58 protein-coding genes (2 of these 58 only partly in view) are annotated in these 54821 nt (G+C 70.8%); 21 read left to right on the forward strand and 37 right to left on the reverse strand.

What is annotated here, in order from left to right:
• The 4 genes from PKE78_RS15935 to PKE78_RS15950 all read right to left on the reverse strand — a co-directional run.
• Nucleotides 1–269, reverse strand: the 5' portion of a protein-coding gene (locus tag PKE78_RS15935; RefSeq protein WP_271201884.1) for a response regulator transcription factor. It extends 400 nt beyond the left edge of the window; only the first 269 of its 669 coding nucleotides appear in the window; it begins with the start codon at nucleotides 267–269; its stop codon lies off the left edge, out of view.
• A 27-nt stretch (nucleotides 270–296) separates the two neighbouring features.
• On the reverse strand, nucleotides 297–851 hold the full coding sequence (locus PKE78_RS15940; protein ID WP_271201885.1) for a PepSY domain-containing protein: 555 nt from the start codon (nucleotides 849–851) through the stop codon (nucleotides 297–299).
• A gap of 72 nt (nucleotides 852–923) precedes the next feature.
• A complete protein-coding gene (locus tag PKE78_RS15945; RefSeq protein WP_271201886.1) occupies nucleotides 924–1409 on the reverse strand; it encodes a hypothetical protein in 486 nt (161 codons plus the stop codon).
• Complete coding sequence (locus PKE78_RS15950) at nucleotides 1406–1756, reverse strand: hypothetical protein (protein WP_271201887.1); 351 nt, start codon at nucleotides 1754–1756, stop codon at nucleotides 1406–1408. Before PKE78_RS15950 ends, PKE78_RS15945 begins: the two co-directional genes overlap by 4 nt.
• 154 nt (nucleotides 1757–1910) lie before the next feature.
• On the opposite strand from PKE78_RS15950, the gene PKE78_RS15955 reads away from it, so the two are divergent.
• Nucleotides 1911–2111 (forward strand): hypothetical protein, encoded by a 201-nt coding sequence (locus PKE78_RS15955; protein WP_271201888.1) that lies wholly within the window; start codon nucleotides 1911–1913, stop codon nucleotides 2109–2111.
• A gap of 7 nt (nucleotides 2112–2118) precedes the next feature.
• On the opposite strand, the gene PKE78_RS15960 is transcribed toward PKE78_RS15955, so the two are convergent.
• From PKE78_RS15960 to PKE78_RS16045, 18 genes are all read right to left on the reverse strand, one after another.
• Nucleotides 2119–3633, reverse strand: coding sequence for a DUF2793 domain-containing protein (locus tag PKE78_RS15960; RefSeq protein ID WP_271201889.1), 1515 nt, complete (start codon nucleotides 3631–3633; stop codon nucleotides 2119–2121).
• A 36-nt stretch (nucleotides 3634–3669) separates the two neighbouring features.
• The gene (locus tag PKE78_RS15965) at nucleotides 3670–7608 is read right to left on the reverse strand and encodes a baseplate multidomain protein megatron (protein ID WP_271201890.1); all 3939 of its coding nucleotides are present in this window, start codon (nucleotides 7606–7608) and stop codon (nucleotides 3670–3672) included.
• A gap of 21 nt (nucleotides 7609–7629) precedes the next feature.
• Nucleotides 7630–8091 carry an NlpC/P60 family protein gene (locus tag PKE78_RS15970; protein WP_271201891.1) on the reverse strand — a complete coding sequence of 154 codons (462 nt, stop codon included), beginning with the start codon at nucleotides 8089–8091 and terminating at the stop codon, nucleotides 7630–7632.
• Nucleotides 8084–8956: a DUF2163 domain-containing protein gene (locus PKE78_RS15975; RefSeq protein WP_271201892.1), complete on the reverse strand. Its 873-nt coding sequence runs from the start codon at nucleotides 8954–8956 to the stop codon at nucleotides 8084–8086. The genes PKE78_RS15970 and PKE78_RS15975 overlap by 8 nt, the downstream gene beginning before the upstream one ends.
• Before the next feature lie 136 nt (nucleotides 8957–9092).
• Nucleotides 9093–9716 (reverse strand): DUF2460 domain-containing protein, encoded by a 624-nt coding sequence (locus PKE78_RS15980; protein ID WP_271201893.1) that lies wholly within the window; start codon nucleotides 9714–9716, stop codon nucleotides 9093–9095.
• A gap of 3 nt (nucleotides 9717–9719) precedes the next feature.
• Nucleotides 9720–10256 (reverse strand): phage tail tape measure protein, encoded by a 537-nt coding sequence (locus PKE78_RS15985; protein ID WP_271201894.1) that lies wholly within the window; start codon nucleotides 10254–10256, stop codon nucleotides 9720–9722.
• Nucleotides 10249–10434, reverse strand: coding sequence for a phage tail assembly chaperone (locus PKE78_RS15990; RefSeq protein WP_271202008.1), 186 nt, complete (start codon nucleotides 10432–10434; stop codon nucleotides 10249–10251). Before PKE78_RS15990 ends, PKE78_RS15985 begins: the two co-directional genes overlap by 8 nt.
• Nucleotides 10431–10793 carry a gene transfer agent family protein gene (locus PKE78_RS15995; protein WP_271201895.1) on the reverse strand — a complete coding sequence of 121 codons (363 nt, stop codon included), beginning with the start codon at nucleotides 10791–10793 and terminating at the stop codon, nucleotides 10431–10433. Before PKE78_RS15995 ends, PKE78_RS15990 begins: the two co-directional genes overlap by 4 nt.
• Before the next feature lie 130 nt (nucleotides 10794–10923).
• Nucleotides 10924–11334, reverse strand: a complete 411-nt coding sequence (locus tag PKE78_RS16000) for a phage major tail protein, TP901-1 family (RefSeq protein WP_271201896.1) — start codon at nucleotides 11332–11334, stop codon at nucleotides 10924–10926.
• 14 nt (nucleotides 11335–11348) lie between these two features.
• Nucleotides 11349–11762: a DUF3168 domain-containing protein gene (locus tag PKE78_RS16005; RefSeq protein ID WP_271201897.1), complete on the reverse strand. Its 414-nt coding sequence runs from the start codon at nucleotides 11760–11762 to the stop codon at nucleotides 11349–11351.
• A complete protein-coding gene (locus tag PKE78_RS16010; RefSeq protein WP_271201898.1) occupies nucleotides 11759–12094 on the reverse strand; it encodes a phage head closure protein in 336 nt (111 codons plus the stop codon). The genes PKE78_RS16005 and PKE78_RS16010 overlap by 4 nt, the downstream gene beginning before the upstream one ends.
• Nucleotides 12091–12624, reverse strand: a complete 534-nt coding sequence (locus tag PKE78_RS16015; RefSeq protein ID WP_271201899.1) for a head-tail connector protein — start codon at nucleotides 12622–12624, stop codon at nucleotides 12091–12093. Before PKE78_RS16015 ends, PKE78_RS16010 begins: the two co-directional genes overlap by 4 nt.
• A gap of 120 nt (nucleotides 12625–12744) precedes the next feature.
• Nucleotides 12745–14013 (reverse strand): phage major capsid protein, encoded by a 1269-nt coding sequence (locus tag PKE78_RS16020; protein ID WP_271201900.1) that lies wholly within the window; start codon nucleotides 14011–14013, stop codon nucleotides 12745–12747.
• 5 nt (nucleotides 14014–14018) lie between these two features.
• Complete coding sequence (locus PKE78_RS16025) at nucleotides 14019–14609, reverse strand: HK97 family phage prohead protease (protein WP_271201901.1); 591 nt, start codon at nucleotides 14607–14609, stop codon at nucleotides 14019–14021.
• Nucleotides 14610–14704: 95 nt separating this feature from the next.
• Complete coding sequence (locus PKE78_RS16030; RefSeq protein WP_309299117.1) at nucleotides 14705–15169, reverse strand: RES family NAD+ phosphorylase; 465 nt, start codon at nucleotides 15167–15169, stop codon at nucleotides 14705–14707.
• Nucleotides 15170–15380: 211 nt separating this feature from the next.
• Nucleotides 15381–15785: an antitoxin Xre-like helix-turn-helix domain-containing protein gene (locus PKE78_RS16035; RefSeq protein ID WP_271201902.1), complete on the reverse strand. Its 405-nt coding sequence runs from the start codon at nucleotides 15783–15785 to the stop codon at nucleotides 15381–15383.
• Nucleotides 15786–15858: 73 nt separating this feature from the next.
• A complete protein-coding gene (locus PKE78_RS16040; protein WP_271201903.1) occupies nucleotides 15859–17031 on the reverse strand; it encodes a phage portal protein in 1173 nt (390 codons plus the stop codon).
• Between the two features lie 153 nt (nucleotides 17032–17184).
• A complete protein-coding gene (locus PKE78_RS16045; RefSeq protein WP_271201904.1) occupies nucleotides 17185–17916 on the reverse strand; it encodes a hypothetical protein in 732 nt (243 codons plus the stop codon).
• Between PKE78_RS16045 and PKE78_RS16050 the strand changes: the two genes are divergently transcribed.
• Both PKE78_RS16050 and PKE78_RS16055 read left to right on the forward strand, forming a co-directional pair.
• The gene (locus PKE78_RS16050) at nucleotides 17894–18103 is read left to right on the forward strand and encodes a DUF1236 domain-containing protein (protein WP_271201905.1); all 210 of its coding nucleotides are present in this window, start codon (nucleotides 17894–17896) and stop codon (nucleotides 18101–18103) included. The two genes, PKE78_RS16045 and PKE78_RS16050, sit on opposite strands and share 23 nt — an antisense overlap.
• Nucleotides 18104–18220: 117 nt before the next feature.
• Nucleotides 18221–18568, forward strand: coding sequence for a hypothetical protein (locus PKE78_RS16055; RefSeq protein WP_271201906.1), 348 nt, complete (start codon nucleotides 18221–18223; stop codon nucleotides 18566–18568).
• Between the two features lie 3 nt (nucleotides 18569–18571).
• Here PKE78_RS16055 and PKE78_RS16060 read toward each other — a convergent pair whose 3' ends face one another.
• From PKE78_RS16060 to PKE78_RS16085, 6 genes are all read right to left on the reverse strand, one after another.
• Nucleotides 18572–19927 (reverse strand): DNA-packaging protein, encoded by a 1356-nt coding sequence (locus PKE78_RS16060; protein ID WP_428981279.1) that lies wholly within the window; start codon nucleotides 19925–19927, stop codon nucleotides 18572–18574.
• On the reverse strand, nucleotides 19848–20321 hold the full coding sequence (locus PKE78_RS16065) for a hypothetical protein (protein WP_271201907.1): 474 nt from the start codon (nucleotides 20319–20321) through the stop codon (nucleotides 19848–19850). Before PKE78_RS16065 ends, PKE78_RS16060 begins: the two co-directional genes overlap by 80 nt.
• A gap of 224 nt (nucleotides 20322–20545) precedes the next feature.
• Nucleotides 20546–21259: an FkbM family methyltransferase gene (locus PKE78_RS16070; protein ID WP_271201908.1), complete on the reverse strand. Its 714-nt coding sequence runs from the start codon at nucleotides 21257–21259 to the stop codon at nucleotides 20546–20548.
• Nucleotides 21260–21327: 68 nt separating this feature from the next.
• Nucleotides 21328–22428: a phytanoyl-CoA dioxygenase family protein gene (locus PKE78_RS16075; protein ID WP_271201909.1), complete on the reverse strand. Its 1101-nt coding sequence runs from the start codon at nucleotides 22426–22428 to the stop codon at nucleotides 21328–21330.
• Between the two features lie 129 nt (nucleotides 22429–22557).
• The gene (locus tag PKE78_RS16080; protein WP_271201910.1) at nucleotides 22558–23736 is read right to left on the reverse strand and encodes a glycosyltransferase; all 1179 of its coding nucleotides are present in this window, start codon (nucleotides 23734–23736) and stop codon (nucleotides 22558–22560) included.
• A 7-nt stretch (nucleotides 23737–23743) separates the two neighbouring features.
• Complete coding sequence (locus PKE78_RS16085) at nucleotides 23744–24646, reverse strand: hypothetical protein (RefSeq protein WP_271201911.1); 903 nt, start codon at nucleotides 24644–24646, stop codon at nucleotides 23744–23746.
• A gap of 391 nt (nucleotides 24647–25037) precedes the next feature.
• Here PKE78_RS16085 and minC point away from each other — a divergent pair, with 391 nt between their 5' ends.
• From minC to minE, 3 genes are read left to right on the forward strand one after another with little or no spacing between them, the layout of a single operon-like run.
• Nucleotides 25038–25754 (forward strand): septum site-determining protein MinC, encoded by a 717-nt coding sequence (minC, locus tag PKE78_RS16090; RefSeq protein WP_271201912.1) that lies wholly within the window; start codon nucleotides 25038–25040, stop codon nucleotides 25752–25754.
• Nucleotides 25755–25791: 37 nt separating this feature from the next.
• Nucleotides 25792–26607: a septum site-determining protein MinD gene (gene minD, locus PKE78_RS16095; protein ID WP_271201913.1), complete on the forward strand. Its 816-nt coding sequence runs from the start codon at nucleotides 25792–25794 to the stop codon at nucleotides 26605–26607.
• The gene (gene minE / locus PKE78_RS16100; RefSeq protein ID WP_271201914.1) at nucleotides 26604–26873 is read left to right on the forward strand and encodes a cell division topological specificity factor MinE; all 270 of its coding nucleotides are present in this window, start codon (nucleotides 26604–26606) and stop codon (nucleotides 26871–26873) included. Before minD ends, minE begins: the two co-directional genes overlap by 4 nt.
• 81 nt (nucleotides 26874–26954) lie before the next feature.
• Here minE and PKE78_RS16105 read toward each other — a convergent pair whose 3' ends face one another.
• The 6 genes from PKE78_RS16105 to PKE78_RS16130 form a co-directional block, all read right to left on the reverse strand.
• On the reverse strand, nucleotides 26955–28817 hold the full coding sequence (locus PKE78_RS16105; protein WP_271201915.1) for a bifunctional diguanylate cyclase/phosphodiesterase: 1863 nt from the start codon (nucleotides 28815–28817) through the stop codon (nucleotides 26955–26957).
• A 152-nt stretch (nucleotides 28818–28969) separates the two neighbouring features.
• Nucleotides 28970–29680 carry a 7-cyano-7-deazaguanine synthase QueC gene (gene queC / locus PKE78_RS16110; RefSeq protein WP_271201916.1) on the reverse strand — a complete coding sequence of 237 codons (711 nt, stop codon included), beginning with the start codon at nucleotides 29678–29680 and terminating at the stop codon, nucleotides 28970–28972.
• Entirely contained in the window at nucleotides 29677–30033 is a 357-nt protein-coding gene (gene queD / locus PKE78_RS16115) for a 6-carboxytetrahydropterin synthase QueD (RefSeq protein WP_271201917.1), read from the reverse strand. The genes queC and queD overlap by 4 nt, the downstream gene beginning before the upstream one ends.
• Nucleotides 30030–30662, reverse strand: a complete 633-nt coding sequence (gene queE, locus PKE78_RS16120) for a 7-carboxy-7-deazaguanine synthase (protein ID WP_271201918.1) — start codon at nucleotides 30660–30662, stop codon at nucleotides 30030–30032. The genes queD and queE overlap by 4 nt, the downstream gene beginning before the upstream one ends.
• A 120-nt stretch (nucleotides 30663–30782) precedes the next feature.
• Nucleotides 30783–31208, reverse strand: a complete 426-nt coding sequence (locus PKE78_RS16125) for a DUF2147 domain-containing protein (protein WP_271201919.1) — start codon at nucleotides 31206–31208, stop codon at nucleotides 30783–30785.
• 158 nt (nucleotides 31209–31366) lie between these two features.
• A complete protein-coding gene (locus PKE78_RS16130; RefSeq protein ID WP_271201920.1) occupies nucleotides 31367–32404 on the reverse strand; it encodes a glutamine synthetase beta-grasp domain-containing protein in 1038 nt (345 codons plus the stop codon).
• A 450-nt stretch (nucleotides 32405–32854) separates the two neighbouring features.
• Here PKE78_RS16130 and PKE78_RS16135 point away from each other — a divergent pair, with 450 nt between their 5' ends.
• From PKE78_RS16135 to PKE78_RS16150, 4 genes are all read left to right on the forward strand, one after another.
• Nucleotides 32855–33046, forward strand: a complete 192-nt coding sequence (locus PKE78_RS16135) for a DUF2735 domain-containing protein (RefSeq protein WP_271201921.1) — start codon at nucleotides 32855–32857, stop codon at nucleotides 33044–33046.
• A 282-nt stretch (nucleotides 33047–33328) separates the two neighbouring features.
• A complete protein-coding gene (locus PKE78_RS16140; RefSeq protein WP_271201922.1) occupies nucleotides 33329–34105 on the forward strand; it encodes a DeoR/GlpR family DNA-binding transcription regulator in 777 nt (258 codons plus the stop codon).
• A gap of 75 nt (nucleotides 34106–34180) precedes the next feature.
• On the forward strand, nucleotides 34181–36655 hold the full coding sequence (locus PKE78_RS16145) for a GcvT family protein (protein WP_271201923.1): 2475 nt from the start codon (nucleotides 34181–34183) through the stop codon (nucleotides 36653–36655).
• Nucleotides 36656–36908: 253 nt separating this feature from the next.
• A complete protein-coding gene (locus PKE78_RS16150) occupies nucleotides 36909–37754 on the forward strand; it encodes an EamA family transporter (RefSeq protein WP_271201924.1) in 846 nt (281 codons plus the stop codon).
• A gap of 126 nt (nucleotides 37755–37880) precedes the next feature.
• On the opposite strand, the gene PKE78_RS16155 is transcribed toward PKE78_RS16150, so the two are convergent.
• On the reverse strand, nucleotides 37881–38750 hold the full coding sequence (locus tag PKE78_RS16155; RefSeq protein WP_271201925.1) for a LysR substrate-binding domain-containing protein: 870 nt from the start codon (nucleotides 38748–38750) through the stop codon (nucleotides 37881–37883).
• A 109-nt stretch (nucleotides 38751–38859) separates the two neighbouring features.
• On the opposite strand from PKE78_RS16155, the gene PKE78_RS16160 reads away from it, so the two are divergent.
• The 11 genes from PKE78_RS16160 to PKE78_RS16210 all read left to right on the forward strand — a co-directional run bounded on the left by PKE78_RS16160 (nucleotide 38860) and on the right by PKE78_RS16210 (nucleotide 52449).
• On the forward strand, nucleotides 38860–40002 hold the full coding sequence (locus PKE78_RS16160) for a 2-aminoethylphosphonate--pyruvate transaminase (RefSeq protein WP_271201926.1): 1143 nt from the start codon (nucleotides 38860–38862) through the stop codon (nucleotides 40000–40002).
• A gap of 20 nt (nucleotides 40003–40022) precedes the next feature.
• A complete protein-coding gene (phnA, locus tag PKE78_RS16165) occupies nucleotides 40023–41267 on the forward strand; it encodes a phosphonoacetate hydrolase (RefSeq protein ID WP_271202011.1) in 1245 nt (414 codons plus the stop codon).
• 119 nt (nucleotides 41268–41386) lie between these two features.
• The gene (gene phnY, locus PKE78_RS16170) at nucleotides 41387–42838 is read left to right on the forward strand and encodes a phosphonoacetaldehyde dehydrogenase (protein ID WP_271201927.1); all 1452 of its coding nucleotides are present in this window, start codon (nucleotides 41387–41389) and stop codon (nucleotides 42836–42838) included.
• 121 nt (nucleotides 42839–42959) lie between these two features.
• On the forward strand, nucleotides 42960–43979 hold the full coding sequence (locus tag PKE78_RS16175; protein WP_271201928.1) for a putative 2-aminoethylphosphonate ABC transporter substrate-binding protein: 1020 nt from the start codon (nucleotides 42960–42962) through the stop codon (nucleotides 43977–43979).
• Between the two features lie 163 nt (nucleotides 43980–44142).
• Nucleotides 44143–45243, forward strand: coding sequence for a putative 2-aminoethylphosphonate ABC transporter ATP-binding protein (locus tag PKE78_RS16180; protein ID WP_271201929.1), 1101 nt, complete (start codon nucleotides 44143–44145; stop codon nucleotides 45241–45243).
• Complete coding sequence (locus tag PKE78_RS16185) at nucleotides 45240–46958, forward strand: putative 2-aminoethylphosphonate ABC transporter permease subunit (RefSeq protein WP_271201930.1); 1719 nt, start codon at nucleotides 45240–45242, stop codon at nucleotides 46956–46958. The genes PKE78_RS16180 and PKE78_RS16185 overlap by 4 nt, the downstream gene beginning before the upstream one ends.
• Nucleotides 46955–48334, forward strand: a complete 1380-nt coding sequence (gene pbfA / locus PKE78_RS16190) for a (R)-1-hydroxy-2-aminoethylphosphonate ammonia-lyase (protein ID WP_271201931.1) — start codon at nucleotides 46955–46957, stop codon at nucleotides 48332–48334. Before PKE78_RS16185 ends, pbfA begins: the two co-directional genes overlap by 4 nt.
• Nucleotides 48331–49980, forward strand: coding sequence for a Na/Pi cotransporter family protein (locus tag PKE78_RS16195; protein ID WP_271201932.1), 1650 nt, complete (start codon nucleotides 48331–48333; stop codon nucleotides 49978–49980). The genes pbfA and PKE78_RS16195 overlap by 4 nt, the downstream gene beginning before the upstream one ends.
• Before the next feature lie 90 nt (nucleotides 49981–50070).
• Nucleotides 50071–50757, forward strand: coding sequence for a GntR family transcriptional regulator (locus PKE78_RS16200; protein WP_271201933.1), 687 nt, complete (start codon nucleotides 50071–50073; stop codon nucleotides 50755–50757).
• A 118-nt stretch (nucleotides 50758–50875) separates the two neighbouring features.
• Entirely contained in the window at nucleotides 50876–52018 is a 1143-nt protein-coding gene (locus tag PKE78_RS16205; RefSeq protein ID WP_271201934.1) for a BMP family ABC transporter substrate-binding protein, read from the forward strand.
• Nucleotides 52015–52449 (forward strand): GlcG/HbpS family heme-binding protein, encoded by a 435-nt coding sequence (locus tag PKE78_RS16210; RefSeq protein WP_271201935.1) that lies wholly within the window; start codon nucleotides 52015–52017, stop codon nucleotides 52447–52449. The genes PKE78_RS16205 and PKE78_RS16210 overlap by 4 nt, the downstream gene beginning before the upstream one ends.
• Here PKE78_RS16210 and PKE78_RS16215 read toward each other — a convergent pair.
• Both PKE78_RS16215 and PKE78_RS16220 read right to left on the reverse strand, forming a co-directional pair.
• The gene (locus PKE78_RS16215; RefSeq protein ID WP_428981280.1) at nucleotides 52446–54392 is read right to left on the reverse strand and encodes an AI-2E family transporter; all 1947 of its coding nucleotides are present in this window, start codon (nucleotides 54390–54392) and stop codon (nucleotides 52446–52448) included. The genes PKE78_RS16210 and PKE78_RS16215 overlap by 4 nt on opposite strands.
• Before the next feature lie 164 nt (nucleotides 54393–54556).
• Nucleotides 54557–54821, reverse strand: partial view of a DUF72 domain-containing protein gene (locus PKE78_RS16220; protein WP_271201937.1) — the 3' end only. 539 nt of this gene lie beyond the right edge of the window; only the last 265 of its 804 coding nucleotides appear in the window; its start codon lies off the right edge, out of view; the stop codon is at nucleotides 54557–54559.

Raw genomic sequence — 54821 nt, forward strand, 5'->3', positions numbered from 1 at the left:
CCCTGAACCTTGTCCGACCAGCGGTCGCGCGCGGTCAGGATCAGCACCGGCGCCGTGCGCCCGTCGCGCCGCCACTGCTCCAGCACCGAGATGCCGTCCTTCTTCGGCAGGCCGATGTCGAGCACGATGGCGTCGTAGGGCTCGGTGTCGCCCAGGAAGTGCCCCTCCTCGCCGTCGTAGGCGCGGTCGACGGCGTAGCCGGCCTCCTCCAGCGCGGCGGTGATCTGGCGGTTGAGGTCGGGGTCGTCCTCGACGACGAGCAGGCGCATGGAGGAGGTCCTAGTGGTCCGCGGCGGTCACTTGACCGTCAGCAGCTTGCCGGTGCCGGCGTCGATCCGCGCGCGCGCGACCTTGCCGTCCGGGCTGAGCAGAGTGATGTCGTAGGTGAGCAGGCCCTCGACGCTGCAGAGCTTGTAGTCGATGACCTCGCCGTCCCAGGCGTCGCGGGCGGTGCGGGCGGCGACGACGAGCGTGACGGCCTTCTTGGAGCGGATGGCGTCGCGCGCGTCCCGGGCGGACAGGCAGCCCCCGCCCGACGGGAGCCGGGGTCCGTCGTCGCGGGCGTCCGGCGCCTTGGGCGCGGGCTCGCGCGCCGGAGCCGCCTGCATGTAGCGCTCGCCGCGCGGCTCGCCGTCGGCCGGCGGCGTGACCCGGCGGTAGACGCCGGGCGGCGGGCCGTCCTCGCCGGGCGCCGGCGCCGGCACGCGCAGATATTCGCCGGCCCCGGGCGCAGGCACGACGATCCGTGGGCGGCCGTCCGGACGCGCGCCGTCCTCCGCGGCAGCCGGCCCGAAGGCCAGGGCCGCCGCGACGACGCACGACGTCAAACCGATGGCGCGGACGCTGTTCATGGCCGCGACGGTGCCCTCCCGGCCCTGAACCCGCGATGAATGCGGGATCGGCCATTCCATCCTCAGGGAGTCCTAGGGGGGTGACCCCTCCTCCGCAAGCGCACGACCTTGCGAAACGACGACGCTGGACGACGACGCCCGCTTCAGATCGTCGATCTGGCGCTGCAGTTCGGCGCGGGCGCGCACGTCGGCCGCGCCGCGTTCGGCGAACAGCTCGCGGGCGACGCCGGCGTCGCGCTGGCGCGCGAGGACCTGCTCGGTCCGCGCCACGTCCCGCTCCAGCCGCGCGATCGCGTCGACGATGGGCGCGCGGGCGAGTTCGCAGCCCGCGACCAGCAGCGCGAACACCACGCCCATGCCCGAAACGATCGTCCCCCACGGCGTGCGCGAGCGGTCGTCGAACTTGGCGGAGAGGCTGGTGAGCTGCGCCGAGACCTCGCCGATGCGGCCGGTGAACAGCTGGTTGAGGTCGTGGACCCCGCGCTCGAGGCCGTAGACCCGCTGCTCGAGCGCCGCGAGCTTGGCGTCGTCACGCGCGAACGGCGCGGCGCGCGTCATGCGAGCGGCCGGGTCGTGGTGGCGCGGCCGCGCCAGGCGTAGGCGGCGCCGATGAGCGACACGAGCGTCGAGGCCACGATCGCGGCCTCGCCCTCGGCGATCTCGACGCCGGCGAGCCGACCGAGCGCCACCAGCAGCGGCGCGCCGGCCGCAACCGCGACGCCGCGCAGCGTCTGGCTCTCGAACGGCGGCACAGGCTTCAGCGCGCCGGCGATGCGGGGGTCCGCGACCACCTCGTCGGCGATGCGGCGGACGGCGTCGTGCGCGGCGCGCGCGGTCGCGGCGTCGGCGACGGCTGCGCGCAGCGTCGCTTCGGTGATGGCGTGCGGGAACGTGGCGCGGGGCATGGGGCGCTCCTCTGGGCTTGAAGACGGCACGGGGGGCCGATCGCGCGCGGCGGACCGCGGGCGATCACGAAATCGCGGGTTGTTGATGAGCGGCGGTCACGATCGGGCACCGTATCGCTGGCGCGGGGCCCGGCGCGCCGGCATCATCTCGGCCATGCACCGCTTCCGGTCTCGGCGTTTCTTCTACATCAGCCTTCTCGGCTGGACGGCGGCGTTCGGGCTCGTGTTCGATTACCTCGTCGCGACCGTGCCGGGGGCCGGCGAACCCTGGTTCTACAGTTTCGGCATCATGATCTACTCGCTGGCGCTGTTCGTGATGACGGTCCTGCACTTCGACCAGTCCGGGCAGCTCTGAACGCGCCTCACATGGCGTAGGACAGGATCACGCAGATCCCGTCACCGCCGCGCCCGCCGGAGCCCGACCCGCCCGTGGTGCGGCCCGCGCCGCCGCCGCCTCCGCCGCCCCCAGGCGCGCCGCCGTCTCCGCCGTGACCGCCCGCCGTGACCGCGTGCGATCCGCCGCCCCCGCCGCCTCCGCCCATGCCGCGGGCGAAGGCGCGATCTCCACCATGTCCTCCGGCGCCTCCGGCGGCCGCCGCCGCGCCGCCCGTCGCCTGCCGCGCGGTTCCGCCGACGGCGTATCCGGCGCCGCCCGCGCCGCCGCCGAACCCGCCGCTTGTGGTGGCGGTCGAGAGGCCGGCTCCGCCGCCGCCGCCGCCCGGACCGACGGGCATCGCCGTGGAGACGGCCGCGATGCCCGCGGCTCCGCTCGATCCGGGACCGCCGGCGTTCGACGGACCGGAGAGCCCGGAGCCGCCGGTTCCGGCGGTGGAGGTCGTCGTGCCGCCGCCGCCGCCGAGGCCGCCGCCTGGCGCCACGAGCGCCTGCGCCTCCGGCCCCGAGCCGTTCAGCAGGAAGGCGCTCGCAGCCCCCGCGACGCCCGATCCGCCGCCGGCGGTGACGCCGACCGCGACGCCGGCGCCGCCCGCGCCGCCCAAACCGACGACGACCGAGCAGGCCGCCGTGATCTCCTCGCCGAGGAAGGTCTCGGTCACGACCGCGCCGGCTCCGCCGCCCGCGCCGCCCGCGCGCGGAAAGCCGGTGTTGCCGCTCGCCGCTCCGCCGCCCCCTCCGCCGCCGCCGACCAGCGTGACGACGACCCGGCCGGCCCAGTCCGGCTTCGTCCAGACGCCGTCCGCGGTGAAGACGTCGGCTTGCGCGCGCTGGGGCGAGCGCGGGAACGACACCGCACCCGTTCCAGGCTCGGCCTCCAGCGCGACGCTCCACGACGCGCCGTCGGGCGAGACCTTGAGCGCGAAGGCGTCGGAGCCGATCAGGCCGAGTTCGGCGCGCCCGCCATAGCCGGTCTGAAGCAGCAGGCTCGCCACGTCCGCCGCAAGCGCCTTGTTCAGCTTGAGCCGGACATCCGCGCCCGCATGGGTGAAGAGCGCGGCGGCGCTCGCCACGGCGAGCCGGTTGTCGTCGTCGGCCTCGGCGTTGACGCCGAGCCGCGCCAGTCCGTCGAGCGAGGCGAGCGCGCCGAGCGCCCCGACCCAGACGCCGCCGACATAGGCCAGCAGCACGCCTTCCGCCTCCACATAGGCGAGCCAGCCCGGCTTCGGCGCGATGAACTCCCAGACGCCGTCGAGGAAAGCGGCGATCCGGCCGTCCTGCCCGGCCCAGGCGCCGGTCGCGCCCGGCGCCACCAGATGGCGGTCGCCCTCCCCCGGCCCGGCCGGCGGCGCGGTCCGGTCGCGGTCGACGACGCCGAGCTGCACCAACGCGTCGAGCCGCCGGAACGCCTCGTTGACGGTGACGTGCTTTTGCGCCTGCGCAGGCGCGAGATAGCCGAGGCCGAGATGCGGGCTCTCGCTCATGGGACGGCTCCGGAGATGTGAGGAAGGCGCTTCAACTCAGAGCGCGAGCGTGGCCCGCGCCGGCAGGCCGGGACCGGCCACGGCGGACAGTTGCCGCACCGCGACCTGCAGCGCGGCGGGAGCCGTACCGAAGTCGGCGACCTGCATGGCGTGCGTGTACACAGTCGTCTGCGTTCCTGTGGCGAGCACGCGCACGGGCGCGTCCTCGCCAAGGATCTCGACCTCGTAGGCTTCCGCCTCTTCGGCGAGCCGCACCTCGCGGGCGTCGAAGTCGTCGCCGCCGATCCGCGTGCGGCGGATCCAGCTCAGCGTCACGTCGCCGGAGACGCCCCGCCGCGCCTTCAGGCCGACGGGGGCGAGCGGCAGCAGCCCCCTCGCTCCGGCGCGCTCGGAAAGCGCCACATAGGTCGGGTCGTCGCGCGGCCGGGTGGACGGCCCCGCCGCCCATGTCAGCGTCAGCCCGCGCTCGGCCTCGGGAAGAGTCGAGACCGGCGTCGCGGCGTCGATCAGCGCGAAGGCCCATCCGGCGGGCTTTGCGCTGATCGCGGCGTCCTCGGTGCCGGCCTGGCCGCGGAGCAGCATAGAAAGCCGCCAGCGGCCGGTCCCGACCAGCTCCGCGTCGCGGAACTGCAGCACCTCCCAGACGCCGTCCCCGCCGCGGACGGCGGCGACGTTCGCGCCGGCGAACAACGCCTCCGCGGTCACGCTTTCGAGCGCGCGGTCCGGCCCGACCTCGACCTCGACGACGTTCAAGCGGTCGAAGCGTCCGCTCGCGTGGGGCCCGAGCGGCGCGGCCAGCGCGCCGAGCGTCGCCGGCAGCGGCAACGTTTCGTCGAGCGCGAAGCCGGCGCCGTCGCGCGAGCGGAACACGGCGGCCGGCGTCCAGGGCCGCGCATAGGCGGCGAGCCGCGGCGCATGGGCCGGCTCGTCGCCGGAAATCAGCGGCAGGTCGAGCACGGCGAACGCCGGCGCGATCGGCCGCCCCTTCGCCGGCGGCGGCCGCGGATCGTCCTCGATCGGCGCGACCGCGCGCGCGTCCGGGTCGGCGCGCACGGCCTTCGCCGGCCGCACGAACTCGTCGCCGATCTCGTCGAGGCGCATCAGCGTGGTCCGGCCGTGGGCGGCGAAGCGCACGAGGTCGCCCGGCTCCAGCGCCAGCCCGCTCGGCGGCAGCGTCCACTCGCCCCGCTCGCGCGCGACCGACGCCTCGATCAGCATTCCGTCGGCGAGCGCCTGCGCCTCGGCGTTAGACAGCGCGAGCGGGATGCTCGCCTCCGCGACCGCCCGGCCCTCGCCCGCGAGCCGGCGCGCCTCCACCGCCGCCTGGCGGTAGTCGATGTCCGGATCGACATGGCGCAGCTTCAGCGCCGCCGGCACTTCGGAAGCCTGCGCGCGCGTCAGCCGGAAGGCGGGCCGCCCCTCGCCGGGATCGACGAGATCATCGGGCCCGAGTTCCGCGACCGGGGCCGCCGGACGGTTGGCGATCCGGATCGCGGCGCCGCGCGCGAGCGCCTGCGCGCCGAAGGCCTCCAGCAGCGGCTCGATCGCCTCGCGCGGGCTCATCACCCGGTCGATGGCGTAGCCGCGCACCAACCCGTCGAGATCGGCGAGCTCGAGCGCGGCGCCCGACGGCGCGGCGATGTCGGCGACGACGTCGCGCAAGGCCGCGAAGCCGAGCCGGCCGGTCAGCCAATGGCCGCGCTTCCAGTTCTCGGCGTCCTTCCACACGTCGGTCCGGGCGGGAAAGGCGGGGTGAGGCCGCGCGTCCCAGCACCAGCAGAAGATGCGCGACGCGTCGATCATGCGCGCGCCCGTGAGCGCCGACACCGGGTTGTTCCCGGCCGCGGGCGCCCAGTGCGCAAGCTGCGCCGCGAGATAGGCGCGCTGGGCGACGTCGTCCCGGCGGCCGTTGGAGAAATGCGGGACGGCGGTCTCCGACGATTTCGGGTCCACGAACACGTTGGGCTGGTTCGCGCCCTTGTCGATCGCGGGGCAGCCGACCTCGCACAGCACGATCGGCTTAGACCCGGGAATCCAGGCGGTCGGCGTCGCCGCCCGGACGCCGCCCGGACGATCATGATGCGGGTTCGACCACCAGCCGTGGAAATCCTTGACGCGGAAGACCCAGTGCTCGCCATGGGCCGTGTCGACGATCGGCGTGCGGACCTGCGCCGCGCGGTCTTCGGCGCCGGCGTAGAACCAGTCGAAGCCCTCGCCGCCCTCGACATTGGCGTCGAGATAGGCGGCGTCATAGGGCCCGCGCCAGCCGGCCGCGGCGTCGAGATGGCCGCCGCCGTCGCGCCAGTCGGCGAGCGGGGCGTAGAGGTCGACGCCGACGAAGTCGACGTTCGCGTCCGACCACAGCGGGTCGAGATGGAAATGGACGTCGCCGGAGCCGTCGTCCGGACGGTGGCCGGAATATTCGGTCCAGTCCGCGGCGTAGCCGATGCGCGTGTCGGCGCCCAGCACCACGCGCGCCTCCGCCGCCAGGGCCTGGAAGGCCGCGACCGCCGGATAGCTGGACGGCCCGTCGCGCACGGCGGTGAGCGCGACCATCTCCGAGCCGATCAGGAAGGCGTCGACGCCGCCTGCGGCCTCGGCAAGCCGGGCCATGTGCAGCACGAAGCGGCGGTAGGACCACTCGCCCGGCCCGTCGTAGTCGACCGTGCGGCGGTCGCCATGCCAGCCGAAATCGCCCGCCGCAGCCGTCCCGAAAAAGGCCGCGACTTGGGCCGCCGCGGCCGGCGTCCCGTCCGGCGAGCCCGGCCGTCCCGGCGCGGGGTGGCAGGTGATGCGGCCGCGCCAGGGATAGGCCGGCTGCTCCGCCGCGCCATAGGGGTCCGGCAGTCCGTTGTCCGAGGCCACGTCCATCAGGATGAAAGGCGTCAGCATCACCTCGAAGCCGCGATCCTTCAGCGTGCGGATGGCCTGCCAGACCGCGCGGTCGGCCGGCGCGCCGCCGAGCGCGGGCGCGCCGTCGATCCGGCTGACGAGCTGCATCTCGCCGCGGGTCCGGTTCGAGACGCGCCACGTCCACGGCCGCGTCTCCTTGTCGTCGGTCTCGACCTTCGGCCGGATCTCGCAGTTTCCCGCGCGCAGGTCCGTGCCGTGCCAGGCGACGATCAGCGAGACCGAGCGCACGCCCGGCGCAAGCGCCTCCAGGTCGTCGAGCGCGACGTCGATGTCGGCGCGGCCGTAGTCGCTGTGGACGTTCTCGGCCTCCCAGGCGCCAAAACCCTCGCGCCGCTCGATCGCGTCGGTGGCGTAGGTGAACTCGGCCGAACCCGGGATCAGCGTGACGCCGGTCATCAGGTCCTCGAGCGCCGGCCGGTCGGAGGGCGGCCGCCGAATGACCTCGACGGTGATCTGCGGCACGCGGTTGCCGAAGCCTTCGAGCGGCAGCTCCTCGAACACGAGATAGGCGAGCCCGCGATAGGCCGGCGCGAAGTCCGCGCCCTCCACCGCGACGATCTTGGGGTCGGCGAGCTGGTCGCCCGTCCCGCGGTGCAGCCGCATCTCGTAGTCGCCGGGGTCGAGCGGGCGGCCGTCGGCCCAGACGCGGCCGATCCCGTCGATCGGCCCCTCGCACAGGCCGACCGCGAAGCTCGCGAAATAGCTGTAGGTGCGAACCTCGGTTTTCGGGCCGCCGCCGCCCTTGCCGCCGGAGCTCTCGGTCGACGAGGTCTCGCGGAACCGGCTCGCCCAGATGATCTGCCCGCCGACGCGCATGCGGCCATGGACCCTGAGCACTGGCGCGCCTTCGGTTGAGGCGGTGACGCGCAGATCGTCGAGGCGCGGCCCGGTCCGCCGCACGGTCGGCGCCAGCAGCGTCTGGTCGATCATGGAGCCCGCGAGGCCGCCGATGGCGCCGCCGAGCGCCGCCCCCGTCAGCGTCGCCCCGAAGAGACCGATCCCGCCCGGCAGCAGCGCCCCGCCGATCGCGGAGCCGACGGCGGTCAGGGCGAGCACGGCCATGAGAGGTCCTTTCGACGCCAGCTAGGGAAGAGGAAACACGAACCGCGCCACGAGCCGGCGGCGCCAGGTGTCGGGGATTGGCGTCTCGGCGACGGCGTGGCCGTCATAGGCGTGGACCATGGCGTCCGGCCCGGTGGCGACGCCGGCGTGGCGGGCCGGTCCGTCCCGCCGCACCCGGAACAGCAGCACGTCGCCGGGCGCGATCGGACCGATGGGCCGCTCCACGAGATTGCGCCGGGCGGCGGCGATCATCAGGCCGGCGTCGCCGTCCTCGGCCCAGCTCCGGGGATAGGGCGGCGGCGGTTCGGGCTCCGGCCCGAGCAGTTCGCGCCAGATCCCGCGCACGAGGCCCAGGCAGTCGCAGCCGACGCCGCGCAGGCTGGCCTGATGCCGGTAGGGCGTGCCGATCCAGCCGCGGGCGCAGGCGACGACCGCGGCCGGCGAGACGCTTGGCTCGCGATGCTCAGGCGCCGTCTCAGCCAAGACGGCCTCCGTCGTTGTCGCCGTCCGCGCGCGCCGGCTGCGACAGCCAGTCGTTGCCGGGCATGTGCGGGAAACCGCGAAAGTTCACGTGGTTGGCGAAGCGCTTGCGGCAGGTCGCGAAGGTCTTGTCGCAACCCGCCGTGACAATGAACCCGTCGCCCGGCGCGATCGCCATGGCGGGCGTCTCGGCGAGTTCGGCGAAGCCGCCGTCCTGCGCGCGGATCTCGCCCGCCGCGCCCGCGTTCGGCCCGCTTGTCCAGACGATCCGCCCGCGCGTGAAAAGCGGACCGCGGCCCTCCAGCGCCGCGGCGCGGAAGCCGCGGCCGCCGACCGCCGACGCGACCTCCCCCGCCGCGCGGTGGACGGGAAGCGCAAGGTCGACGCCGCAGCGGGCGTCGCCGAGGTCGGCGTCGCAGGAGCGCTGGTAGAGCCGACCCTGCGGCTGCTGCAGCGCATGGGTCAGCGCGCGCAGTTCGGCGGTGAACAGCGCGCTCTCGCGGGCGATCTCGCCGAGCGCGCCGGCGAACAGCAGAAGCCGCGCCGACGGATCGCGCCAGTCGACGAGAAACAACCGCACCTCCGCGCCGTCATAGAGCCCGCGGGCGAGATCGGCCTCTGTCAGGCCGGCGTCGTCGAGCGCGCCGATCACGTCGAGCCCGCCGACCGCGAGACCGAGCGCCGCTGTGGCGGCGGAGGCCGTCATGCCGCTCGCGGCGCGGTAGACGTCGCCGTCGAAGGCGAGGTCCCCGTCATGGTCGGTGAAGCCGAGCGCGACGCCGTCGCGGCGCTCCACCCGCCAGCAGCGCGCGAAGGTGGTCGCGCCGGACGCGAGCGCGTCCGCCATCGGCGCCGGGATGTCGCGCATGGTGAGCCTCCGGAGCAGCGACGCGAACGCCGCCGCGTCGTCCTCCGGCTTGACCGGAGGACCCATCGGCGACGTGGAGCTCGACGTCGGACATGGATGGTCCGGTCAAGCCGGACCATGACGGAGCGTTTTCGGACTATTTCAGCCTTATCTCGACCAGCGGGATCGACGGGATCGCGCCGGCCTCGAAGGCGGCGAGGTCGATCTCCAGCCGGTCCATGTCGAAGCGCACGGGCACGTCGAAACGGAAGCCGGCGGAGACCGGCGCGCCCGCGGGCGGCGCGACGTCGAGCTCCACCGCGCCGCCGTCGAGGACGAAGGCCGTGGTCGCGACGCCGGCGACCGCGACGAGCACCGAGCCCGCGACCGGCTTCGCGATCGGCCGGCGGTAGGGATCGAACGCGCCGCCATAGGTTTTCGTGAGCGGGAAACGCGTCGTGGCCCCGTCGCCGGTCCCGAGAACCTGGTCGGTCGCGGCCGGCGCCGCGCCGTGCGCGCAGGATTTATGGTCGAGCGGATCGCGGAAGCGGAAGCCATGCAGCCGTCCGCGCCGCTCCTCGAAGAAGGCGACGACCGCCGAGAGCTGCGCGAAGCTGCGCATGCCGAGCCCCGCGTCCCAGCGCCGGCGCGAATGCGCCCAGACGGCGTTGCGTTCCTCGAAGCCCGAGCCGAGCGTCGCGATCTCCGTGCGCCGCTCCGGCCCGCCCTTCGCGCCGCGGGCGATGTCGGTCGGAAACAGCGCGTCGTGGAAGGCGGCCACGGCTCACGTCCCCCGGCGGCCGCGCGCCACGGCGCGGGCGAGCGCTGCGGTCACCTGCGCCTCGGAGCGGCGGAAGCTCTCGACGTCAGGCGTCGCGATGTTAATCGTGATCGGGCCCGCGCCGCCTGCGCTCGCGACGCCGAGCCGGCCGTCGGCGCTGCGGGCGAGCGGCAGCACCGCCTCGGGACCCGCTTCGCCGGCGAGCGCGAGCGCCGCGGAGCCGTCGGTCAGCACGGTCGGCGCGCCGAGCACACCGCCCTTCGCGAACGGCGTGATCCCGCCGAGCAGGCTGCGGGTCACGCCTGCGAACAGGCCGCCGAGCGCGGTCTCGACCGGGCGCATCGCGGCCGACAGCGCGATCTCGGACATCCGGCCTCCGAGCCCGCGCAGCACGTCGGACAGCGAGCGGCCCTTGACGACGCCGCCCTCCAGCGCGTCGCCGAGCGCCCGGCCGAAGCCGCGCGTCAGCCGGTCGGCCTCGGAAATCTCTCGGCGGAAGCCGGAGATGTCGACGGTGATCGCGATCGGGTCGTCAGCCATGGGTTTCGGCCTCGTCGGGAAAGCGCGCCATCAGCGCGTCGAGTTCGGGTCGCGCCAGCGGCGGAGCGGAGCCGCGCCCGCCGCGCAGGCCCCGCGCCGCGGCGGCGATCTCGCGCGGCGTCGCGCGCCAGAAGGCGTGCGGAGCGAGCTTGAGGACGCCGAGCCCGAAGGCGGTCAGCTCGTCCCAGGGAAAGGGCCGGAGGCCTCCGCCCGCCCGCCCTCCCCGGCCGGGCCGAAGGTCGCGGCCAGAAGGTCGGCGACCACGCGCACGAAGCCCGCGGCGCCGTCCGCGTGCGTCATCCGCGCGACGTCGTCGTCGCCGGTCTCGGCGCCGCCGCCGCGAAGCCCCGCGCCGAGGATCAGCGCCACGTCGCGCGCCGACAGCCGCCCGGCCTCGAACCGCTCGGCGAGCGCGACGAGATCGGGCGCGCCAAACGCGTCCTCCAGTTCGGCGAGCGCGCCGAGGGTGAGCGCGAGACGGCGCGGCCGGCCGTCGAACACGGCCTCGACCTCGCCGCGGCGGCGGTTTGTGGGCATGGGGTGATCCTTCAGAAGGGGCCGTCATCCCGGCCGCAGCGAAGCGGAGAGCCGGGATCGTGCTCCGGATGAGACGCAGACCTAAGGACGATCCCGGCTCGGCGGGGCTTCGCCGCGATGACGCTCGGGCTCAGGCCGCCGTGAAGCTCAGCGCGCCGGCGCTTTCGAGCGCGAGATCGAAGGTCAGCTCGCCGGCGTGGTCGCCGCGGAATTCGAGGCCCGTGACCTGGAACGGCCCCTCGACGCGGCCGAAGTCCGGGATGACGATCTGGAAGGTCTCGACCGCGCCGTCGAAGGCGAGGCCGCGCACCAGCGCGTCGGAGGCCTCGTCGCGGAACACGCCGGCGCCGGCGACGCTCGCCCGCTTCGCGCCGGCGCCGGCGAGCAGCTCGCGCCAACGGCCCGCGCTCTCGGAATGGGTGACGTCGACCGTCTCGGCGTTGAACGACAGCGCACGGGTGCGAAGCCCCGCGACGGTGGTGAACACGCCGGGCGCGCTCTGCACCTTCACGAGCAGGTCCTTGCCCTTCTGGATGGCCATGGCGGATCGGTCCTTCAGTCGAGGGGTTCGGTGACGGCGCGGAAGGCGATCTCGGCGCGGCGGAAGCCGGCGTTGGTGGCGCGGTCCGCGGCGGTGAAGCGCCAGGCGAGGCTCGCGAGGCGGTGGCCGTCGAGCGTGAGCTCCGCGCCGTCGAGCAGGCGCACGACGCGGTCGGCCGCCTTCAGCGCCTCGGCGAGCCCGCCCTCGCGCGACCACAGCTCGAGCGCGAGCTCGTGCTCGACCGCCGGGGCGAGATCGCCCGAGACGTCGCGCGTCGTCATGGGACCGAGCGCGATGTAAGGCGGGACGGCCGCGCGCGGCGGCTCGTCATGGATCTTCGCGCCGCCGAGCAGGCCGCCGAGCGCGGCGTCGGAGGACAGCCGCGCGAACACGGCGGCGCGCAGGCTGAGCGCGGCGGAGGTGGTCACGACCTGATCTCCTCGCAGAGCAGCTCCTCGAAGCGGCCGTGGTCGTCGCGCTCGCGCACCGAGAGCACGTCGAAGGTCCGGCCGCGCCAGATGACGCGGCAGCCGCCCGAGACGTCGCCGCGGGCGCGGATGGTGACGCGGTGCAGCCGCGCGAGGCCGAGCGCGTAGCCGCGCATGGTCTCCTCCGCCGACAGCGGCTCCACGCGCGCGAAAGCCACCGTCAGCGGCTCGAAGCCGCGCGTGACGCCGCCGGAGCCGTCCGGCGCGTCCGCCGGCCGCTCGATCGCGACGCGGTGGCGCAGCGTCCCGAGCGCGGCGACGGCCGCGGTCACAGCCAGAGCTCGCGATAGGGGCCGACGAGCGCGCCGACGTCGATGGGCGGGCCGTCGGCGCCGTTGCGGCGCTCGAACCCGTCCGCGACGAGCCGGCGCACAGCGAGCCGCAGCGTCTCCGGCACGTCGCCCGGGTCGCCGTAGCCGACCGCGAGGTCGATCTCGACCACGCGCGACGCCGGGTCGTGGCGCACGAGAGAGAGCCGCTCCGCCGCCCAGTCGAACCGCCAGTCCGAGGGCTGAAGCGCGTGCAGCGCCCCGTCGCGCTCGCGCAGCCGCACCGCCTCGACCTCGCGCACCGGGCGCGGCCTGAGCGCGATCGCCGCGCCCGGCGCGGGCTGGGCCACGTCGAGCCGCCAGCGCTGGGCGACCAGCACGCGGCGGGTCGCCTTCTCCACCTGCGCGGTCGCGGACGCGACCAGGCCGGCGACGAGCGCGTCCTCGACGTCGTGCTCGAGGCGCAGAAAGGCTTTCGCGTCCGCCAGGCCGATCGGAGCGGCCGCGGGCGCGGTGAGAAGAACGGCGGGCATGGAGAGGCCTCACAGACCAACACGCCGATGCGGGATCGGCTTCCTGAAGCGCGAATGCGGCGCGGGGCTCGCCGTCATGCCCGGCGGTCGCCGGGCATGACGTGAGAGCGGATGCGCCCCTCAGCTCGCGGCGAAGCGGAGGGTCTTGATGGCGTCGAAGTCCTGCACGCCGCCGCCGACCCGCTTGGTGGTGTAGAACAGCACGTAGGGCTTGGAGGTGAAGGGATCGCGCAGGATGCGCACGCCGACGCGGTCCACCACCAGATAGCCGCGGCGGAAGTCGCCGAAGGCGATGGCGTGGGCGTCCGCGGCGATGTCCGGCATGGCCTCGGCCTCCACCAGCGGGAAGCCCATCAGAGTGGCCTCGGCGCCGGCGGTCGCGGGCGGCTCCCACAGGTAACGGCCGTCGCCGTCCTTCAGCTTGCGGACCGCCGCCTGGGTGCGCCGGTTCATCACGAAATGGGCGTTGCGGCGGTAGCCCGCGCGCAGGGCGTAGACTAGGTCCAGCAGCCGGTCGGAGGGGTTCGAGGCCGCGAAGGCGCCGGCGGCGCCGGTGGCGACATAGCCGATGCTGCCCCAGCTCCAGCTGGCGTTCGCCACCGCCGGCGGGGTGAGGAAACCCTGCGGCCGGGTGGCGCCGTCGCCGGTGACGAAGGCGACGCTCTCCTGCTCGGCGAAGGCGGTCTCGACCTCCTCGGCGATCCACTGGTCGAGGTCGACCGCGGCGTCGTCGAGCAGGGTCTGGGTCGCGGCCGGCATCGCGAACAGCTCCATCGCCGGGAAGGCGGGCTCGTCGAGCGCGGGCGTCGCGGACTGGGCGCGAGCGGCCGTCTCCGCCGCCCAGCCGGAGGCGAAGCCCTCGGTCGCGAACGGCTTGCGGAACACCGACGCGGTCGAGGCGCGCACCGTGGCGATGGCGCGGATCGGCGAGACCTTCGCGAGGCGGCGGCCGATCTCGCGCTCGGTCTCGTCAGGCACGAGATAGCCGCCCTGGCCGTCGGTCCCGGCGATGAGCGCCTTGGATTCGAGCCCGCGCAGCGAGGCGGCGGCGCCGCGCCGGACATAGGCGTCGAACGCCGTCTTGCGCTCGCGCCCGGCTACGGCCGAGGGCCCCTCGCCCGCGGCGAGCGCCGGCCGGCGGCCCTTCAGCGCGAGATCGTCGAGCAGCTTCTGCTGGCGGTCGAGCGCGTCGTCGAGCCGCGACAGCTTCTCGCTCGTCACGACGTCGGGCGACAGCCTGGCCTCGATCTCAGCGAGCCGCTCGTCATTGGTCTCCCGGAACGCCTCGAAGGCGCGCATGAAGTCGTCGAAGGCGGTCACCACCTCGAGACTCGAGGGCGCGGCCTCGGCCGCCTTGGTCTCGGGGGAGCGCAGGGAAAGCTCGGTCATCATGTTCAGCCTCGGGCGTGACGCCGCGCTCCGGCGGCGGGATGGAACGGAAAGCGCAGGAACGGACGCGCGGGCGACAGGCCGGCGCGCTTGACGCTCGCGACGCGGGCGTCGGGCAGCATCGGGAAGGTCACAATCGAGACCTCCCAGAGATCGACCTCGATCAGGCGGCGCACGCCGCCGGCGGAGCGGACGGCGCGGACGGGACGGAAGCCGATCGACAGGCCGTCGAGCGCGCCCTGCAGCAGCAGCGCGTGCAGCTCGCGGGCGCGGGCGACGGCGAGGTTCAGCCGGCCCGCGACCCGCAAACCCCGCTCGTCCTCGGCGATCCCCTCCCAGGCGCCGATCGGCTCGGCCGGATCGTGCTGGAACAGGAAGCGCACGCCGGAAGCGCCGCGCGCCTTCAGGCTCGCCGCGAAGGCGCCGCGCTCGACCCGGTCGCGGCCGAGATCGACGACGCCAAACAGGCTGGCGTAGCCCTCGATCCGCCCGTCGGCCGCCACGGCCGCCGCGAACGGCAGCCGCTTCCGCTCCGGCGCAAACGCGCGCGGCGGGCGCGACGGGGCGACGACCCGCCGGAGAAGCGTTTCGGGCATGGGCGGACCTTCGGGAACGGGAGACGCGCGGAACACGCGGGGAACATGAAAAACCCCGCCGGAGCGGGGTTGGCGTCATCGGGCGCGGAACGCGCTCAGGCGACCTTGGTCATGCGCGATCCGTCCCAGCGGAAGCCCACCTGCTCCCCCGGCCGCACGTTCTGGACGACCGAAGGCCGGAACGCGGCGAGGCAGAAGCCGCCGGCGAAGCGCACCGAGGGATAAAGCACTCCCGCGCCCCCGGCCGCCCTGATCGACAGCGCCAGCGCCTGGCCGGCGAGGTAGCCGACGGACGGATCCGGCGCGAGAGCCGGGTGATACGGCTCCGCCCGCAGATCGTGGAACCGGGACGCGAACGACGCCAGAACCTGTCGGTAGGATACAAACTCGCTCGTCGCGCCCGCCTCGCGCAGCGCGTTCGCCATGTGGAACGTGACCTCCGCCTCGGCCGTCGCCGCGTCATCCGGGCCGAAGGCCGCGTACCAGCAGCCCGGTCCTCGTCGTTGAAGCGGTTGCCCGGCGGTTTGGCGTGGCAGAAGGCGGCGTTCACATAGGTCCAGCCGTAACCATAGGCCTCGGTCAGCAGCTCCGACGGTTCGACGCCGATCGGCAGCGCTGCGACGGACAGGCGGGCGGAGGTCAGCCCCTCCAGCTCGTTCAGGATCGCCTGCTCCTCGGAGTCGTCGGCGAGCGGCGCGACGGCCGGCTCGTCGATGTACGGCGTCGGCACGAGGCGGACGGTGCGGCCCTCGACAAAGTCGATCTCCGGGATCACAGGCCGCCGCGCAGGCCGTCGAGGTAGCGGCGCGTCCTCAGCATCGCGGGGATGCCGCCTTCGATCATCGCGGCGACCGGCGTCCGGCCCCGGAACAGCGGGCCCGCGTTCGGGCTCTTGGGCCAGCCGCCGACCATCTCGCCGTTGAACAGCAGCCGCAGCGCCTTGAAGATGCCGACGATCAGGCTCGCCCGCGTGATCTTGTCATGGTCGAGCCGACCCTGGAACTGCCCGGCCTTCATCCGGCTCCACGTCGCGATCGGCACGTCGAACAGGTCCGCCGCCTCGCGGTTGGTCAGCTCCCAGAAGGCGCAGGCGCGCACGACCGCCTTGACGATCGTCGCGGTTCTGTCCTTCGCGTCCGCCTCGAGCGGAGCCTGAGCGACTGCAGCCCGGTCCAACGGCCGCCTCCTCTGATACGTCAGACCATATCATATGATATGCCGCATGCAACTGCTTCGGCGAGTCCGGCTCTCACTCCTCCGCGCCGTACCCCACCGCGGCGCGCTTCTCGTCGACGCTGAGGAAGTCCGCCTCGGTCACGCGGCGCGACAGCGCTTCACGCTCGGGGCCGAGCGCCTCGACGGCGTCGAGGTCGGGCGCGAGGCTGAGCTCGGCGCCCCAGGCGGGACCAAGCCAGCCGGCGAGGCTCTGCGCCACGCGGTTGAGCAGCGGGATCACCGTCTGGCGCCAAAGCGCGCGGTTCGCCTCCTGGTAGTTGGCGTAGGTCGCGTCGCCCGGAATGCCGAGCAGCATCGGCGGAACGCCGAAGGCGAGCGCGATCTCGCGCGCGGCGCCGTTCTTGGCGGCGAGGAAGTCCATCTCCTGCGGGCTGAGCGACAGCGGCTTCCAGTCGAGCCCGCCGTCGAGCAGCAGCGGACGGCCGGCGTTGGCGGCGCCGGAGAACTGGGCCTCCAGTTCCTCCTTCAGCCGCTCCACCTGGTCGTCGGTCAGACCGCCGCCGTCCGGACCCTTGTAGACCAACGCGCCGGAGGGGCGCGCGGCGTTGTCGAGCAGCGCCTTGTTCCAGGCGGTCGCGGCGTTGTGCAGGTCGAGCGCGGCCGCCGCCGGCTCCAGCGGGCTGAGGCCGTAATGGTCGTCGAGCGGATGGAACAGCGTCAGGTGCAGGATCGGCGCGACCGGCTCGGCGCGCTGGTCGAAGCGCGCGACCTCGGCGCCGACGCGGTACTCGTAGGCTTCAGGCCAGCCATCCGGCCCGGCGATCACGCGCATGCGGTCCGGCCTCAGGACGTGCAGCTCGCGCGGTTCGCCCTCGACCGAGGCCGCCTCGACGTAGGCGTTGCCCGCGATCAGCAGGTTCGAGATCACGGCCTCGATCAGGCCGGCCTGGCCCTGCCGCGGATTGGGCCGCGCCATCAGCCGCAGCAGCGGGTGCGCGTCGAGCTCGCGGCCGCCCTCCGCCAGCACCAGCGGCACGCCGCCCGCGGCTTCCGCCACCATGCGCACCGCCCGGTGGGCGACCGGGTTCCGCTGATACCCCTCCCGCGCAAGGCTCGCGGGGTCGCGCGCGCTCCAGAGCGGCCGGCCGCCGCCGGAGAAGGCGACGAGGCCGGAGCCGTGGGACTTCCGCTCCGGCGCGCGGCCGAACAGCGTTGCAAGCGTGAAGGCCATCCGGTCATGCCCCATGGTTCATATAAATCCGCCAGCAATGCCGCACTGCAAAATAAAATTCAGTACTTCCTGATCCGTCCGTTCCCGTAATACGGAACAAATCAGTCGAAGCCGCGTTGATGCGACCGAGGGGCCTTCAAGGCTGCGAGCTTTCGCAGACTTACGAGGCTAGGCGATGAAATCCAATCTTCTGAACACTGTGGCCGCCATCGCGATCGCGATGGTGCCGGTGGGCGCCATGGCGCAGTCCAGCGGCGGCGCGTCGGAACGTTCCGGCGGCGGCGCCGGCATGGAGTCCGGCGCGTCAAGTGGCGCGGGCGGCGCGAGCGGCAGCCCGTCCAGCGGGGCTGGCGGTTCCTCCGGGGGCGCCCGCGAGAGCGGCGGCGCATCCGGTTCAAGCGCTGGCGAATCTCGCGAGATGGGCGGTTCGTCCGGCGCTGGCGCCTCGGGCGGCGGAAGCCGCGAATCGGGCGGCGCGTCTTCGGAGCGTGCGGGCGGCGCCGAGCGCTCGGGCGGCGCAAGGTCGGAATCCGGTTCCGGCGCGCGGCCGGACAGCCGGTCGCCGTCCGATCCCGCCGGCGCTTCGGATCGCAAATCCCGCGCGGACGACAAAGCTGCCGACCCCAGCGGCCGGTCCACCGAAACCTCGCCAGACCGGGCGAAGGACCGCGCCGGGACGGCGCGCGACAGCGGAAGCGCCGAGGAGCGGTCGCGGTCGACCACGTCGGGCGACCGTGAGCGCTCGCGCAGCGAAAGCTCGGCCGAGACGCGCGAAGGCGGCCGCTCCGGCGAGCGCTCGTCGTCGAAGGCGAGCGTCAACATCACCAGCGAGAAGCGCACGTCCATCCGCCAGACGATCGTTTCGGGCGGCAGCAGCGTGAAGCGGGTGTCGCGGTCCACGCTCGGCGGCGTCTCGGTCTCGGTCGGCGTCTCTGTGCCGCGGTCAGTCACGATCGAGCGGCTGCCCCCGAGGATCGTCGAGATCGTGCCGGAATATGCGGAGTACAGCTACTTCGTGACCGACGACGACACCATCGCCATCGTCGATCCGGACACCTACGAGATCGTCTACGTCATCGAGGCGTGACGCCTCCGGCGTCGGAGTCTTCGCGGCTCCGGCGGCCGGAACGATCACGAGGCGCCTCGCGTTCCGCGATCGACCGGCCGCTCCGGCGGCTCGAATGCGATTGCAGGGAGGGCCGCCATGCGCCCGTTTACACTCGTCCTGGCCGCCGCCTCGATCGCGGCGGCCATCGCGCCCGCGGTCGCCCAAAGCGGCGGCTCCTCCGGCGGCGGCTCGTCCGCCGGCGGAGGCTCCGCGGCGGGGTCGTCGCCAGGCGCCGGGCGCTCGACCAACGGGGCGACGCCCTCGGCGCGCACAGGCGCGACCGCCCCGGACACGCCCGGCGGCCTCGAGCGCGGCTCGGCCGGCCGCCCCGCGGGGCGCGACGGAACCGGCGCCGCAGGCGCGACCGAGAACAAGGCCGACGACCCGTCGCTCAACCAGGGCATCTACCGCGACCCGAACAAGGCGACGCGGGAGCCGCGCTGACGGCTACAATCCCAGCACCCGCGGCCCCCTGCCCCGTGCGGACAGCATGAGATGCGAGACCGCCCAGACGAGGGCGTCGACGCGGTCGGGGCTGCGGCCGTTCGCGAGGCCGTCGAGGCCGAAGGCGGCCATCTCGTCTTCGAGTTCCGGATAAGCGCCCGCATGGGCGACGCGGCCCTGCGCGTAGAGCGCCGCCACCGGTTCGGCCCTCAGCCATTTGCCGCGTGTGGCGCGCACCGCGATGACGGGGATCTCCGCATCGACCTGCGCGATCACGGCGCGCACCATCTCGCCGCCCTGGTTGACCTCCGCCACCAGCGCGTCGGCCTCGAGCCGCCGCCACAGCGCGGCGGCGCGCGCGGCCCAGAGCTCGGGGCGCGGCGCCGCGATGGTCTCGTCGGCGAGCACATAGGCCCGGCCGTCCTCGCCGAGCCCCGCCGCCACCAGCCCGCAGGCGTCCGAGCGCTTGCCGCCGCCGGCCGGCGGATCGACCGCGACGACGACGCGCTTCAGCGCCGGCATGGACCTGACGCGCGAGCGCTCGATCACGTCGCGGGTCCAGAGCGCGTCTTCGCGCTCCTCTAGCAGCTCGCCGTCGAGCTCCTGCCGGCCGAGGCGCGTGCCGGCGTAGGTCCCGACCACGGCCTCCAGAAAGCGCGGGGCGAGATTGGCGGCGTTCATCCGCGTCGTCGCCCGGCTCGTCACGGTGGCGGGGTCGGCCAGCAGCCGCTTGATCAGGGGCGCGGCGCGCGGCGTGGTGGTGGCCACCTGCCGCGGGCGGCGGCCGAGCCGAAGTCCGAACTGCAGCATGTCCCAGGTCTCCTCCGCATGCCGCCACTTGGCGATCTCGTCGCACCAGGCGGCCTCGAACTGCGGTCCGCGCAGCGCGTCCGGGTCCTCGGCCGAAAACCCCTGCGCCACCGCGCCGTTCGGCCATGTCAGCCGTCGGCGGCTGGGCTCGTAGGCCGGGCGCTCGGCGCGCGGATGCACGGCGAGCAGGCCCGAGACGCCGTCGATCATCACCTCGCGCAGGTCGGCGTAGGTCTCCGCCACCAGCGCGATGCGGCCGACGGGAGCGTCCGAGAAGCCGGCGCGGCCGGCGGCCATGCCGCGCACCCATTCGGCGCCGGCGCGGGTCTTGCCGGCGCCGCGGCCGCCGAGCATCAGCCAGGTCGTCCAGCCGTCGCCGGCGGGCGGCGTCTGGTCCGGCCGGCCCCACACGTCCCACAGCGCCTCGAAACCCCTGATCTGCGACGGCCTCAGCGTGGCGAGCAGGCGCTCAATCAGCTTCGGCTCTGAGGCGAGCAAGGCGTCGCGCAAGCTCGTCCCTGAGGGCGTCGAGGTCGGCGGGAGCGTCATCGTCAGCCGCGCCTCCGTCCCTCGTCGCCTGTTCGGCGTCGTAGCGCGCGAGCTCCCGGAGCGTCCGCACCAGGCTCGCCAGCGTCTTCGCCGCGCGCTCGGCCTCGGCGAGCTCCGCGCCGCCGCCGGCGAGCCACGGCTCGACCCGCTCGAGCGCCTCGTCCACCTTCGCGCGGACGCCGCGCACCGTTTCGCGCCGCCGGGCGAGCGCGTGGGGCCGCATCCAGCCCTCGCGCCGGATCATGCGGCTGAGCGAGGGCGGCGCGAGGCCGACCCGCTTGCAGATCTCGACCTGCTTCAGCTCGGTGGTCTCGAACAGCCGGCGCGCCTCCGCGATGGTCTCGGCGGAAGCCGGCGGCGCCGGCCGCCGTCCGGGCGGCGTCTCCTCCGTCATCAGGCCTCCCTCCCCGGTCGCCATCTTCGGGCGCAACTGTGGAGCATGGGAGAAACCTACCCGACGAGCGTCACGCTGTCAATGCTTATTTTCCTATTTAGGATTTTTAGCTGATCTCTTGTGTTTTGGCGTCGGCACCTGGACCCTGAAACGATGACGCCCAGGCGGGGCCCGGGCGCGGAGTCGCGATCTTGCGGCGGACAGAGCCCGAGCGGCCGCCGCGCTTACAGCAGGTAGGAGCGGACGAAGGAGATTTCGGTGCCGCGCCGGGAGACGTGGATCACCTCATAGCCCTTGCTGCGCACCAGTTCCACGAGGTCCTCGGCGCTCTTGAACGCCTCAGCGCCGTCGGACACGCCGAACAGCGTCGGGTGGATCTCGAACATGATCTGCGTCGGGAAGATGTTGTTGGCGAACAGATGCGGCAGCACCGCGAACTCCGCGCCCTCGGCGTCGATCCGGAACAGGTCGATATGGCCGTGCTTGAACTGCTTCATCAGCGACGGCACGGATCGCACCTTGAAGCGCACCTCCTTGGTCGGCACGTCGGCGGCGCCCTTGCCGCTGTAGGCCGACATGTAGTTCTTCTTGTCCTTCACGACCTGGAACACGGACTCGCCATCGGCCGCGCCCACCGCCACGTTCATGAAGCGCAGCTTGCCGGGGTTCGGAAGCGTCGCATACAGCGCAGCCGACTGCGGCGTGGGGTCGAAGGCGTAGGTCGGGATGCCGAAGCGCGAGCCGATGTCGGTGTCGAACGAGAAGTCGGCGCCGATGCCGATCGAATAGACAACGCTGTCAGGCCCAAGGAATTCGCCGGCGGCGAAATAGGCGTTGGGGTCTCCGAACTTCATCAGCGAAACCTGCGCCGACACCCGAGGCTTGGCGAAAGCCGGACCCGCCGGCGCAGGGGCCGGCTCGACGGCGGCGACGGACATGGATTTCTCTCCCGTTTGAACCTTCTTGGCGGCGGACAAATCCCCGCCGCTGCGCAGCCACCCGAACATCAGCCGATGCGCACCGACTGCACGCCCATCATGCGGACATGCCCCGCCTGCTGGGGATATCCGCGGTGGGAGGCGTGCTGGCAGGAAATGATGACGTCGCCCTTCAGCCCTCGGAACGCCGTGGCGCCTTCGGAGGGCGTGTAGATCACGTCGGTCTCCTTGAACGGAGCCATGCCGTGGGCGCGCCGGTTGTGCTTCAGAAGCGGCAGGTTCTTGTGCGAGCCGAGCGCCACGCAATAAGGCCCATCCTCGATCTCGACGTCGGTGAGATAGAGGAAGATCTTGGCCTTGGGCGTGTAGGCGTCGACGTGGAATCCGCGCGTGTCGGTGACGCCGTTGTTGTAATAGATGTTGAGGTTCTCGAACTCGACCGTCTCGAACGAGCCCTTGAGCACGTCGAACACGAGCGGGCTGCGCACGGCGTCGGACAGCGCCTTGCCGACGTCGGGCATCATGAAGTCGATGTTGAAGATGTCGACCAGACCGCGGTCGAGCCCGGTGCGCTGGCTGATCAGCGTCTTCGGGTAGTCCGCCTTGGCGCGGTAGCCCTTCACCGCGGTGCCCTGTCCGTCGATCGAATAGAGCTCGCGGTCGATGAACTCCATCCGCGCGATGTCGGCGGCGTTGCTCTGCAGCAGGTCGAGCAGCGCGGTGGATATCGACGCCACGTGATCGTGGCCGATCGCCGACTTCAGCACGATCGCGCCATGCTCGCGGAAGGCGTCGATGGCGGCCTGCCGGACAGCCGGGTCGGAGGCGGCAGAGGCGTAGTCGAAGGCGATGGCGTCCGGCACGCTACGGCGGCTCATCGCCTCCAGCGTCAGCCGGTCGTAGTCTTCCTTCATCTTAGTGTTGATCGTGGCGTAGGACGAGAATTTGCTGACGAACAGCGCGACCTGATGCTCGAACGCGTCGAGGTCGGCCGCGGAGAGCGCGCCGTCCTGCGCCTTGGCGCGCAGTTCGTCGATCCGGGCGTAGAGCTGGCCGACGACGGCGTTGTAGGCGCGTGGGCGCGCGGCGGCAGGCTTTTCGACGGGCGCGGCCGGCGGCTCCGCAGCCGGAGCGTTCGAACCCCCGAAATACTGTCGAACGTTCAGCATCTGAACCCTCTTGCCTTCGAATTTACGTCGTAACGACACAATGCAGACGATTATAAACGAGACGACAACTTAACCCTAGGACGCTACCGCGGCCCCCAAGCGCCGTCAACGCTGTGCGCGGCGACCGCCTCACCACGCCGCGGCCAGCACGCGGCGGCGGATCAGCCGCCGCGGGTCGCGCGTCAGCAGCGGCCGCAGGTCGCGCGCGAGCGAACGGGCGCGGCGCGCCATCTCCTCGTCGGCGAGGCAGGCGCGCACCAGATCGCGGAAGGCGGCGACGTCGATCTCCCGGTGGAGCGCGACGCGCAGCACGCCAGCCTCCTCGGCGCGGCGCGCGTGGTAGAGCTGCTCCATGTGCTGGGGCACGGCCACCTGCGGCAGGCCGCAGGCGAGGCCGAGGCACAGGATTCCATGCTGGCCGGCGTGCAGGATCAGCCGCGACCGGCGCGCGATCAGGTCGACCGGAACAGGCGCCCGCTCGACGATGACGCCGCGGGCGGCGAGCCGGGCGGCGAGGTCCTCGGCAATGTTGGGCATGAACAGCCGGGTCGGCGCGCCGAGATCCTCGAGCGCCTCCATCAGAGCCGGGTTGGCGCGCTCGGTGGTCGAGAAATAAACGAAGACCTCCTCGCCCGCGCCGTCGGAGATCCCGCCCGGCACGTCGGCGACCGGCGGCAGCAGGTCGCCCTCGCGGTGGGCGACATAGGGGTCGAGCATCGGCAGCGTGCGCACGAGCTGGTCGTCGCAGTCGTAAATCGCCGGCAGCCGGTCGAACTCCGGCACGCCGAGCGGCGTCGCGGCGGCGTTGACCGCCGCGAGCATCTCGGCCTCGTCGTAGATGCGCTTCGGATGCGAGCCCAGCAGCACCGGGAACTCGGCCATCGCTGCCGGCGGGCAGCTGTAGCCGGTGCCGACGCCGCAGGCCGGCACGCCGAGCCCCCGCGCCGCGAGCAGCGCGCAGGGCGCGAAGTCGCCGATCACCAGCGAGATCTCCCGCACGCGGATGACCTCCTGCCACCAGGCGATCTGCCGGGCGAGGAAGGCCTGGTCGCGGAAGCCGATGTCGCCGAGATACTCGCCCCAGGTGGCGCAGCCGACTCCGCTCGAACGCCGCGGCTCGTCGCGCAGCCAGAGATAGGCGGCGGGGAAGACCTGTTCGCACAAGGCCTCGATCTCGCCGGCATGGTCCATCCGGCAGAGCGCGGCGTCGAACTCGAAGCGGTCGCTGAGGGCTTCGGCGACCGTCTTCAGCGTCACGAGATGGCCGCGCCCGCCGCCGCCTTCCCAGGCGAGCAGCGCCCGCCTCATGCCGGACTCAGGTTTCCGGGCCGCAGGGGCACGGGCCGCCGCAGCCGCAGGGCAGCTCCGGGTCGGTCGGCGGTGTCGGCGCGGCGCCCAGCGAGCGGCGCTTCGTGCGGGTGGAGAACAGATCGTCCTTCAGCCAGTTCGGCGGATCGCTCTCGCGGTGGCGGGCGATCAGCGGCTTGTCCTCGCCGCCGAAATAGACCTTCAGGCCGCCCCAGACCGCCTTGTAGTCGTCCTCGCCGAGGCGGCCCTCGACGAAGGCCGAGACCGGCACGGCGCCGAACGGCAGCCGGGCCTCGGTCCCGAACGCCGCCGCGTGCTTGCGGCCGGTGTAGCGGTGGCCGACCGAGACCTTCCAGTCGTCGGTGACGTAATAGCTGAGGTCGGCGTAGTCGAAGAACGAGCCGCCCTTGGACGCGCGCTCGATCCGGCGCGCGCCGACCCGGTCGGAGCCGCCGCCGAGACGCTCGTAGCCGAGCACGGCCGAGAGCGTGAAGCGGTCGAAATAGAGCTCGCCCTCGGCGCCGATCTTGACGTTCCAGCTGTTGACGCGGTCGTCGAAGCCGACGCCGGAGCCATAGAGGCCGAACAGGAAGCGGTCGGGATCGCGGGTGAACAGATGGCCCGCGCCGCCGCCGACGAAGTCGCCGTCCTTGACCGCCGCGAGGCCGTCGATCTGGGCTCCGAAGCGATCGCCGAGCGGGACCGTCAGCGAGCCGAGCGCGCCGCCGGAGAACCCGTCGCGGCCGAATCGGCCGTCGGCCCAGCCGCCGAACCCTTCGAGCTTGCCGTTGATCGCGTCGACAGCGGGCTTCGCCCCGGCCTCGACCGCGAAATCCGCCGCCCAGGCCGCGCCCGGGCAGACGGCGAACCACATCGCGGCGCTCGACAGCAGCGCCGCCTTCATGCTCATCCGCATCTTCCTCATCCCCGTTTGGCCCCTTGAAGGCCCGCATCCGGTCCAGACCGCGCCGCGCCGGTTTGGACCGGCGTCCCCCGGCGCAGGGGACCGGATTCATATGATCGATCGACAACTCGATCTGTCGCCGCCGATTCGATCCGACCATACCAATAAACTGCCAAAATAACGATCGCCGGGCCGGTTCGCCTCCGCGCGGGCCCGGAGCGTGGCGCTGCGGTCACGGTCGAGAGCGGCACCGACGCCGGAAATATCGCAGAACGCACGGTCGCAGGGGACGGTCGGCACATTTTGCCGGTCGATTAACGGGTCGTTAACCACGCGCCGCTCAACTGGTCGGAGCAACGCTTCGTTAACTTAACCTCCGTCACCGGGCGCTCCTCACGTGTCGCAAGCCGCTCTGCAGATCGTTCCCAAGACCGCCTCCCAGACCAAGCGTCGCCCGATCCGCTTCCGCGGACGGTCGTTCATGGCGCTGGTGCTGGCGCCCGAACCGCCGGCGGACGAATGGCTGGCGGAGCTCGACCAGCTCACCGCCCGCTCGCCCGGCTTCTTCGGCGGCCGGCCGGTGGTGCTCGACCTGTCCGCCATGCGCCCAACGCCGCGGGCGATGGCCGCCCTGCTCGCCGAGCTCGAGGCCCGCAAGGTGCGCGTGATCGGCGTCGAGGGCGTCGCGCCGACCCATTTCGAGGGCGCCCACGCCCATCTCGCCATGCCGATCGGCGGCCGCGCCGCAGGCGACCTTTCGGCGCCGGAGGCCCCGGCGCGCAAGGCCACATCGCTGGTGATCGACCAGCCGGTGCGGTCGGGCCAGACCATCTCGTTCCCGGACGGCGACGTCACGATCTGCGGCTCTGTCGCCTCAGGCGCGGAGGTCGTCGCGGCCGGCTCCATCCACGTCTACGGCGCGCTGCGCGGTCGGGCGATCGCGGGCTCCGCCGGCGACGCCAAGGCGCGCATCTTCTGCCGCAAGCTCGACGCCGAGCTGCTCGCGATCGACGGCGTCTACATGACCACCGACGAGCTCGACCCGGCGCTCAAGGGCAAGCCCGCTCTCGCCCGCCTCGACGGCGAAACCCTACGCGTCGCGGCGCTCGACTGACGACCCGCGCGATCATCCGTTCCAAGGAGACACACACATGGCAGAGGTTCTGGTCGTCACGTCGGGCAAGGGAGGCGTCGGCAAGACCACGTCGACCGCCGCTCTCGGCGCGGCCCTGGCCCAGACCGGGCAGAGCGTCGTCGTCATCGACTTCGACGTCGGCCTGCGCAACCTCGACCTCGTGATGGGGGCCGAGCGGCGCGTGGTTTACGACCTGATCAACGTGGTGCAGGGCGACGCGAACCTGAACCAGGCGCTGATCAAGGACAAGCGGGTGGAGAGCCTCTACCTGCTGCCGGCGAGCCAGACGCGCGACAAGGACGCCCTCACCGCCGAGGGCGTCGAGCGGGTGATCAACCAGCTCAAGGAGCGCTTCGACTGGATCATCTGCGACAGCCCGGCGGGCATCGAGCGCGGCGCCTATTTCGCCATGCGCCACGCCGACCTCGCGGTGATCGTCACCAACCCGGAAGTCTCCTCGGTGCGGGACTCGGACCGCATCATCGGCCTGCTCGACTCGAAGACCGAGAAGGCCGAGCGCGGCGAGCACATCGAGAAGCTGCTGCTGCTCACCCGCTACGACCCGATCCGGGCCGAGCGCGGCGACATGCTGAAGGTCGACGACGTGCTCGAGATCCTCTCGATCCCGCTGCTCGGCATCATCCCCGAGAGCCCCGAAGTGCTGAAGGCCTCGAACCTTGGCTCGCCGGTCACGCTCGCGAACCCGATCTCCGCCCCGTCGCGCGCCTATCTCGACGCGGCGCGACGTCTGCGCGGCGAGACCATCGAGATGACGGTGCCGAGCGAGAAGAAGCGCTTCTTCGGCAATCTGTTCGGTCGGAGGGCGGCATGAGCGTTTTGCGGTTCTTCTCCCGGCGCTCGTCGGCGCCGGCGGCGAGGGAGCGCCTGCAGCTCCTGCTCGCCCACGAGCGCGCCGTGTTCGGCCGCACCGACCTCGTCGCCCAGCTCAAGGACGAGATTCTCGCGGTGATCGCCAAGCACATCGCGATCGACCCGGAAAAGGTGCGCATCACCACCGACACCAAGGACACGTTGGCGACCTTGGAGGTCGACATCGAGATCCGCACCCCGAACGGCGGGCTCAAGCTCGCGGGGTGAGTCCGGCCGGACGCAGCGACGTCACTGCTAAAAGGCGCCGGTCCCCGTGGCCGGCGCCTTCCGCGTGTCAGGCCGCCTGCGTCAGCTCTTGCGCGTCCTGCGCGGGCGCCGCCCGAGGCGTCCCGCGTCCACGCCCCCCTGCGCGAAGCGGGTCAGCAGATCGGTGGTGACCGCGGCGGAGGCCGGCCGGGCGTAATGGTAACCCTGCCCCAGAACGCAGCCCATCGAGCGCAGGCGGTCGGCCTGCTCCGCCGTCTCGATGCCCTCAGCGACGATCCGGATGTTCATCTTGGCCGCGATGTCGATGATGGCTCCCACGATGGCGCTGCCGGGGCCGTCGCGCGTGATGCCATCGACGAACGATTTGTCGATCTTGATGATGTCGACCGGGAAATCCATCAGATGGGTCAGTGACGCGAAGCCGGTGCCGAAATCGTCCAGCGCCACCAGCAGACCCCGCGCGCGGAGCTTCTCCACGGCTCGAGCCACCATCTTGTCCGCGCCGCCCATGAAGACGGACTCGTTGACCTCGAGGATCACGTGCCGGAGCGGCACGCCTTCGAACTCGAAGGCGTCGAGGATGCGCTGCTCGAGATCGCCCTTCTGGAAGTCGCCCGTCGTCACGTTGACGCCGACATGCTGGAACGGGATGCCGGCGTCGAGCCAGCTCCGCACGTCGCGCGCGACTTCCGACAGCATTCGCCCGGTCAGCCCGTAAGCCAGCCGGGAGTCGCTCATCGCCGCCGCGAACACGTTCGCGTCGACGATCACGCCCTCGCGCGACTTCATTCGCGCAAGCGCCTCGAGGCCTACGATCTGGGCGGTGTCGAGCCTCACGATCGGCTGGTAGTTGGCGAGAATGCGCCGCTCACCGAGCGCCGCATCGACGTCTGCGATGGTCCGGAGGCGCCGGGTGATCGCTGTCCGAAGACCCTGCTCGAACGGGACGAAGCCCCCTCGGTTCGTCTCCTTGGCGTGGTAGAGCGCGAAGTCGGCGTTCTGGCGCAGCGTTTCGGCGTCGCGCCCATCCTCGCCGGCGACGACGCCGCCGATAGTGACGTAGGTCCCGAGCCGGTGCTCGCCGCACGCGATGGGCGCCCGCACGGCCTCGATGATCCGCTCGGCGCACGCCCGCAGCCCGGCGTCGTCGCCGGCTCCGTCAATCAGCACCGCGAATTCGTCGCCGCTCAAGCGGCACGCGCGACCGGGGCGGGCCGCCTCCTCGATCCGCTTCGCGACGCCGCGGATCAGGGCGTCGCCGGTACCGTGCCCCATGGTGTCGTTGACGGACTTGAGATGGTCGATGTCGATCAGCAGCAGGCCGAAGGCCGCCTGCCCCGGCGCCAGCCGCTGGCCGATCATCGCGTCGAAACCCGCTCGGTTCGGCAGGCCGGTCAGGACGTCGTTGCAGGCGAGGAAGAGGTTGCGGGCGCGATCGTCCTCGTTCTTCAGCGCGATGGCGCAGAGATGCGCGCACATACGCACGATCTCGCGCTCGAGTTCGTTCGGAGACCGGTTGGCGCGGTAATAGAACGCGAAGGTCCCCCGCACTCTGCCGTCTGCGGCGAAGATTGGGCTCGACCAGCACGCCAGGAGGCCGAGCGGCAGCACGAGCGACTTGTAGTCGGCCCACAAGGGATCGGACGCGATGTCCTGGACTTCGACGGCCTCACCGCGGAAGGCGGCCGTTCCGCAGGAACCTTTCCGGGGGCCGATGGCCACTCCGTCGAACGCGCGGGAGACGTCGGACGGGAGACTGGGGCTTGCAAGCGTCCGCAGGAGTCCGTTCTCGACCGCGAGGATCGTGCACACGACATCCGGCGCAAGTCGTTCGACGCGCAGGCACAGCAGGTCCGCCACATCCTTCAGCGGCGTCCCGGACGCGATCGCCTCCAGCGCCTCAAGCTGAAGAGGCTGGATCAGTAAGGAATTCGCTGGGCTCATCGATGAACTCGGTTCACCCCAGAAGCATCGCCGCGAAAGCTAAAGGCTTTCAATCCTTACTAAGCCGGATTTCACGCTATTGGGCCTGAACATCGTCTAGGTGAGCGATATCATCGCCATCGACCGGCCGGGCGGAGGTCGGCAGTCGGCGTTCAGCGCCGCCGGCGATAGCTTTCCCACCCCCGCGCCCGCAGCGCGCAGGCGGGGCAGGTTCCGCAGCCATAGCCCCACGAATGGCGCTCGCCGCGGTCCCCGAGGTAGCAGGTGTGGCTCTCCTCGACGATCAGCGCCACCAGCGCCTCGCCGCCGAGCTCTTCGGCCAGCGCCCAGGTCGCGGCCTTGTCGCGCCACATCAGCGGCGTCTCCAGCACGAAACGGCTTTCCATCCCAATGTTGAGCGCGACCTGCAGCGCCTTGATGGCGTCGTCGCGGCAGTCGGGATATCCGGAGAAATCGGTCTCGCACATTCCGCCCACGATGCGGCGCAGGCCGCGCCGGTAGGCGAGCGCCGCCGCGAAGGTGAGGAAAGCGATGTTGCGGCCGGGCACGAAGGTGTTGGGCAGCCCGCCCTCCTCCATCGTGATCGCGACGTCGCGGGTGAGCGCGGTTTCCGACAAGCGCCCAAGCGCTGAGAGATCGACGGTGTGGTCCTCGCCCAGCCGCGCCGCCCAGTCCGGATTCAGCCGCGCCATGCCCTCCCGCAGCGCGGCCCGGCGGCCGAGTTCGACGGCGTGGCGCTGGCCATAGGCGAAGCCAAGCGTCTCGACGCGTTCGTAGCGGTCGAGCGCGAAGGCGAGGCAGGTCGCAGAGTCCTGGCCGCCCGAGAACAGGACCAGCGCGCCCTCCGAGGAGGCCGCGCTCATGCGCCCGAAAACTCCGCCCAGCAGTGCGGGGTCTCGAACACCTTGACGGTCTCGAGTTGCGGCAGCGCCGGACGCGTGCGCTCCCAGATCCAGACGGCGATGTTCTCGGCCGTCGGGTTCTCGAGCCCCTCGACGTCGTTCAGGCAGAAATGGTCGAGCCGCTTCAGCAGCGGGTCGAACGCCGCCTCCACGTCGAAAAAGTCGACCACGAAGCCGGTCGCGGGATCGACCGGCCCCTCAAGCGTCAGCTCGACGCGGTAGGAATGGCCGTGCATGCGGTGGCAGCGGTGCGTGGGCGGCACGTTCGGCAGCCGGTGCGCCGCCTCGAAATGGAACGCCTGCGTGATCTTCACGGGATGCCGATCGCCTTGTGGGTCTGGACGCTGAGCCGCCAGCGCGGATGCGCCAGGCAATAGGCGACGGTGGCGGCGGTGTTCGCCGCGCGGTCCGGTCCGTCCATCGGTTGCAGGAAGAAATGGCGGAAGGCGAGCGCTTCGAGCGTCGCCGGATCGAGCCCAGGCTGCGGAAAGACCAGCTTGAGCTCGTCGCCTGCGGTGAGCGCGAGATCGGTTCCGGCCTTCGGGCTGACGCAGAGCCAGTCGACGCCCTCGGGCGCGTGCTGCGTGCCGTTGGTCTCGACCGCGCTCTCGAACCCGCGCTCCCGGACGGCCGCGAGCAGCGCGTGGTCGAGCTGCAGCAGGGGCTCGCCGCCGGTGAAAACCACGAAGCGGCGCTCAGGCGCCGGACCCCAGCAGTCAGCGATGGCGTCGGCGAGCGCCCCGGCTTCGGCGAAGCGGCCGCCGCCCTCGCCGTCGAGCCCGATAAAATCTGTGTCGCAGAAGCGGCAGACGGCCGTCGCGCGGTCCTGCTCGCGGCCGGACCAGAGATTGCAGCCCGCGAAACGGCAGAACACCGCCGCGCGGCCCGCCTGCGCGCCCTCGCCCTGCAGCGTCTTGAAGACTTCCTTGACCGCGTACGCCATGCCGTTCCGGATGCCGGAAAGCCCCGGCCCGCGCCGCGCGGGCCCACGAGGGCTGAAGCGGGCGCGATACGCCAGTTCCCGCCCCGGCTCAAGTGCGGGGCGCGGTCGCTCCGGCCGTCGTCAGCCGATGCGCGTCAGCACCTGCGTCTTGCAGATCAGGCCGCCGAGCACGCAGCCCTTGAGCCGCAGCTTGCCGTCGCCGCCCTGCTCGATGCGGCCGGCGTAGGTCTCGCCGTCGTCGGGATTGTAGAAGTTGCCGGACCAGCCGCCGGCGTCCGCCTTCATGCCGGACAGCAGCGAGATGCCGATCACGCGGCGCTCGCGCAGCGCTGGGTTCGGGTTGCGCTTGTCGACCTTCGGGCGGCCTTGCTTGTCGTTCGGCTTGGCGAGGCCGGCGACGGTCGCGCACAGCGCCTCGCCGCAGGCGACGATCCGCACTTGGACTTTGCCCTTGGACAGGCTCCACAGCCCCTCGGGAACCGGCGACGCCTGCGCCGAGGCTGCGGTGACGAGGCTTGCGAACGCGAGGGCGGCTAGGCGGATCATCGGCGAAGCGTCTCCACGGGTCGCGGCGCGGGAACGCCGCATTCGGTCTAGATGCCAACTAGGAGCGGTCCGCGGCGAAAGAAAGTCCGGGGCGGCGTGCGGAAACGCAAACGCCCGGGCGCAGGGCCCGGGCGTCGGAAAGCGCGAAGCTGGCCGGATCAGGCCGCGGCGGCGGCCTTCTCGGTCGGAACTTCCGAGATGGTCTTCAGCACCTGCGAGGCGATCTGGTAGGGGTCGCCCTGCGAGTTCGGACGGCGATCCTCAAGATAGCCCTTGTAGTCGTTCTTGATGAACGAGTGCGGCACGCGGATCGACGCGCCGCGGTCCGCGACGCCGTAGGAGAACTTGTTCCACGGGGCCGTCTCATGCTTGCCGGTCAGGCGCATGTGGTTGTCCGGGCCGTAGACCGCGATGTGGGCGTCGAGGTTCTTGTCGAACTGCGCCATCAGCGCCTCGAAATACTCCTTACCGCCGACCGTGCGCATGTACTCGGTCGAGAAGTTGCAGTGCATGCCCGAGCCGTTCCAGTCCGTGTCGCCGAGCGGCTTGCAGTGGAACTCGATGTCCACGCCGTACTTCTCGGTCAGGCGGAGCAGCAGGTAGCGGGCCATCCACACTTCGTCGGCGGCCTTCTTGGAGCCCTTGCCGAAGATCTGGAACTCCCACTGGCCCTTCGCGACTTCGGCGTTGATGCCCTCGTGGTTGATGCCGGCCGCGAGGCAGAGGTCGAGATGCTCCTCGACGATCTCGCGGGCGACGTCGCCGACGTTCGAATAGCCGACGCCGGTGTAGTACGGGCCCTGCGGAGCCGGGTAGCCATGCTCCGGGAAGCCGAGAGGACGGCCGTCCTTGTAGAAGAAGTATTCCTGCTCGAAGCCGAACCAGGCGCCCTCGTCGTCGAGGATGGTCGCGCGGGCGTTCGTGGAGTGCGGGGTGACGCCGTCCGGCATCATCACTTCGCACATCACAAGCGCGCCGTTGGTGCGGGCCGGGTCCGGATAGACGGCGACGGGCTTCAGCACGCAGTCCGAGCTGCGGCCTTCGGCCTGCATCGTCGAGGAGCCGTCGAAGCCCCAGAGCGGCAGCTGCTCGAGCGTCGGGAACGACTCGAATTCCTTGATCTGGGTCTTGCCGCGGAGATTCGGCACCGGCGTGTAGCCATCGAGCCAGATGTATTCGAGCTTGTACTTCGTCATCGCGTCTCTCTCAGCGTGGATCCGAGCTGCGGGAAAAATCCGGTCGGCGGCGCCTGACGCCGGATCAGCTCCGCGCGCAACCGCCAGCCTGCCAAAAGCATGTCTCGTGCCAGATGGCGCTGTACGCGAAACCGCCCGCGTCAGGCTTCCTGATCCGTTCGCCAAACAGACGTCAATCCGAGGCGTTGCGAGGCTCAGCGACTGTGAAAACTGCGGGACGAGACAACTACCGCGACGCCCTGCTGCGCAGCGCGAGCCTCGCAAGCACAGCGCTGAGCCGACGCCGCATACCCGCCTGCGCGAAACGCCAGCGACTTGGCGCGCAAATCGGCGCCAAGGGCGATGCTGATATTCTGAGCGATTTGTGCTTTTTTACTAGGCAGATCGCTTAAAAAGAGCGCACCGTCTGCTACATTGAAGCGTCAAGGCTTCATTGAAAGGAGCAGACCTATGCAGACAGTCCAAACTACGGGATCGGCGACGATCCTGGCCTTCCCCGCCCGGGGGCGCTTTGCGTCCTCCAATCCCCGAAACGGCGCGCTTGCCGCGGCGCTTGCTACCGCATCCCTGCCGGTGGTCGACTCCGGCGCCTGGTACCACGCCGAAGCGGTGTCCAGCACGCAGCCGGCGCGCACCCGGTGATATCGGACGACACGGCCAGCGTAAGTCTTCCGATCCCGCGTGACCTGCGGACGAGGGACAGCGCGCTCGATTGAGCCGCGCCCTCGTCCGAGTTTCCTGCGCTATCTCACGATTTTGAGCGGTCCGCTCGACCGCAGCGTATTTGGGCAAGAGCCAGAGCCGCGCCGCAGCGCGCAGAGCCGCCCACTCCTCTTCCCCACCCTCATCTCCATCCGACCGCGTCCTTGCCAGGCGCGGCGCGCCTCCGCATGGTCTGTGGCCCTCACCGACCACGGACGCTCCATGGCCCGCCCGATCGCCGCCCGGCGCCTGCACGAAATCCTGGAGAGCGTGGAAGCCGCCGGCAGCGCCAGCGTCGAGGAGCTCGCCGCGCGCTTCGGCGTGTCGCGCGAGACCATCCGACGCGACCTGAAGGCGCTCGCGGCGCAGGGCAGGCTCGACGTCGCCCATGGCGGCGCGCTGAAGCGCGGCGTGGGTGATCCGCCCTTCGCCGAACGCGCCCGCGAGAACGCCGAGGGCAAGGCCGCGATCGGCCGCGCCGCCGCCGCCATTGTGGAGGACGGCATGGTGGTCCTGCTCGATTCCGGCGCCACCACTCACGCCATCGCCGCGGCGCTCGCCGCCCGTCCGCCGAAGGGCGTCACCGTGTGCGCGACCTCTCTCGCCGACGCGCTGACGCTGGTGCGGGCGGGCGTGAAGGTCACTATGCTCGGCGGCGAGGTCGACCCGGACGACGAGGCGACGGTCGGCCTCGACGTGCTCGCCATGCTGCCGCGCTACCGGCTCGACCTCGCCTTCGTCGGCGTCGGCGGCGTCACGCCGGAGGGCGACGTCACCGTGTTCTCCCGTGTCGCCGCCGAGACGCGGGCCGTGATGCTCGATGCGGCGCGGGCGGGCTATCTCGTCGCCGACCACGCCAAGTTCGGCCGCGCCGGCCCCGCCCGCATTCCCTGGACGCGCCCGCCCGCGGCGCTGCTCGTCGACGTCGCGCCGCCGCCGAAGCTGAAGGCCGCGCTTAGAGCCAAAGGCGTCGCCTGCCTCGTCGCCGACGGTTCATAATGTGATATTTTGTGGTTTTTTGCTTGATCGCGAGACTGGCCGCCGCTAGCGTCCTCCCCACGCTGGAGGTTCCCCATGTCGCTCGCGCCGTTTCCGACCCAGGCTGAAATCGTCGTCATCGGCGGCGGCATCGTGGGCTGCTCGCTCGCCTACCACCTGACGCAGCTCGGGCATCGCGACGTCGTGGTGCTGGAGCAGGGGCGGCTCTCGAGCGGCACGACCTGGCATGCGGCGGGCCTCGTGAGCCAGCTGCGCTCGCAGGCCAGCATGACCCGGCTGATCCGCTACTCCACCGAGCTCTACGCACGGCTGGAGGCCGAGACAGGGCTCGGCACGGGCTGGAAGCAATGCGGATCGGTGTCGGTCGCGCGCACGGCCGACCGGATGACCCAGCTCCGCCGCACAATCGCCTCGGCGCGCGCGCAGGGCGTCGAGATCCACGAACTCTCGCCCGCCGAGGCCGGCGAGAAATGGCCCGTCATGCGCACCGACGATCTCGTCGGCGGCGTCTGGCTGCCGGGCGACGGCAAGGCCAACCCGACGGACCTGACGCAGGCGCTGGCGCGCGGCGCGCGCGCCGGCGGCGCCCGAATCTTCGAGAAGACGCGAGTGACCGGCCTCACCATCGCGGATGGCCGCATCCGCGGCGTCGCGACCAGCCAGGGTGAGATCGCCTGCGAAACGGTCGCGATCTGCGCCGGACAGTGGTCGCGCCAGTTCGGGAAGATGTGCGGCGTCTCGATCCCGCTGCACTCAGCCGAACACTTCTACCTCGTCACCGAGCGCATCGACGGCGTGCATCCGGACCTGCCGGTGATGCGCGACCCCGACGGCTTCATCTACTTCAAGGAGGAGGTGGGCGGCCTGGTGATGGGCGGCTTCGAGCCGGACGCTAAGCCCTGGGGCATGGGCGGGATCCCGGACGACTTCGAGTTCCAGTTGCTGCCGGACGACCATGAGCAATTCGAGATCCTGATGGAGAACGCGCTTCAGCGCGTGCCGGCGCTCGAGACCGCGGCGATCCGCACCACCGTGAACGGCCCCGAAAGCTTCACGCCGGACAACAACTTCCTGCTGGGCGAGACGCCGGAGGTCCGGGGCCTGTTCGTCGGCGCCGGCTTCAACTCCGCCGGCATCGCTTCCGCCGGCGGAGCGGGGCGCGCGCTCGCGGAATGGATCGTGGCGGGCGAGCCCACGCAGGACCTCTGGCCCGTCGACATCCGCCGCTTCGCCGCCTTCAACGCCAACCCGGCCTGGCTGAAGAGCCGCGTGAAGGAGACGCTCGGCCTGCACTACGCCATGCCCTGGCCGAACCGCGAGCTTGCGAGCGCTCGACCGTTCCGCGTCTCGCCGGTCTACGACCGGCTGAAGGCCAGGGGCGCGGTGTTCGGCTCCAAGATGGGTTGGGAGCGCGCCAATTACTTCGCCACCGGCGACCACGACCGCGAACTGGCTTACGGCTTCGGCCGGCCGAGCTGGCTGGACGCCTGCGCCGCCGAGCAGCGCGCCGCGCGCGAGGCCGTGGCGCTGTTCGACCTCACGTCCTTCGCCAAGCTCCGGCTGGAAGGACCTGACGCCGCGACCGTTTTGCAGCGGCTCTGCGCCGCCGACGTCGATCTCGCCATAGGTGACAGCGCCTATACGCCGATGCTGAACCGCCGCGCTGGGATCGAGGCGGAAGTCACCGTCGCACGGCTTGCGGCCGAGACGTTCCTGATTATCGCGGGCTCCGGACAGGCGACGCGCGACGCCGACTGGATTCGCCGTCATCTGAACGGCGCGCGGGCGACGCTGACGGACGTGACCTCGGCCTACGCCGTGCTCGGCCTGATGGGCCCGCGCTCCCGCGACCTGCTGGCGAGCCTGACCGACACCGCCCTTGACGAGGCGGCGTTTCCGCCGAACGCCGTGCGCGAGATCGCGGTGGGCTTCGCGACCGCGCTCGCCGCCCGCCGATCCTACGCCGGCGAGCTCGGCTACGAGCTCTATGTCGCGACTGAGTTCGCGGCCGGCGTCTACGACGCGCTGATCACCGCGGGCTTAGCCTTCGGCCTGCGCGACGCCGGCTACTACGCGCTCGACGCGCTGCGCATCGAGAAGGGGTTCCGTGCGTGGAGCCGCGAGACGTCGCCGGACCTCACGCCCGACGCCTGCGACCTCGGTTGCGTGATCGACCTCGCCAAGCGCGACTTCATCGGCCGCGACGCGGCGCTCGCCGCCCGTGCAGGGCCCGCGCCGACGAGGCGCCTCGTCTCGCTGCTCGGCCCGGAGCCGGGCGCGCAGATGGCCTGGGGGGGCGAGCTCCTGCTGGCGGGCGACATCGCCGTCGGCGAGGTCACCTCCGCGGCCTATGGCGCGACGCTCGGCGGCGTGGTCGCGCTCGCCTGGATCGACGCGGTCCGCGCGCGGGACCAGAGCGCGCTCGACGCCCTCGACCTCACGATCAACGCCGGCGGGGAAAGGCTGCCGGTAAGGGCGAGCCTGACGCCGTTCCTGGGTCCGCACGGCGTCGAGACCTCCACGCCCGAAGCTCTCAGGAGAGCCGGATGACGCGCCCTATCCTGGCCCCGGCCTCGAGCCGGGACCCAGACCCGCGACCTTGGCGGGATAAAGCTCGTCATGCCCCGGCGTGTCCGGGGCATGACGAGCATGGTGGGCCCAGACTAAGCGCGCCGTCATGCCCGCGCCTTCGCGCGGGTATCCACGACTTTGGGACGCGCTCGACGTCCAAGTCGTGGATACCCGGCTTCGCCGGGCATGACGTGTTGTCGCGCTCCTCCTCTTTCATCGCTTCGGCCGCCTGATGGAGCTCCACGTCTTCCTCGCCGTGCTTGCGGCCGCCGCCATGCACGCGGGCTGGAACGCCTGCCTGAAGCTCCGGATCGAGCCGTTTCTCGCCATGACGCTGGTGACGGCGGGGGCTGGAATCGTCGCGTTGCCGGTCCTACCGTTCCTGGGCGTCCCGAAGCTCGACGCCTGGCCTTGGCTTATCGGCTCGGTCGCGCTGCATCTCGGCTACTACGTCGCGCTCACCAAGGCCTATGAGCGCGCCGACATGAGCCAAGTCTACCCGATCGCCCGCGGCGGCGCGCCGCTGCTCACCGTCACCGCGAGCCTGCTGCTGCTGGGCGAGAGCCTGTCCCCGCTGCAGATCGCGGGCGTCGCGACGCTCGGCTGCGGCGTGATGCTGATCTCGCTCCTCGGCCGCCGGAAGGGCGCGGCGTTCGATCCCGTCGCGCTCGGCTATGCCGGGCTGACCGCGCTCACGATCTGCGGCTACACGCTGGTGGACGGGATCGGCGCCCGCATCGCCGGCGACGCCCATTCCTACTCCGCGACGCTGTTCGTGATCGACGCTTTCCCGCTCGCGCTGTTCGCGCTGTGGCGAAGGGGACTGTCAGGCCTTGCGCCCATGCGGCCCTACCTGCTGCAGGGCCTCGCGGGCGGGGCCATGTCGCTCGGCTCCTACTGGATCGCGATTTGGGCGATGACGGTCGCCCCGATCCCACTTGTCGCCGCCGTGCGGGAGTCGAGCGTTTTGTTCGCGGCCCTGATCGCCGTGCTCGTGCTCAAGGAGCCGCTGCAGTGGAGCCGCGCCATCTCGGCCGTGCTCATCGTCGGCGCGCTGGCGCTGATGCGGGTGGGGTGAGCGAAGGCTCCAGAATGGACGCGCGTCGATGGTCCGGCTTGACCGGACCATCCATGTCCATCGCGAAGCTCGACGCCGACGATGGGTCCTCCGGTCAAGCCGGAGGACGACGAAGAGGGTGGCCCGTCAGGTCTCCTCCTGCACCGCCTCCATAAAACTGCGCACCAGCGGGATCCGTCGACGCTCCTCCAAACATACCGCGTATTCGGCGACGGCGAGGTCGGCGCCGGTGATCTCGACGCGGGCGAGCCCCTCCCCGTCGCGGAATTCGGCGCCGAAAATCACGCCGATGCCGAAGCCGGTGGCGACCGCGTCGCGCACCGCCTCGCGGGTCTGGACCTCGAGCAGATGGCCGGGCCGCACCCCGGCTTCGGCGAGCCGCAGCTCGAATACCTCGCGGGTGACGGAGCCGCGCTCGCGCAAAACCACGTCCTGGCCGACGAAGGCCTCGATCGGCACGGACGAACGGTCGGCGAAGGCGTGGTCGCCGCGAACGAAGCCGACGAGGCGGTCCGCGCTCAGCCGCACGCTGCGGATGCGGGGGTCGGAGGTCTGCTTGGCCGTCACCGCCACGTCGGCGGCGTAGTCGAGCAATTGGCCCAGCACGTCGGACGAGTTGCCGATCGAGAGCGAGAAGGTCAGCCCCGGGTGCCGGTCGCGGATGCGGCCGAGCGCCGGCATCACATGGGTCGCGCTGTCGGCCGCGATCCGGAGATGCCCGCGCGAGAGGGTGCGCACGCCCGCGAGCAACGCCTCGGCCTCGTCCTCGGCCGCGAACAGGCGGGCGGTGATCACGAACAGGCTCTGCCCCAGCGGGGTCAGCTTCACGCTCCGCCCCACACGGTCGAACAGGCGCACGCCATAGGCCTCCTCCAGCGCGCGCACCTGGGCGGATAGGGTCGGCTGGCTGACATTTCGGGCGCGGGCCGCCTTGGTGAAGCTCTCGGCCTGGGCGACGGCGTGGAAGGCGGCGAGCCCCGAGGAACTTATCGCCATGTCGCATAGATCCTGTCTATGGATTGGATGCAAACTCCATATTGGACCTATTCGATCCGGAGCGGCTAGCCTCCCTCTCGTCATCAACGACCGAGTGGACGAGACGCTTATGGCCTCCGCCTCCATCGCCCGATCCGAAACCGGCGATCCGCTGCTGCTGACGCCCGGCCCGCTGACCACCTCGAAGTCGGTCAAAGAGGTCATGGTCCACGACTGGGGCTCGCGCGACGCCGCGTTCATCGCGATCAACAAGGCGGTGCTCGAGGGCCTGCCGAAGATCATCCACGGCGAGGCGGAGTTCGTGACGGTGCCGATGCAGGGCTCCGGCACCTTCGCGGTCGAGGCCATGCTGACGACCTTCGTGCCGCGCTCCGGCAAGGTCCTCGTGCTGGTGAACGGCGCCTACGGCCTGCGCGCTAAGAAGATCCTCGACGTCGCCGGCCGCGCCAACATCGTGCACGAGACCGCCGAGGACACGCCGCCGGATCTCGTCGAAATCGAGCGGCTGCTGTCGGCCGATCCTGCGATCACGCACGTCTTCGCCGTGCATTGCGAGACCACAAGCGGCATCCGCAACCCGGTCGAGGCGGTCGCGGCGCTGACCGCGCGGCTCGGCCGCCGCCTGCTGATCGACGCCATGAGCGCCTTCGGCGCGCTGGAGCTGGACGCCCGCGAGGTCGCCTTCGACGCGGTCGCGGCCTCGTCGAACAAGTGCATCCAGGGCGTGCCCGGCCTGGGTTTCGTGCTGGCCCGGAAGACAGCGCTGGCGGAGACCAAGGGCAACGCCACCACGCTGGTGCTCGATCTCCACGACCAGCACCAGGCGATCTCGACCACCGGCCAGTACCGCTTCACCCCGCCGATCCACGTCATCGTGGCTTTTCATGAGGCGCTTAAGGAGTTCTGGGCCGAGGGCGGCGTCGCGGGGCGCGGCGAGCGTTACGCCGACAACGCCCGCATCCTGATCGACGGCATGCGCGCGCTCGGCTTCGAGACGCTGCTGCCCGAGGCGCGGCAGGCGCCGATCATCGTCACCTTCCACATGCCGAAGGACCCGGCCTTCGCGTTTCAGCGCTTCTACGACGCGCTGAAGGACCGCGGCTACGTGATCTATCCCGGCAAGCTGACGGTGGCTGACAGTTTCCGCATCGGCTGCATCGGCGATCTATACGCGAAGGACATGAAGGCCTTCGTCGGCGTGGTGGCTGAAGTGCTGAAGGACATGGGCGTCGGCCTGAAGTCGGCGGCCTGAGGGAGGACTTGGCCATGAACATGCACGTGAACGTCGGCGCCGACGTCGTCGCCAACGGCCGCTCCTACCGGCGGCCCGAAAAGCCGGTCGTCGTGATCTGCCTCGACGGCTCGGAGCCCGGTTACATCGAGGAGGCGATCGCCGCCGGCCTCGCGCTGAACCTCGACCGGCTGATGAGAGAGGGCGCCAGCACGACCGCGCTCTCGGTCATCCCGAGCTTCACCAACCCCAACAACCTGTCGATCATCACCGGCCGCCCGCCGGCCGTGCACGGCATCGCCGGAAACTTCTTCTACGACCGCGAAGCTGGCGTGGAAGTCATGATGAACGACGCGCGTTTTCTCCGCGCGCCGACCATCCTGGCCGAGTTCCAGAAGGCCGGCCTCAAGGTCGCGATGGTGACCGCCAAGGACAAGCTGCGGACGCTGCTCGGCAAAGGCCTCGACTTCACGAGCGGAACCGCGATCGCCTTCTCCTCCGAGAAGGCGGACAAGGCCAACATGGCTGAGAACGGCATCGAGAACGTGCTCGACTTCGTCGATCGCCCGCTGCCGGAGGTCTATTCGGCCGACCTGTCCGAATTCGTGTTCGCCGCCGGCGTGAAGCTGCTCCGGAGCTTCCGGCCCGACGTGATGTACCTGTCGACGACCGACTACGTGCAGCACAAGGCGGCGCCGGGTTCGGAGGTCGCGAACAGCTTCTACGCCATGTTCGACGTCTATGTCGGCGCGCTCGACGCCGCCGGCTGCACGCTGGTCATGACCGCCGACCACGGCATGAACGACAAGCATCTCGCCGACGGCTCGCCGGACGTGATCTACCTCCAGGAGATTCTCGACGAGAAGCTCGGCGCCGGCGCGACCCGTGTCATCCTGCCGATCACCGACCCTTATGTCGCCCATCACGGCGCGCTGGGCTCATTCGCGACCGTCTATGTGGATGCCGACAAGATCCCCGCCGTAATCGACATCGCCAAGGCGATCGAAGGCGTGACCGTCGCGATCACGGCGGCGGAAGCCTGCGACCGCTTCGAACTGCCGGCCGACCGGATCGGCGACGTCGTGGTGCTCTCGGACCGCCACAAGGTGCTCGGCACGTCCGCGGCAAATCACGATCTGTCCGGCCTGACGGAGCCGCTGCGTTCGCATGGCGGCCTGACCGAGCAGACCGTGCCGATGATCTCGAACCGCAAGATCGAAGTTCCGGCGGGACGGACGCTCCGCAACTTCGACGTCTTCGACGTCGCGCTGAACCTGGTGCGCTGAACCACGTCGTCATGCCCGCCTTCGCGGGCATCCACGACTTCTGAAACGCCGCGCTTCACGACCAAGTCGTGGATACCCGGCTCCGCCGCGCATGACGGACGAGACACGGAACCGAAGCGATGAACGCCAACGTCAAGCCGCCCTTTCGCAAGGAATCCATGCGGATCGCGGGCAAGCTCGTGCAGACCGACGACATCGTCGAGGTCTTGAACCCCTACGACAACTCGGTCGTGGGAACGGTGCCCGCGGCCCGACCCGAGCACGTGCGCGAGGCCTTCCGGAGCGCCAAGGCGTTCAAGCCCAAGCTCACCCGCTACGAGCGCCAGCAGATCCTTCAGCGCACCGCGGAGATCCTCCGCGATCGCAAGGAGGAGTTCGCTCGCCTGATCGTCGCCGAGACCGGCCTCTGCTGGAAGGACGGGCTCTATGAGGCGTCCCGCGCCTACGACGTCTGGTCGTTCGCGGCGCAGCTCACCATCAAGGACGACGGCGAGATCTACGCCTGCGACATCTCCCCGATGGGCAAGCAGCGCAAGATCTTCACGACACGCGTCCCGCTGCTTGGCGTGATCTCGGCCATCACGCCGTTCAACCATCCGCTCAACATGGTGAGCCACAAGCTCGCGCCCGCGATCGCCACCAACAACCGGCTGGTGCTGAAGCCCACCGAGCTGACCCCGCTCACCGCGCTCGCGCTCGCCGACGTGCTCTACGAAGCGGGTCTGCCGCCCGAAATGCTGTCGGTCGTCACCGGCAACCCGTCGACCATGGGCGACGCCATGATCACCGACCCCGACGCCGACCTCGTGACCTTCACGGGCTCGGTCCGCGTCGGCAAGCACATCGCCAACACCGCAGGCTACAAGCGCATCGTGCTTGAGCTCGGCGGCAACGACCCGCTGATCGTCATGGAGGACGCCGACCTCGACCGCGCCGCCGATCTCGCGGTGGCGGGCGCCACCAAGAACTCCGGCCAGCGCTGCACGGCGGTGAAGCGCATCCTCGTGGTCAACGCCGTCGCCGACGAATTCTCGAAGCTCGTGGTCGAGAAGGCGAAGAAGCTGAAGTCCGGCGATCCGATGGACCCGTCGACCGACGTCGGCACGGTGATCAACGAGCGCTCGGCGATCCTGTTCGAGAACCGCGTCAACGACGCCGTGGCGAAAGGCGCGGAAATCCTGCACGGCGCCCCGCGCCGGGGCGCGCTGTTCGCGCCGACCGTCGTGGACCGCGTGCCGTACGACTGCGAGCTCGTCCACGAAGAGACGTTCGGGCCGGTGATCCCGATCGTGCGCTGCCCTGACGACATCGCGGAGGTGATCCGCATCTCCAACTCGACCGACTACGGCCTGTCGTCGGGCGTCTGCACCGACCGGCTCGACTACGTCTCGCGCTTCGTCGCCGAGCTCGAGGTCGGAACCGTGAATGTCTGGGAAGTCCCCGGCTATCGCATCGAGATGTCGCCCTTCGGCGGCATCAAGGACTCCGGCCTCGGCGACAAGGAAGGCGTGGTCGAAGCCATGAAAGGCTTCACCCATGTCCGAACATGGTCCATGCCCTGGACGACTTAAGTTTAGGCGCCGGTGGCGAAAATCAGTTCTTGTCAATTAAATGTCATACCTGTCAAATATAAAAGGACGTCGATTTTGATAACAGCCTAAAACGGCTAGCGCTTATGCAAGGGGATAGACGGTGAAGACTTGGCTCAAGGCCGGTATAGCGGCTGCTTTTGCTTTTGCCACGCCAGGCGTCGCGCTGGCCGACAAGACCAAGGTGACGGTTTACACGGCGCTCGAAAACGACCAACTCAAGCCGTTCAAGGCTGCGATCGAGACCGCCGTCCCCGAGGCGGATGTGGTCTGGGTCCGGGACTCCACCGGAGTCATCACCGCCCGTTTCCTCGCCGAGAAGGACAACCCGCGCGCCGACATGGTGGTCGGCCTCGCCGCCTCCTCGCTGCTGATGTTCGAGAAGGCCGGTCTGCTCGAGACCTACAAGCCCGCCGGCGTCGACAAGCTCAAGGACGTCTTCCGCGACAACGCGGAGCCCTACACCTGGACCGGCATGGACGCCTTTCTCGGCGCGGTGTGCTTCAACACCGCCGAGGCCGGCGGCCTCGCGGCGCCGAAGTCGTGGAAGGACCTGCTGCAGCCCGGCTTCAAGGGCAAGATCGTGATGCCGCACCCGGCCTCGTCCGGGACGGGCTACCTGCTGGTCGCGGGCTGGCTCCAGAGCATGGGCGAGGAAGCGGGCTGGGCGTTCATGGACGGGCTCCATGACAACATCGCGGCCTATCTGCACTCCGGCAGCGCGCCTTGCGTGCAAGCGGCGCGCGGCGAGCAGCTTGTAGGCCTCGCGCTCGACATGCGCGGCGCCTCCGAAAAGACCAAGGGCGCGCCGATCGAGGTGATCTTCCCGACCGAGGGCGTCGGCTGGGAGATGGAGGCGACCGCCGTCGTCAAGGGCACGAAGAATCTCGAGATCTCGAAGAAGATCGCCGACTGGGTCGCGACGGAAGACGCCAACAAGCTGTTCGCCAAGACCTACGCCGTGGTCGCCTATCCCGGCGCGGACAACCCGCCTGCGAACTATCCCGCGGGGGCCGACAAGGCGATGATCAAAAACGATCTCGGCTGGATGGCGGACAACCGCGAGCGCGTGCTGGCCGAGTGGTCCAAGCGCTATGAGTCCAAGGCCGCGCCGAAGAAGTAGGCGCGCCCGTTCTTGGCCCAGCCTTGAGCCGGGACCCAGACGCCCTGCGCTTACAGACCCAGCCGCGACGGCCGGAGTGTTTCCGAACCGTCGCGGCTCTGGGTCCCGGCTCAAGGCCGGGACAAGGTGTCGGGCCGATACGCAAGATGCACCGGAGGGTTCGATGACCGCATCCCCGACGATCGATCCGCCCTTCCTGGAGGTGCGGGGTCTGAAGAAGAACTTCGGCGGCTTCGTCGCGCTGAAAGACATCGACCTCAAGGTGCCGCGCGGCAAGTTCGTCTGCTTCCTCGGCCCCTCCGGCTGCGGGAAGACCACGCTGCTGCGCGCGATCGCCGGCCTCGACCCGCAGGATGAAGGGACGATCCTGATCGGCGGCCGCGACGTCTCCCACGCGCCGCCGTCGGATCGCGACTTCGGCATCGTGTTCCAGTCCTACGCGTTGTTCCCCAACCTGACGGTCGCGAAGAACGTCGGCTACGGCCTCGTCAACCGCGCGCGCCCCCGGCGGGAGATCGAGGAGCGCGTCAACGACCTGCTCGCGCTCGTCGGCCTGCCCGACCAGGGCTCGAAGTTTCCCGGCCAGCTCTCGGGCGGCCAGCAGCAGCGCATCGCCCTCGCCCGCGCGCTCGCCACCTCCCCCGGCCTGCTGTTGCTCGACGAACCGCTGTCGGCGCTCGACGCCAAGGTCCGCATCCGCCTCAGGGCCGAGATGCGCACGCTTCAGCAGCGCCTGCGCGTCACCACCATCATGGTCACCCACGACCAGGAAGAGGCCCTCGCCATGGCCGACCGCATCGTGGTGATGAACCACGGCGTGATCGAGCAGGTGGGGACGCCGGAGGAGATCTATCGCCGGCCGGCCACCCCCTTCGTCGCCGACTTCGTCGGCCACATGACCTTTCTCGACGCCGTGGTGACCGGTCCGCGCAGCGTGAAGGTCGGCTCGCTCGATTTCGTCGTCGCGGAGGACGCCGGCGCGCCTGTCGGCGCGGCCGTGCGGCTCGCGCTGCGCCCGGAGGCTGTGCAGACTCGCGGCGTGGCGCCGGACGCGCTGAATCGCTTCGAGGCGAAGGTCGGCGGATTGTCGTTCCTCGGCGCCTTCTGCCGCGCCCACCTCACCCCGGTCGCTGGCGGGTCGGCGCCGATCGCCGCCGACATCTCGGCCAACGCCATGCGCGACCTCGGCATCTCGGAAGGCGAAGTCCGCGCCGTGGCGTTCCCGCCGGAGGCGCTGCGCGTGTTCGCGGACGCGCGTCCATGAGCGGAGCCGTCGAAGCCATGCCGGCCGTCTCTCCCCGCGCGGCCGCGACGCGCCGCTTCGCGATCAGCGAGACCCAGGTCGCCGGCCTGATGATCGCGGCCGTCGCCGCGGTCCTCGTTCTGATCATCGCGCTGCCGCTCTGGGCGCTGCTGTCGAAAAGCCTGCAGTCCGTCGACGGCCGCTTCGTCGGGCTGCAGAACTTCGTCACCTACGCCTCGACGCCGACGCTGATGGCCTCGCTCGTCAACAGCGTGTGGGTCGCCGGCCTCGCCACGGCAATCGTGATCCCGATCGCGTTCGTCTACGCCTACGCGCTGACGCGCAGCCGCATGCCGCTCAAGAGCGTGTTCACCGCGGCCGCTCTGCTGCCGATCTTCGCGCCGTCGCTGCTTTCGGCGCTCGCGCTGATCTATCTCTTCGGCAACCAGGGCATGCTCCGGTCCTGGATGATGGGCGCCTCGCTCTACGGCCCGATCGGCATAATCGCGGCCGAGGCGCTGTATTCGTTCCCGCACGCGCTGCTGATCCTCACCACGGCGCTGTCGCTGTCCGACGGGCGGCTGCGCGAGGCCGCCGACGCCATGGGCACGACCCGGCGGCGCATCTTCTGGACCATCACCCTTCCCGGCGCTCGCTACGGCCTCGTAAGCGCGGCCTTCGTGGTGTTCACGCTCGTCATCACCGACTTCGGCATCCCCAAGGTGATCGGCGGCCAATTCGACGTGCTCGCGACCGACGCCTACCGCCAGGTCGTGGGCCAGCAGAACTTCCCGATGGGCGCAGTGGTCGGCATCGTGCTGCTGCTGCCGGCGGTCGCCGCCTTCTTCGTCGACCGCCGGGCGCAGAAGCGCCAGACCGCCCTGCTCTCGGCGCGCGCCGTGCCTTACGAGCCCAAGCCCGACCGCCAGCGCGACGCCGCCCTGTTCCTGTTCTCGGCTCTCGTCGCGCTCGCGATCGTCGCCACCTACGCCGTCGCGGCCTGGGGCTCGTTCGTGCGCTACTGGCCCTACAACCTGTCGCTGACGTTCGCGAACTACGACTTCGCCGAGGTCGAGCCGACCGGCTGGGGCGGCTATTCCAACTCGCTGAAGCTCGCGGGGCTCACCGCGGTCCTCGGCACGACGCTCGTGTTCGTCGGCGCCTACCTCATCGAGAAGATCAAGCCCTACCGGGCGTTGCGCGGCTTCGCGCATTTCCTCGCGATGCTGCCGATGGCGGTGCCGGGGCTCGTGCTCGGCCTCGGTTACGTATTCTTCTTCAACGCGTCCTGGAACCCGCTCAACGTGTTTTACGGGACGCTGACCGTGCTCGTGATCAACACGGTGGCGCATTACTACACCGTGGCCCACATCACCGCCCTGACGAGCCTCAAGCAGCTCGACCACGAGTTCGAGGCGGTGTCGGCCTCGCTCAAGAGGCCGTTCTGGACGCTGTTCGGCCGGGTCACCGCGCCGATCTGCGCGCCGGCGATCCTCGACATCGCGGTCTACATGTTCGTCAACGCGATGACGACGGTGTCGGCGGTCATCTTCCTCTACGGCGCGGACACCAAGCTCGCCTCGATCTCGATCGTGCATATGGACGAAGCCGGCGCCGTCGCCTCCGCCGCCGCCATGGGCACGGTGATCATGGCGACCGCGATCGGCGTGAAGGTCTTGCACGTGGCGCTGACCGCGCTCGTGTTCGGCCGGCTGCAGCGGTGGCGCCGGCGATGAGCGGATCTAAACTCCGGCTGGTCGCGGAATCGGAGAGCGACACCAACCTGACCGATCGGCGCGCAAGGTGGCAGGCGGGCGCTCTGGACGACCCCACCCGCGCTCTGCTGGCGCGCGACGAACGCGCCTTCCTGCGCCAGTCGGTCTCGACCCCGTGCCTCAACGCCATCGCGAAGGCGGAAGGGATCTGGATCGAGGACGTCTCCGGCCGCCGCTACATGGATTTCCACGGTAACAACGTCCACCACATCGGCTACGGCCATCCGCGCCTCAAACAGGCGATCGTCGCGCAGATGGACGCCCTGCCCTTCGCCCCGCGGCGCTACGCCTGCGAGCCGGCGACGCTGCTCGCCGAGAAACTGGCCAAGATCACGCCGGGGACGCTGTCCAAGGTGCTGTTCACCACCGGCGGATCCGACGCGATCGAGCTCGCGGTCAAGATGGCGCGGATCGCGACCGGGCGCTTCAAGACGCTGTCGTTCTGGGACGCGTTTCACGGCGCTGGCGTCGGCGCTGGCGCGCTGTCGGGCGAGACGTTGTTCCGCTCCGGGCCGGCCGCTCCGCTGGTCGCAGGCGCGCTGCATGTGGCGCCCTTCGGCGGCTACCGCTGCCCCTACGGAACCGCGAGCGCGGAAGAGAGCGGCGCCGCCTGCGCCCGCATGATCGACTATGTGCTGTCGCGGGACCCGGACGTCGCCGCCCTGATCGCTGAGCCTACCCGCGCGGTGCCCTACATCGCCCCGCCCGGCTTCTGGGCGAGCGTGCGCGGGATCTGCGACAAGCACGGTGTCAAGCTGATCTTCGACGAGATCCCGACCGGGCTCGGCAAGACGGGCAGGATGTTCTCCTGCGAGCATGACGGCGTCACGCCGGACATCCTCGTGCTCGGAAAGGCGCTCGGCGGCGGCGTGCTGCCGATCGCGGCGCTGGTCGCGCGGCCGGAGTTGGACGTCGCGCAGGACTGGGCCTTCGGCCACTACACCCACGAGAAGAACCCGGTCACGACGCGGGCGGCGCTCACCACCATCGAGATCATCGAAGACGATGGTCTGGTCGAGAACGCCGCCGCGGTCGGCGCCTACGCGCTGGAGCGGCTCGCGGAGATGAAAACCCGCCACGAAGTCATTGGGGACGTGCGCGGGCGGGGGTTTCTTCTTGGGCTAGAGATGGTGAAGACTGGCGGGTCCGACCCTGACGGGGCGCTTGCGGAGAACATCATGTATCGCGCGCTGGATCTCGGCCTGTCGTTCAAGACCACGATGGGCAATGTGCTCACCCTGACGCCGCCGCTGACCCTCACGCGCGACCAGATGGCCGACGCGCTCGACCGCCTCGAGACGGCGATCGACAGCGCGGTCGAGGCCCGAGGGCGTTGAGCGCCACCCACGTCCTGATCGAGCTTCTCGGCGAGATCGCGCTGCTGCTGTGGGGCGTGCACGTGGTCAACAGCGGCGTGCAGCGCGCCTTCGGCAGCCGCCTGCGGCACGCGCTTGGCGAGGGGTTGAAGACGCGCGGCCATGCGTTTCTGGCCGGTCTCGGCGTCACCGCCCTGCTGCAGTCCTCGACGGCGACGGCGCTGATGATCGCCTCGTTCAGCGCGGCGGGCGCCGTCGAGCTCGCGCCGGCGCTCGCCATGATGCTGGGCGCTAATGTCGGCACGACGCTGATCGTGCAGGTCGCCTCCTTCGACGTCTCGCACGTCTTCCCACTGTTCCTGTTCGCGGGCGTGCTGGTCTACCGCCGCTCGCGCTCGAGCCTGATCCGCGACCTCGCGCAGACCGCGGTTGGGCTCGGGCTGATGCTGCTCGCGCTCCACCTGCTGGTGGAGACGATGCGCCCGATCGAGGCCTCCGCGACCCTAAAGACGCTGTTCGCGGCGGTGACGGAGGAGCCGCTGATCACCGTGCTGATCGCGGCGTGTCTGAGTTGGGCGGCGCATTCCTCCGTGGCCGCCATGCTGCTCGTCATGTCGCTCGCGGGCGCAGGCGTCGTCACCGTCGAGGCCGCGCTCGCGATGGTGCTCGGCTGCAACCTCGGCAGCGCGCTGAACCCGCTTCTCGACGCCATGGGAGGAGACCCGGCCAAGCTCCGGGCGCCGTTCGGCAATCTGATCAACCGGCTGGTCGGCTGCGCGCTCGCCCTGCCCTTCCTCGGCCCGATCGCGGACGGGCTCGCCGCGATCGACCCGGACCCGGCCCGGCTCGCGGCGCTCGGGCATTTCGCCTTCAACATCGCGACCGCGGCGCTGTTCATCGGCGTGCTGCCGCAGTTCGCCGCGCTCCTGCGCCGCGTTCTCCCCGACCGGCCGCCCGCGAACGATCCGGCGACGCCGCTCTACCTCGACGACGCCGCGCTCTCGACCCCCTCGGTCGCGCTCGCCAACGCCGCCCGCGAGGTGCTGCGCATGGCCGACGTGGTCGAGGACATGCTGAAGGGCTCGCAGGCCGCCTTCGCCCATGACGACGTCGCGCGCGTGCTTCAGGTCCGGCGCACCGATGACGTGCTCGACACGCTGTACGACAAGATCCAGCTCTACATCGGCGCGATCGACCACGACCGGCTCAGCGAGAAGGAGACCGCACGCGTGTTCGCGACGCTCGCGCTCGCGATCAACCTCGAGCACATCGGCGACATCGTGGACAAGAACCTGATGGAGATGGCCGCGCAGCGCATCCACGACCGGCGCCTGCTGCCCGCCCCCGCCATGCGCCGGATCGACGCCATGCACGACCGGCTCTGCGAACACCTGAGGCTCGCGGTCGCGGTGTTCATGTCAGACGACGCCGACGCCGCCCGCAGGCTGGTCGCGGAAAAGGAAAACTTCCGCACGCTCGAGCGCGAGGCCACCGAGCGGCACTTCGCCGAGATGCGCTCGGGACGCCCGGACCAGATCGAGACCAGCGCCCTGCAGCTCGACATCACCCGAGATCTCAAGCGCATCGAGGCGCACATCGCGGCGACCGTCTACGGCCTGCTGGAGAAGAGCGGCGACCTTCGCGCGAGCCGGCTCGCCCCGAACTGAGGCCAGCGTCGGTCCGGCCGGCCATCGCGTATACGAGACGATCGCGCCGGGGCCGTTGCGGCCCGAGGTGCGGGCGCTTATGCCTGACTCATGTCAGCCTCCAGCCGCGCCGATCTCACCTACCAGTCGCTCCGGCGCGCCATCATCGAACAGGCGGTCAAGCCGGGGGCGAAGCTGCGCGAGGACGAGATCGGCGGCCATTTCGGCGTGAGCCGCACCATCGTCCGGGCGGCCCTCGCCCGGCTGCACGCGGAGGGGCTTGTCGACATAAGGCCAAAGCGTACGGCGACGGTCGCGGCCCCCACCGCCGACGAGGCGCGCGCCATTTTCGAGGTCCGGCGCTGCCTCGAACGCGAGGTCGTCGCGATCCTCGCACGCTGCTGGAGCGCGTCGGCCAAGGCCGCCCTCCTCGCCCATATCGAGGACGAGGACACGGCCGGCCGGCGCGGGGATCACGCCGGCGCCGGCCGCCTCGCCGGCGAGTTCCACATCGTGCTGGCGCGGCTCACCGGCAACGCGCTGCTGGAACGCTACGTCTCCGAAGTGGTGTCGCGGAGTTCGTTGATCCTTGCGGTCCACGGCCGCGCGCACCGGGCGGACTGCTCGACCGCCGAGCACCGCGGCGTCGTCGCGGCGCTCGACGCGGGCGACGAAGAGCGCGCCATGCGGCTGATGGCCGAGCACCTGCAGGCGGTCATCGGCCGCGCGCTTCCGGACCAGGCCTCTCAGGACGAGCCCTCGCTCACCGCCGTGCTGGCGCGCTACGGAGCGCCGTGAGCCGCGGCGCCTAGAACCTGCGCGAACGGCGCCCATATTGTATTCTTGATCGTAATTTCATGTATACAATAATGACCCTCGACCGACGCCGACGGGGCGTCCCGAGCGAGGGCGGAGCATGGCGGATGCAGCATGGGGGCGGCTCCTCGCGGGCCAGCAAGATCGTCGCGCGTTCCTGAAGCGGAGCGCGGCCGCCGTGGGCGTCGCCGCCACCGGCCTTGGAGCCGGCCGCGCGCTCGCGGCGGGCGAGGTGACGGTCGGGGTCGTCTATGTCGGCCCGAAGGACGATTTCGGCTGGAACCAGTCGCACGCGGTCGCGATCGAGGCGCTCCGTCGGACGCCGAACGTGCGCGTGGTCGAGGAGGAGCGCGTCCCCGAGAGCGTGGACGTCGTCAAGACCATGCAGTCGATGATCGAGATCGACGGCGCCAACCTGATCTTCGGCACCTCGTTCGGCTACTTCAACCCGTTCATGATCGACCTCGCCAAGGCCTATCCGAACGTGCAGTTCCGCCACCCGACCACGCTCTGGAGCGCGGACAAGCACCCGAAGAACCTCGGCGGCTATTTCGCCTCGCTCGACCAGGCGCATTACGCCTCGGGCGTGGCGGCCGGGCTGTCGTCGGCGAGCGGAAGGATCGGCTTCGTCGCGGCTAAACCGATCAGCATCGTGCTGCGCTCGATCAACGAGTTCACCCTCGGCGTGCGCAAGTCGAACCCGAACGCCACGGTCCAGGTGGTGTTCTCAGGCGACTGGTCGCTGCCGGTGCGCGAGGCCGAGATCACCAATTCTCTGATCGACTCCGGCTGCGACCTGATCGCCTGCCACGTCGACAGTCCGAAAGTGATCGTGCAGACCGCCGAAGGCCGCGGCGTGAAGACCTGCGGCCACAACGCCTCGCAGGCCTCGCTCGCCCCCAAGGGGTTCGTCACCGGCGCGGAGCTCAAGTACGAGACCATCTACAAGGGCTTCGCGGAGCTGCTGAGCAAAGGGCAGCCGTTGCCGAACACGCTCGTCGGCGGCTTCGACAAGGACATGGTGCGGCTTACCCCGTTCGGCGCCGGCGCTCCGGACGCGGCGCGCAAGGCCGCCGACGCGGCGGTCGCCGACCTTAAGGCCGGCAAGCCGATCTATGTCGGCCCAATCCGCGACAACAAGGGCGCCGAGATTGTCGCCGCCGGCTCCAGCCTCGACAACTACGCGCCGGAGCTCGACCAGAAGGCGTTCCTCGTCGAGGGCGTCAAGGGCTCGCTGTCGTGAGCGGACAGCCGCCCGCCATCCGGAGCGCGCCGAAACTTACCCACGCCGGCGCGCTCGCGATGATCGGCGCCGCGGTCGCTCACGCCGAGGCGATCGGCGCGCCGGTGATCGTGGTGATCGTGGACGAGAGCGGCGTCGATCTCGCCATGGCGCGGATGGACGGCGCCAAGTTCCTGTCGATCGAGACCGCTCGGTCGAAGGCGCAGACCTCGGCGTCCCACCGCCGACCGACTCCGAAAATACCCGCCGACATCGCGACCGGCCTCGCCTTCGCCTCGCACGGCCGGATCACGCAGATGGCGGGCGGGCTGCCGATCATGATCGAAGGCCAATGCGTCGGAGGGATCGGGATCGGCTCCGCCTCCGACGAGGACGACATAGCGATCGCCACGGCGGCCCTCGCCGCCATCGGCGCCGAGACAGCGTTTTAGGCGCTACGCGCGGCGAGCAGCGCGGGCGCCGTCGAGACCGCGGATTCGCCGGCCAGGTCCGGCGACTTGCCCGCTGCGAGGCAGAGCGCGACGACCTCAGGCAGACTGCGGCCGACCGCGTCGGCGCCCGCCCGGCGCGCGGCGCCGGCGACGGAGTCCTCGCCGCCCCAGCAACCGAGCACGACCATCGCGCCCGGCGCGCGGCGGCGAACCCGCCGCACCGCCAGCCTGAGATGCGCCTCGCCCGGAGCGAGCGCCACGATGCAGATCACCAGCCGGCCTTCTTCTCCCGCCGCCGAGACCAGATCGTCGGTCTCGAGCGTGGCCGCGACGTCGTGCTTTTCCAGCACCTGCCGCACCATGCCGGCGGCCGCCTGGTCGATGGCTCCGACGGCGCCGAGGCATCGCACGACCAGCGGAGGCGGCCCGCCGGCGTCGGGCAGCGACGCCGCCGAGGCGTCCGGCGCCGCGCGATCGACCGCGTCAGCGGCTTCAGCGTCGTCCGTCCGCTCATGCGCGGCGGCGGTTGGATCTTCGTCGTTCCACGCGTCGAGGTCTTCGACCAGTTCGTCCGCCGCGGCGCGGACGGTCGCGATCCGGCGTTCGTCGAGCGCGCCGCGCACGGCGTCGCGGCTCGCAAGCATCAGCCCTGGCAGCGCCACCTCCTCGTAATAGGAGGAAAGCGACCGTTCTCGCAGGAACTCCTCGGCCTTTTCCGCCGCCTCGGCGGGATCTCCGACCAGCATGCGCTGGTAGAACAGCTCGGGCGGCGACAACGATGGCCGGTCGCCGAACATCACGTCGAGGAAGCGCAGCGCGTCCACGTGACGGCCGAGCACGACGAGGCACACCGTCAGCGGCGTCGCCAGAACGAGCCCGATCGGTCCCCAAAGCGCCGTCCAAAACGTCGCCGCAACCACCACCGCGACCGGCGACAGTCCCGTGCTGCGGCCGAAGGCCAGCGGCTCGATGATATGGCCGACGATCGGCTCGGTGATCACGAACAGCAGCGCGGTCCAGGCCAGCATTGTCCAGCCAGGGTCGACAGCCGCGGCCAGCGCCATCGGGAAGATCGCCGAGATGATCGCGCCGATATACGGCACGAAACGCAGCACCGTCGCGAGCACGCCCCAGAGCGGCGCACTCGGCACGCCGATCAGGGCAAGCCCGCAGCCGATCGCGACGCCGAAGGAGACGTTGATCGCAAGCTGCGTCAGCAGCAGCCGGCTCAACCTCTTGGCGGCGTCGTCGAGCGCGGCGGTGGTGCGCTGGATGTCGTTCGCGCCGGCGAGGCTCATCAGCCGGTTTCGCAGGTCCTCGCGCTGCAGCAGGATGAAGATCACGAAGATCAACACGATGCCCGTCGTCGCGAGCGGGTGGATCAGCGGCTCGATGATCGCCTGCAGGTTCTGCAGCGGGGTTGGCGCGGGGGGGTGGATTTCGACCGGCATAGGCCGATCCGGTTCAGCGTTCGCGGGCTTGCCGTCGGGGCCTATGGTCCGGCCCTCCGGCTGCGGCGCGTTCAGCTCCTGGCCGAGGCTCTGCAGCAGCTCCGCGGCGCGCTCCAACGTGCGGCTGCCGCCGGTCACCTCGCGGAGCGACTGCGCCTTCTGGCGCATGGTCGACTGGTACTGCGGCAGGTCCGCCGCGAGCTGTCCCACCTGGCCCGCGATCAGCGCCGAAAGGCCGAACAGCGCAAGGAAAGCGAGCAGCGTGACGCTCACCACCGCCGGCGTCCGCGGGACGCCTAGCCGCCGCGCCCGACTAACCAGCGGCGCTAGAACGAAGCTCAGCAGCAGCGCGAGCGCGAGCGGAATGAGCAGGTCGCGCCCCACATAGAGCACGCCCACCACGATCACCCCGATGATCGCGGCCGAAGCCGCGCTCACGAGCGGCCCGGAAGGCTCGAACCCCCTTCCGTGCGCGTCCGACGCATCCGACATTTCAGCTTATCCCCCAACACGCTTCGGCTTTCGCCGAGCGTACGCCCTCAGGGCTCGAACGCGTGGCGCGCCGCGTCGTTCCCGCATGAACGAGGCGGTTCGCGTAAGGTGAAGAAAGCATGACGCCGCGGGCGAGGCCTCGCCAGAAGCCGGCCGGACGGAGCTCAGCCGTCCAGACGCGCGATCATCGCCTGTGCAGCGGCGGGGTTCCGCACCTTGGCGCCTGAGATGAAGAAGGCGTAGACGTCGCGAAGCCCTTCCGGCGCCTTGGCCGCAAGCGCCGGCAGGTCTATTGGCGTCTCGCCCTTGGCGTAGGCCGCGAGCCGCTTGGCCCAGGCGTCCAGCTCTTCCTCGGCGTAACCGGTCTCAACCTCCTCCTGCGCACGCTCCAGCCGCAGGTATACGAAGTCCGCCGTGACGTCCGCGATC

It is taken from the genome of Methylopila turkensis, assembly GCF_027922325.1.
GTDB lineage: Bacteria > Pseudomonadota > Alphaproteobacteria > Rhizobiales > Methylopilaceae > Methylopila > Methylopila turkensis.

Coding starts and splice junctions, on each gene's coding strand:
- PKE78_RS15940 (WP_271201885.1), bottom strand. CDS start 851: ATGAACAGCGTCCGCGCCATCGGTTTGACGTCGTGCGTCGTCGCGGCG.
- PKE78_RS15945 (WP_271201886.1), bottom strand. CDS start 1,409: ATGACGCGCGCCGCGCCGTTCGCGCGTGACGACGCCAAGCTCGCGGCG.
- PKE78_RS15950 (WP_271201887.1), bottom strand. CDS start 1,756: ATGCCCCGCGCCACGTTCCCGCACGCCATCACCGAAGCGACGCTGCGC.
- PKE78_RS15955 (WP_271201888.1), top strand. CDS start 1,911: ATGCACCGCTTCCGGTCTCGGCGTTTCTTCTACATCAGCCTTCTCGGC.
- PKE78_RS15960 (WP_271201889.1), bottom strand. CDS start 3,633: ATGAGCGAGAGCCCGCATCTCGGCCTCGGCTATCTCGCGCCTGCGCAG.
- PKE78_RS15965 (WP_271201890.1), bottom strand. CDS start 7,608: ATGGCCGTGCTCGCCCTGACCGCCGTCGGCTCCGCGATCGGCGGGGCG.
- PKE78_RS15975 (WP_271201892.1), bottom strand. CDS start 8,956: ATGCGCGACATCCCGGCGCCGATGGCGGACGCGCTCGCGTCCGGCGCG.
- PKE78_RS15985 (WP_271201894.1), bottom strand. CDS start 10,256: ATGGCTGACGACCCGATCGCGATCACCGTCGACATCTCCGGCTTCCGC.
- PKE78_RS15995 (WP_271201895.1), bottom strand. CDS start 10,793: ATGCCCACAAACCGCCGCCGCGGCGAGGTCGAGGCCGTGTTCGACGGC.
- PKE78_RS16000 (WP_271201896.1), bottom strand. CDS start 11,334: ATGGCCATCCAGAAGGGCAAGGACCTGCTCGTGAAGGTGCAGAGCGCG.
- PKE78_RS16015 (WP_271201899.1), bottom strand. CDS start 12,624: ATGCCCGCCGTTCTTCTCACCGCGCCCGCGGCCGCTCCGATCGGCCTG.
- PKE78_RS16020 (WP_271201900.1), bottom strand. CDS start 14,013: ATGACCGAGCTTTCCCTGCGCTCCCCCGAGACCAAGGCGGCCGAGGCC.
- PKE78_RS16025 (WP_271201901.1), bottom strand. CDS start 14,609: ATGCCCGAAACGCTTCTCCGGCGGGTCGTCGCCCCGTCGCGCCCGCCG.
- PKE78_RS16040 (WP_271201903.1), bottom strand. CDS start 17,031: ATGGGGCATGACCGGATGGCCTTCACGCTTGCAACGCTGTTCGGCCGC.
- PKE78_RS16055 (WP_271201906.1), top strand. CDS start 18,221: ATGCGCCCGTTTACACTCGTCCTGGCCGCCGCCTCGATCGCGGCGGCC.
- PKE78_RS16060 (WP_428981279.1), bottom strand. CDS start 19,927: ATGACGCTCCCGCCGACCTCGACGCCCTCAGGGACGAGCTTGCGCGAC.
- PKE78_RS16065 (WP_271201907.1), bottom strand. CDS start 20,321: ATGACGGAGGAGACGCCGCCCGGACGGCGGCCGGCGCCGCCGGCTTCC.
- PKE78_RS16070 (WP_271201908.1), bottom strand. CDS start 21,259: ATGTCCGTCGCCGCCGTCGAGCCGGCCCCTGCGCCGGCGGGTCCGGCT.
- PKE78_RS16075 (WP_271201909.1), bottom strand. CDS start 22,428: ATGCTGAACGTTCGACAGTATTTCGGGGGTTCGAACGCTCCGGCTGCG.
- PKE78_RS16080 (WP_271201910.1), bottom strand. CDS start 23,736: ATGAGGCGGGCGCTGCTCGCCTGGGAAGGCGGCGGCGGGCGCGGCCAT.
- PKE78_RS16085 (WP_271201911.1), bottom strand. CDS start 24,646: ATGAGCATGAAGGCGGCGCTGCTGTCGAGCGCCGCGATGTGGTTCGCC.
- minD (WP_271201913.1), top strand. CDS start 25,792: ATGGCAGAGGTTCTGGTCGTCACGTCGGGCAAGGGAGGCGTCGGCAAG.
- minE (WP_271201914.1), top strand. CDS start 26,604: ATGAGCGTTTTGCGGTTCTTCTCCCGGCGCTCGTCGGCGCCGGCGGCG.
- PKE78_RS16105 (WP_271201915.1), bottom strand. CDS start 28,817: ATGAGCCCAGCGAATTCCTTACTGATCCAGCCTCTTCAGCTTGAGGCG.
- queC (WP_271201916.1), bottom strand. CDS start 29,680: ATGAGCGCGGCCTCCTCGGAGGGCGCGCTGGTCCTGTTCTCGGGCGGC.
- queE (WP_271201918.1), bottom strand. CDS start 30,662: ATGGCGTACGCGGTCAAGGAAGTCTTCAAGACGCTGCAGGGCGAGGGC.
- PKE78_RS16125 (WP_271201919.1), bottom strand. CDS start 31,208: ATGATCCGCCTAGCCGCCCTCGCGTTCGCAAGCCTCGTCACCGCAGCC.
- PKE78_RS16130 (WP_271201920.1), bottom strand. CDS start 32,404: ATGACGAAGTACAAGCTCGAATACATCTGGCTCGATGGCTACACGCCG.
- PKE78_RS16135 (WP_271201921.1), top strand. CDS start 32,855: ATGCAGACAGTCCAAACTACGGGATCGGCGACGATCCTGGCCTTCCCC.
- PKE78_RS16140 (WP_271201922.1), top strand. CDS start 33,329: ATGGCCCGCCCGATCGCCGCCCGGCGCCTGCACGAAATCCTGGAGAGC.
- PKE78_RS16145 (WP_271201923.1), top strand. CDS start 34,181: ATGTCGCTCGCGCCGTTTCCGACCCAGGCTGAAATCGTCGTCATCGGC.
- PKE78_RS16150 (WP_271201924.1), top strand. CDS start 36,909: ATGGAGCTCCACGTCTTCCTCGCCGTGCTTGCGGCCGCCGCCATGCAC.
- PKE78_RS16155 (WP_271201925.1), bottom strand. CDS start 38,750: ATGGCGATAAGTTCCTCGGGGCTCGCCGCCTTCCACGCCGTCGCCCAG.
- PKE78_RS16160 (WP_271201926.1), top strand. CDS start 38,860: ATGGCCTCCGCCTCCATCGCCCGATCCGAAACCGGCGATCCGCTGCTG.
- phnA (WP_271202011.1), top strand. CDS start 40,023: ATGCACGTGAACGTCGGCGCCGACGTCGTCGCCAACGGCCGCTCCTAC.
- phnY (WP_271201927.1), top strand. CDS start 41,387: ATGAACGCCAACGTCAAGCCGCCCTTTCGCAAGGAATCCATGCGGATC.
- PKE78_RS16180 (WP_271201929.1), top strand. CDS start 44,143: ATGACCGCATCCCCGACGATCGATCCGCCCTTCCTGGAGGTGCGGGGT.
- PKE78_RS16185 (WP_271201930.1), top strand. CDS start 45,240: ATGAGCGGAGCCGTCGAAGCCATGCCGGCCGTCTCTCCCCGCGCGGCC.
- pbfA (WP_271201931.1), top strand. CDS start 46,955: ATGAGCGGATCTAAACTCCGGCTGGTCGCGGAATCGGAGAGCGACACC.
- PKE78_RS16200 (WP_271201933.1), top strand. CDS start 50,071: ATGTCAGCCTCCAGCCGCGCCGATCTCACCTACCAGTCGCTCCGGCGC.
- PKE78_RS16205 (WP_271201934.1), top strand. CDS start 50,876: ATGGCGGATGCAGCATGGGGGCGGCTCCTCGCGGGCCAGCAAGATCGT.
- PKE78_RS16215 (WP_428981280.1), bottom strand. CDS start 54,392: ATGTCGGATGCGTCGGACGCGCACGGAAGGGGGTTCGAGCCTTCCGGG.